This window comes from Streptomyces sp. NPDC006691, assembly GCF_042869955.1.
Classification (GTDB): domain Bacteria; phylum Actinomycetota; class Actinomycetes; order Streptomycetales; family Streptomycetaceae; genus Streptomyces.
Genome location: NZ_JBIAGW010000012.1, coordinates 166090 through 221710, shown reverse-complemented (window position 1 = coordinate 221710; position 55621 = coordinate 166090). Strand labels below are relative to the sequence as shown.

The 55621-nt window shown below is 70.9% G+C and carries 51 protein-coding genes and 1 riboswitch (1 of these 52 cut by a window edge); of the genes, 26 read left to right on the top strand and 25 right to left on the bottom strand.

The window, feature by feature from the left end; all coding sequences use genetic code 11:
- The first annotated feature begins 38 nt into the window (after window positions 1-38).
- From ACFYNP_RS25525 to ACFYNP_RS25515, 3 genes are all read left to right on the top strand, one after another.
- On the top strand, window positions 39-314 hold the full coding sequence (locus ACFYNP_RS25525) for a polyprenyl synthetase (RefSeq protein WP_388409079.1): 276 nt from the start codon (window positions 39-41) through the stop codon (window positions 312-314).
- Complete coding sequence (locus tag ACFYNP_RS25520; protein ID WP_388409076.1) at window positions 307-1359, top strand: polyprenyl synthetase family protein; 1053 nt, start codon at window positions 307-309, stop codon at window positions 1357-1359. The genes ACFYNP_RS25525 and ACFYNP_RS25520 overlap by 8 nt, the downstream gene beginning before the upstream one ends.
- A gap of 83 nt (window positions 1360-1442) precedes the next feature.
- Window positions 1443-2606: an oxygenase MpaB family protein gene (locus ACFYNP_RS25515; protein WP_388788496.1), complete on the top strand. Its 1164-nt coding sequence runs from the start codon at window positions 1443-1445 to the stop codon at window positions 2604-2606.
- 24 nt (window positions 2607-2630) lie between these two features.
- Here ACFYNP_RS25515 and ACFYNP_RS25510 read toward each other — a convergent pair whose 3' ends face one another.
- Window positions 2631-3596, bottom strand: coding sequence for an SMP-30/gluconolactonase/LRE family protein (locus ACFYNP_RS25510; RefSeq protein ID WP_388788493.1), 966 nt, complete (start codon window positions 3594-3596; stop codon window positions 2631-2633).
- The gene (locus ACFYNP_RS25505) at window positions 3593-3757 is read right to left on the bottom strand and encodes a hypothetical protein (protein ID WP_388788490.1); all 165 of its coding nucleotides are present in this window, start codon (window positions 3755-3757) and stop codon (window positions 3593-3595) included. Before ACFYNP_RS25505 ends, ACFYNP_RS25510 begins: the two co-directional genes overlap by 4 nt.
- A gap of 317 nt (window positions 3758-4074) precedes the next feature.
- Between ACFYNP_RS25505 and ACFYNP_RS25500 the strand changes: the two genes are divergently transcribed.
- Window positions 4075-4932, top strand: a complete 858-nt coding sequence (locus ACFYNP_RS25500; RefSeq protein WP_388788487.1) for a SigB/SigF/SigG family RNA polymerase sigma factor — start codon at window positions 4075-4077, stop codon at window positions 4930-4932.
- 259 nt (window positions 4933-5191) lie between these two features.
- On the opposite strand, the gene ACFYNP_RS25495 is transcribed toward ACFYNP_RS25500, so the two are convergent.
- Complete coding sequence (locus tag ACFYNP_RS25495; RefSeq protein WP_100573438.1) at window positions 5192-5353, bottom strand: hydrophobic protein; 162 nt, start codon at window positions 5351-5353, stop codon at window positions 5192-5194.
- A 238-nt stretch (window positions 5354-5591) separates the two neighbouring features.
- On the opposite strand from ACFYNP_RS25495, the gene ACFYNP_RS25490 reads away from it, so the two are divergent.
- The gene (locus ACFYNP_RS25490) at window positions 5592-5765 is read left to right on the top strand and encodes a CsbD family protein (RefSeq protein ID WP_100573672.1); all 174 of its coding nucleotides are present in this window, start codon (window positions 5592-5594) and stop codon (window positions 5763-5765) included.
- Window positions 5766-6156: 391 nt separating this feature from the next.
- On the opposite strand, the gene ACFYNP_RS25485 is transcribed toward ACFYNP_RS25490, so the two are convergent.
- A complete protein-coding gene (locus tag ACFYNP_RS25485) occupies window positions 6157-6345 on the bottom strand; it encodes a hypothetical protein (protein WP_388409063.1) in 189 nt (62 codons plus the stop codon).
- A gap of 503 nt (window positions 6346-6848) precedes the next feature.
- Between ACFYNP_RS25485 and ACFYNP_RS25480 the strand changes: the two genes are divergently transcribed.
- Window positions 6849-8792, top strand: a complete 1944-nt coding sequence (locus tag ACFYNP_RS25480; RefSeq protein WP_388788484.1) for a hypothetical protein — start codon at window positions 6849-6851, stop codon at window positions 8790-8792.
- Between the two features lie 122 nt (window positions 8793-8914).
- Here ACFYNP_RS25480 and ACFYNP_RS25475 read toward each other — a convergent pair whose 3' ends face one another.
- The 3 genes from ACFYNP_RS25475 to aceA form a co-directional block, all read right to left on the bottom strand.
- A complete protein-coding gene (locus ACFYNP_RS25475) occupies window positions 8915-9784 on the bottom strand; it encodes a 3-hydroxybutyryl-CoA dehydrogenase (protein WP_388788481.1) in 870 nt (289 codons plus the stop codon).
- Window positions 9781-11373 (bottom strand): malate synthase A, encoded by a 1593-nt coding sequence (gene aceB / locus ACFYNP_RS25470; protein WP_388788479.1) that lies wholly within the window; start codon window positions 11371-11373, stop codon window positions 9781-9783. Before aceB ends, ACFYNP_RS25475 begins: the two co-directional genes overlap by 4 nt.
- A 169-nt stretch (window positions 11374-11542) precedes the next feature.
- A complete protein-coding gene (gene aceA, locus ACFYNP_RS25465; protein WP_388409051.1) occupies window positions 11543-12832 on the bottom strand; it encodes an isocitrate lyase in 1290 nt (429 codons plus the stop codon).
- A gap of 381 nt (window positions 12833-13213) precedes the next feature.
- Here aceA and ACFYNP_RS25460 point away from each other — a divergent pair, with 381 nt between their 5' ends.
- Window positions 13214-14632 carry a short-chain fatty acyl-CoA regulator family protein gene (locus ACFYNP_RS25460; RefSeq protein ID WP_388788477.1) on the top strand — a complete coding sequence of 473 codons (1419 nt, stop codon included), beginning with the start codon at window positions 13214-13216 and terminating at the stop codon, window positions 14630-14632.
- On the opposite strand, the gene ACFYNP_RS25455 is transcribed toward ACFYNP_RS25460, so the two are convergent.
- The 6 genes from ACFYNP_RS25455 to ACFYNP_RS25430 all read right to left on the bottom strand — a co-directional run bounded on the left by ACFYNP_RS25455 (window position 14615) and on the right by ACFYNP_RS25430 (window position 20310).
- Entirely contained in the window at window positions 14615-14995 is a 381-nt protein-coding gene (locus ACFYNP_RS25455; RefSeq protein ID WP_388788474.1) for a hypothetical protein, read from the bottom strand. The genes ACFYNP_RS25460 and ACFYNP_RS25455 overlap by 18 nt on opposite strands.
- 63 nt (window positions 14996-15058) lie before the next feature.
- Complete coding sequence (locus ACFYNP_RS25450) at window positions 15059-15670, bottom strand: anaerobic ribonucleoside-triphosphate reductase activating protein (protein ID WP_388409044.1); 612 nt, start codon at window positions 15668-15670, stop codon at window positions 15059-15061.
- Window positions 15667-17490, bottom strand: coding sequence for a ribonucleoside triphosphate reductase (locus ACFYNP_RS25445; RefSeq protein WP_388788472.1), 1824 nt, complete (start codon window positions 17488-17490; stop codon window positions 15667-15669). The genes ACFYNP_RS25450 and ACFYNP_RS25445 overlap by 4 nt, the downstream gene beginning before the upstream one ends.
- A 43-nt stretch (window positions 17491-17533) precedes the next feature.
- A riboswitch (cobalamin riboswitch) is annotated at window positions 17534-17715 on the bottom strand.
- 184 nt (window positions 17716-17899) lie between these two features.
- Window positions 17900-18562, bottom strand: coding sequence for an NAD(P)H-binding protein (locus ACFYNP_RS25440; RefSeq protein WP_388788470.1), 663 nt, complete (start codon window positions 18560-18562; stop codon window positions 17900-17902).
- A gap of 117 nt (window positions 18563-18679) precedes the next feature.
- Window positions 18680-19660: an alpha/beta fold hydrolase gene (locus ACFYNP_RS25435; protein ID WP_388788467.1), complete on the bottom strand. Its 981-nt coding sequence runs from the start codon at window positions 19658-19660 to the stop codon at window positions 18680-18682.
- A 194-nt stretch (window positions 19661-19854) separates the two neighbouring features.
- Window positions 19855-20310: a hypothetical protein gene (locus ACFYNP_RS25430; RefSeq protein ID WP_388788465.1), complete on the bottom strand. Its 456-nt coding sequence runs from the start codon at window positions 20308-20310 to the stop codon at window positions 19855-19857.
- Between the two features lie 558 nt (window positions 20311-20868).
- Between ACFYNP_RS25430 and ACFYNP_RS25425 the strand changes: the two genes are divergently transcribed.
- Entirely contained in the window at window positions 20869-21690 is an 822-nt protein-coding gene (locus tag ACFYNP_RS25425; RefSeq protein WP_388409029.1) for a DUF2382 domain-containing protein, read from the top strand.
- A gap of 420 nt (window positions 21691-22110) precedes the next feature.
- Here the strand turns inward: ACFYNP_RS25425 and ACFYNP_RS25420 are convergent, their stop codons facing one another.
- From ACFYNP_RS25420 to ACFYNP_RS25410, 3 genes are all read right to left on the bottom strand, one after another.
- Window positions 22111-22857, bottom strand: coding sequence for a class I SAM-dependent methyltransferase (locus tag ACFYNP_RS25420; RefSeq protein WP_388409026.1), 747 nt, complete (start codon window positions 22855-22857; stop codon window positions 22111-22113).
- 199 nt (window positions 22858-23056) lie between these two features.
- On the bottom strand, window positions 23057-23425 hold the full coding sequence (locus ACFYNP_RS25415) for a PRC-barrel domain-containing protein (RefSeq protein ID WP_388409022.1): 369 nt from the start codon (window positions 23423-23425) through the stop codon (window positions 23057-23059).
- A gap of 193 nt (window positions 23426-23618) precedes the next feature.
- Window positions 23619-23879: a hypothetical protein gene (locus ACFYNP_RS25410; RefSeq protein ID WP_388409019.1), complete on the bottom strand. Its 261-nt coding sequence runs from the start codon at window positions 23877-23879 to the stop codon at window positions 23619-23621.
- 250 nt (window positions 23880-24129) lie between these two features.
- Between ACFYNP_RS25410 and ACFYNP_RS25405 the strand changes: the two genes are divergently transcribed.
- Window positions 24130-25398, top strand: coding sequence for an ROK family protein (locus ACFYNP_RS25405; protein WP_388788462.1), 1269 nt, complete (start codon window positions 24130-24132; stop codon window positions 25396-25398).
- A gap of 381 nt (window positions 25399-25779) precedes the next feature.
- Window positions 25780-26913, top strand: a complete 1134-nt coding sequence (locus ACFYNP_RS25400) for a BTAD domain-containing putative transcriptional regulator (protein WP_388788459.1) — start codon at window positions 25780-25782, stop codon at window positions 26911-26913.
- Between the two features lie 37 nt (window positions 26914-26950).
- On the opposite strand, the gene ACFYNP_RS25395 is transcribed toward ACFYNP_RS25400, so the two are convergent.
- On the bottom strand, window positions 26951-27619 hold the full coding sequence (locus ACFYNP_RS25395; protein ID WP_388409010.1) for a cutinase family protein: 669 nt from the start codon (window positions 27617-27619) through the stop codon (window positions 26951-26953).
- Window positions 27620-27835: 216 nt separating this feature from the next.
- On the opposite strand from ACFYNP_RS25395, the gene ACFYNP_RS25390 reads away from it, so the two are divergent.
- Together ACFYNP_RS25390 and ACFYNP_RS25385 are read left to right on the top strand one after the other, a co-directional pair.
- On the top strand, window positions 27836-30301 hold the full coding sequence (locus ACFYNP_RS25390; protein WP_388788457.1) for a penicillin acylase family protein: 2466 nt from the start codon (window positions 27836-27838) through the stop codon (window positions 30299-30301).
- 124 nt (window positions 30302-30425) lie between these two features.
- Window positions 30426-31523, top strand: coding sequence for an alpha/beta hydrolase (locus ACFYNP_RS25385; protein ID WP_388788455.1), 1098 nt, complete (start codon window positions 30426-30428; stop codon window positions 31521-31523).
- Window positions 31524-31530: 7 nt separating this feature from the next.
- Here the strand turns inward: ACFYNP_RS25385 and ACFYNP_RS25380 are convergent, their stop codons facing one another.
- Window positions 31531-32199, bottom strand: a complete 669-nt coding sequence (locus ACFYNP_RS25380; RefSeq protein ID WP_388788452.1) for a TetR/AcrR family transcriptional regulator — start codon at window positions 32197-32199, stop codon at window positions 31531-31533.
- Window positions 32200-32295: 96 nt separating this feature from the next.
- On the opposite strand from ACFYNP_RS25380, the gene ACFYNP_RS25375 reads away from it, so the two are divergent.
- Window positions 32296-33147, top strand: coding sequence for an alpha/beta fold hydrolase (locus ACFYNP_RS25375; RefSeq protein ID WP_388788450.1), 852 nt, complete (start codon window positions 32296-32298; stop codon window positions 33145-33147).
- Window positions 33148-33175: 28 nt separating this feature from the next.
- On the opposite strand, the gene ACFYNP_RS25370 is transcribed toward ACFYNP_RS25375, so the two are convergent.
- Together ACFYNP_RS25370 and ACFYNP_RS25365 are read right to left on the bottom strand one after the other, a co-directional pair.
- Window positions 33176-34108, bottom strand: a complete 933-nt coding sequence (locus ACFYNP_RS25370; RefSeq protein WP_388788447.1) for an endo-beta-N-acetylglucosaminidase H — start codon at window positions 34106-34108, stop codon at window positions 33176-33178.
- A gap of 170 nt (window positions 34109-34278) precedes the next feature.
- Complete coding sequence (locus tag ACFYNP_RS25365) at window positions 34279-35118, bottom strand: TioE family transcriptional regulator (protein WP_388788445.1); 840 nt, start codon at window positions 35116-35118, stop codon at window positions 34279-34281.
- A 59-nt stretch (window positions 35119-35177) separates the two neighbouring features.
- On the opposite strand from ACFYNP_RS25365, the gene ACFYNP_RS25360 reads away from it, so the two are divergent.
- The 5 genes from ACFYNP_RS25360 to ACFYNP_RS25340 all read left to right on the top strand — a co-directional run bounded on the left by ACFYNP_RS25360 (window position 35178) and on the right by ACFYNP_RS25340 (window position 40818).
- On the top strand, window positions 35178-36404 hold the full coding sequence (locus ACFYNP_RS25360) for an erythromycin esterase family protein (RefSeq protein WP_388788442.1): 1227 nt from the start codon (window positions 35178-35180) through the stop codon (window positions 36402-36404).
- A gap of 157 nt (window positions 36405-36561) precedes the next feature.
- Window positions 36562-37926, top strand: coding sequence for an AMP-binding protein (locus ACFYNP_RS25355; protein WP_388788440.1), 1365 nt, complete (start codon window positions 36562-36564; stop codon window positions 37924-37926).
- A gap of 83 nt (window positions 37927-38009) precedes the next feature.
- Window positions 38010-38180, top strand: a complete 171-nt coding sequence (locus tag ACFYNP_RS25350; protein WP_388408988.1) for a hypothetical protein — start codon at window positions 38010-38012, stop codon at window positions 38178-38180.
- Window positions 38181-38370: 190 nt separating this feature from the next.
- The gene (locus ACFYNP_RS25345; RefSeq protein ID WP_388788437.1) at window positions 38371-39993 is read left to right on the top strand and encodes a phospholipase D-like domain-containing protein; all 1623 of its coding nucleotides are present in this window, start codon (window positions 38371-38373) and stop codon (window positions 39991-39993) included.
- A gap of 132 nt (window positions 39994-40125) precedes the next feature.
- Window positions 40126-40818, top strand: coding sequence for a haloacid dehalogenase type II (locus ACFYNP_RS25340; RefSeq protein ID WP_388788434.1), 693 nt, complete (start codon window positions 40126-40128; stop codon window positions 40816-40818).
- A gap of 80 nt (window positions 40819-40898) precedes the next feature.
- On the opposite strand, the gene ACFYNP_RS25335 is transcribed toward ACFYNP_RS25340, so the two are convergent.
- The 3 genes from ACFYNP_RS25335 to ACFYNP_RS25325 all read right to left on the bottom strand — a co-directional run bounded on the left by ACFYNP_RS25335 (window position 40899) and on the right by ACFYNP_RS25325 (window position 44177).
- Window positions 40899-41582, bottom strand: coding sequence for a hypothetical protein (locus tag ACFYNP_RS25335; protein WP_388788432.1), 684 nt, complete (start codon window positions 41580-41582; stop codon window positions 40899-40901).
- A 92-nt stretch (window positions 41583-41674) separates the two neighbouring features.
- Complete coding sequence (locus tag ACFYNP_RS25330; RefSeq protein WP_388408977.1) at window positions 41675-42502, bottom strand: DUF1206 domain-containing protein; 828 nt, start codon at window positions 42500-42502, stop codon at window positions 41675-41677.
- Window positions 42503-42653: 151 nt separating this feature from the next.
- Window positions 42654-44177 (bottom strand): catalase, encoded by a 1524-nt coding sequence (locus ACFYNP_RS25325; RefSeq protein ID WP_388408974.1) that lies wholly within the window; start codon window positions 44175-44177, stop codon window positions 42654-42656.
- A 293-nt stretch (window positions 44178-44470) separates the two neighbouring features.
- Here ACFYNP_RS25325 and ACFYNP_RS25320 point away from each other — a divergent pair, with 293 nt between their 5' ends.
- A complete protein-coding gene (locus tag ACFYNP_RS25320) occupies window positions 44471-44905 on the top strand; it encodes a hypothetical protein (protein WP_388788429.1) in 435 nt (144 codons plus the stop codon).
- A gap of 55 nt (window positions 44906-44960) precedes the next feature.
- On the opposite strand, the gene gyrB is transcribed toward ACFYNP_RS25320, so the two are convergent.
- Window positions 44961-47027, bottom strand: coding sequence for a DNA topoisomerase (ATP-hydrolyzing) subunit B (gene gyrB / locus ACFYNP_RS25315; RefSeq protein ID WP_388788426.1), 2067 nt, complete (start codon window positions 47025-47027; stop codon window positions 44961-44963).
- A 501-nt stretch (window positions 47028-47528) separates the two neighbouring features.
- Between gyrB and ACFYNP_RS25310 the strand changes: the two genes are divergently transcribed.
- Genes ACFYNP_RS25310 through ACFYNP_RS25290 form a run of 5 tightly spaced genes read left to right on the top strand, consistent with a single transcriptional unit; the run spans window position 47529 to window position 52945 of the window.
- Window positions 47529-48788 carry an NAD(P)/FAD-dependent oxidoreductase gene (locus tag ACFYNP_RS25310; RefSeq protein WP_388788423.1) on the top strand — a complete coding sequence of 420 codons (1260 nt, stop codon included), beginning with the start codon at window positions 47529-47531 and terminating at the stop codon, window positions 48786-48788.
- Window positions 48785-49558 carry a DUF1365 domain-containing protein gene (locus ACFYNP_RS25305; protein WP_388408963.1) on the top strand — a complete coding sequence of 258 codons (774 nt, stop codon included), beginning with the start codon at window positions 48785-48787 and terminating at the stop codon, window positions 49556-49558. The genes ACFYNP_RS25310 and ACFYNP_RS25305 overlap by 4 nt, the downstream gene beginning before the upstream one ends.
- Window positions 49555-50832 carry a class I SAM-dependent methyltransferase gene (locus tag ACFYNP_RS25300; RefSeq protein ID WP_388788420.1) on the top strand — a complete coding sequence of 426 codons (1278 nt, stop codon included), beginning with the start codon at window positions 49555-49557 and terminating at the stop codon, window positions 50830-50832. Before ACFYNP_RS25305 ends, ACFYNP_RS25300 begins: the two co-directional genes overlap by 4 nt.
- Entirely contained in the window at window positions 50829-52121 is a 1293-nt protein-coding gene (locus tag ACFYNP_RS25295) for a class I SAM-dependent methyltransferase (protein ID WP_388788417.1), read from the top strand. The genes ACFYNP_RS25300 and ACFYNP_RS25295 overlap by 4 nt, the downstream gene beginning before the upstream one ends.
- Window positions 52118-52945: a DUF1295 domain-containing protein gene (locus ACFYNP_RS25290; protein ID WP_388788415.1), complete on the top strand. Its 828-nt coding sequence runs from the start codon at window positions 52118-52120 to the stop codon at window positions 52943-52945. The genes ACFYNP_RS25295 and ACFYNP_RS25290 overlap by 4 nt, the downstream gene beginning before the upstream one ends.
- Window positions 52946-53005: 60 nt before the next feature.
- Here the strand turns inward: ACFYNP_RS25290 and ACFYNP_RS25285 are convergent, their stop codons facing one another.
- Complete coding sequence (locus ACFYNP_RS25285; protein WP_388788412.1) at window positions 53006-53647, bottom strand: carbonic anhydrase; 642 nt, start codon at window positions 53645-53647, stop codon at window positions 53006-53008.
- 162 nt (window positions 53648-53809) lie between these two features.
- Between ACFYNP_RS25285 and ACFYNP_RS25280 the strand changes: the two genes are divergently transcribed.
- Entirely contained in the window at window positions 53810-55450 is a 1641-nt protein-coding gene (locus ACFYNP_RS25280) for a molybdopterin-dependent oxidoreductase (protein ID WP_388788408.1), read from the top strand.
- A gap of 127 nt (window positions 55451-55577) precedes the next feature.
- On the top strand, window positions 55578-55621 hold the beginning of the coding sequence (locus ACFYNP_RS25275) for a fasciclin domain-containing protein (RefSeq protein ID WP_388788406.1). 607 nt of this gene lie beyond the right edge of the window; 44 of the gene's 651 nt are visible here — the first part of the coding sequence; the start codon lies at window positions 55578-55580; the stop codon falls past the right edge of the window.

Sequence of the window (55621 nt, the reverse complement as noted above, 5' to 3'; positions counted from 1 at the left end):
CGCTGGTGATCCGGCCGGGCCGTGGGTGAGGGGAAGCCATGACAGGGGAAGCGGGACGACGTGAGGGCCTGGAGGAACAGGCGCTCTTATGCGCGGCGGGACTCGCCGATCTGGCGGTGAGCACACTGGGCTCGGCCCTGGGGGTCGTGCGGGGACTGCTGCGCCGCTCGGACGCCGCCGAACTGGCGGCGGACGCCGAGCACGAACTGCTGGCACGCGGCCGCCTGGTGATGGACCGGTACGCGGCCGTACCGCCCGCCCATCTGGAGGTGCTCGCCCGACACGCTCTGGCTCGGCGGGCCGGCGATGTCTGAGCGGTGGGATCCGGCCGCGTTCAAGGCGCGCGTCGACGAGGTACTGCGCCAATTCGTGGGCGCCGAGGCCGACCTGCTGTCGGCCGTCGACCCGCTACTCGCGCCGGTGGCACGTCAGTTGGAGGCGGCGGTGGCGGACGGCAAACGGCTGCGTTCGGCGTTCTGCTACTGGGGCTGGCGCGCGGTGGGGCAGCCCGACAGCGAGGCACTGGTGCGTGCGGCGGCAGCCATGGAACTGGTCCACGCCGCAGCCGTCGTCCACGACGACCTCATCGACGACAGCCCGTTGCGGCACGGCCGGCCCACCGCACACATCGCGTTGCGCGGAGCCGTGCGCCGGCGGCCACGAGCCGTCGCGGCCGCGAGATCGCTGGCGATGCTGGTCGGCGACCTGCTGATGTCCCTGGCCGGGCAGCTCTTCGCCACCAGCGGCCTGCCCGCCGCCTATCTGGCGCGGGCCCGCCCGCTGTGGTCGCTGCTCGCCCGGGACCTGATCGCGGGCGAGTGCCTGGAGATCCTGCGCACCGGCACCCAGCCGGACACCTCGGCGTCACTGAAGGTGATCCGGTACAAGACCGCCAAATACACCGTCGAACAACCCCTGTTGATCGGTGCCGCCCTGGCCGGGGCCGGCGAGCGGCTGAGACAGGGCTACTCCGCGTACGGGCTGCCGCTGGGGGAGGCCTTCCAGCTGCGGGACGATCTGCTCGGCCTGTTCGGCGACCCCGCGCGTACGGGCAAGGCCAACACCGACGATGTGCGCGGCCACCGCCCCACCGCTCTGCTGGCCGAGACCTGGCGCCTGGCCGACGACCGTCACCGGGAGCGCCTCGCCGCACTGCTCGGCCGCCGCGATCTGGACGAGGAAGGGCTGGCCGAGGTCCGTGCGGTGATGCGGGAGCTGAAGGCCCCCGACCGCATCGAGGTGATGATCGGCGAGCGGGTCGACGAGGCCCTCACCGTGCTGGACACCCTCAACGCGCCCGCGCCCGCCACCGCGGCCCTGACCGCGCTGGCACGCTCCGCCGCCATCCGTCTGTCCTGACCCCGCACGGCGGATCCGTGTGTGCCGCCCGAGGACGGACCCCGCCCGTCGTCGACGACCCGTGAAGGACGAGGAGACCTGTCATGACCTACACCGAGGCATCAATGGCCGCCCTGCGGCAGGCCGGTGACGAGCTCGCCGACGCCACCGTGGCCACGCTCTTCGAACGGGGAGAGGTGGGCAAGTTCAACACCCTGATGCGGTACGTCTCCACCGTCGGCGCGCCCCTGCCGGACGGGCTGCCGGATGTGGCGCGGGAGTATCTGCGGGTCACCAGTGTGCCGCCGGCCTGGGTGGACTGGGGCGAGATGGAGCGGGCCCGGCTGTTCTTCATCGACAACAACGTGCACATCTCGACCGCCCTGTCCTTCGCCTCCATGCCGGCCTGCTACGTCGTCCCGCACGTGGCGAAGCTCCTGTCGGCCACGCACGGCCTCAAGTACCCCTCCAAGCGCATGGCGGAGACGGGTCAGTTCACGGTCTATCTGATGCGGCCCGACGCCTTCGAGGCGGGCAGCCGGTTCATCCCCGCAGCCCAGAAGGTCCGTCTCCTGCACGCCTCCATCCGCCACCACCTCAGGCGCGAGAACCGCTGGGACACGGAGGCGCTCGGCACGCCGATCTGCCAGGAGGACATGATCGGCGGGCAGATGTTCTTCTCCCTGCTCGTCCTGGACAGCCTGCACCGGCTCGGCATCCACATGTCCACGGAAGGCGCCGAGGCGTACTACTACGCCTGGCGCGTGGTCGGCGCGATGCTCGGCATCGACCAGGACGCCGTCCCCAAGTCCCTCGACGAGGCACGGGAGTTCCTCGATCTGTACATGCTGCGGCACATGGCGCCGTCCGAGGAGGGTGCCGAGCTGACCCGGCAGCTCATCGACCTCTACGAGGAGATCGTGCCCGGCACCTTCTTCGACCCGATCGTCTCCGCGCTCATCCGTCATCTCGTCGGCGACACCTGTGCCGACTGGCTCCAGGTCCCGCGCACTCGCTGGGACACCGTCGTCAAGGCGGTGCCGCACCTCCTGGGCGTACTGGAGACGATCGAGGACCGCTCCCCGCTCGGGGCCTGGGCGCTCGACCGCATCGGCCACCTCACCGCCGTCCTCGAACTGTCCTCCCTCACCCGGGGCCGCGTCATGCACTACGCCATCCCGGAGCAGCTCAAGAAGGACTTCGGGGTCGACGGATCGGTACCCCGCACCCACCGGTGGACGCCTCCGCCCGCCACGGTCGCCCCCTGACCGGGCCGACGCGTTCGCGATGTGTCACCGGATGTCGCACCAGGCGATCGCGTCCTCCACCAGGCTGCCCAGAACCAGTCGCCCCGCGTGCTCGGCCACCCCGGTGGCCATGCGGAACTGCCGCTCCGTATCGGCCAGTTGACGTATCCCGCGACCCTGGACGTCGACCTCCACCACGCCGGCGGCGTGCGCGGGCAGGGGCGGCAGCAGCCGGAGGACGGCGGCCGCCGCCCGGCGCACCGGGGGAGCGGTCCGGTGCAGCCAGTCCAGCGGCGGGGCGGGCGGTCCGGCGAGCGCGACCCAGAATCCGCCGCCCGGGCTGCGGGCCATGTTGTCGGGGAAGCCCGGCAGGTCCTGTGCGAACGCGTCGTGGTGGCCCGCCTCGGGACCGGTCAGCCAATAGCGAGTGAGCCTGCGCGCGCCGGTCTCGGCCACCACGACGAACGACTCGTCGGGTGCGAGAGCCACGCCGTTCGCGAACTGGAGCCCGTCGAGCAGCACTTCGGGCTCGCCGCCCGGCGCCAGGCGCGCGAGCAGGCCGGTCGGCCGGTGCTCCACGATGTCGCTGGGCCAGTCGGCAAGCCCGTACCGGCGGCTGGACACCGTGAAGTAGACGGTGTGGTCGGAGGCCGCCGCCGCGTTGCTGCAGAACCGCAGCGGTTGCCCGGCCACGGAATCGGCCAGCACGTCGAACCCGGGTGTGCCGTCGGGATCGAGCCGGAGCAGTCCCCGTTGCGCGTCGCACACCAGCAGCTTCCCGTCGCTGAGGACGTCGAGCCCGAGCGGCCGCCCCCCGGTGCGGCCGACCTCGATCACGCGGGCGCGGCCGCCGGGACGCTCGGGCAGGTCGATCCGTAGGAGGCGGCCATCGCCAAGGCCGACGAGCACCCGTCCGGCGTGGTCGAAGACGACGTCCTCGGGGCCTGTGCCGTCGAGCTCGATGCGGTGCAGTCGCGGCAGCGGGGTGGGCCCACGGCGCCGGCGGCTCATGCGCCGACCCTGCCCGGGCGGGCCCGAAGCGGGTGCTCCGGCTCTTCGGCGGGGAGCGGGGCGACGGCCGCGCCGAGGAGGGCGACCGGGGAGGCCGGGCTGAGCGCGGGATGGGCGGTGGGGTCGGTTACGGTCGGGACGGTTACGGTGGGAGTCGGCATGGCAGCCCTTCTCGTCGCAAACAGGGGACCGGGCTTCGCACGCGTATCGTCGCGGGTCTCCGCCCGTCTCGGTGCCTCTGTGGATCTTCCCGGGTACGAGCCTGCGGCACGGGTGACCGCTCCCGGCCCCGGAAAACCCGTCGCGAGGCGACGTGGACCCCGCCGCGGCGGGGCGAGGACGGCCATGGCGGAGCTGCCGGGAATCCGATCCAAGTCTTGGCGAATGGATCGGTGAGTTCGGGGCAGACGCGAAAAGAATGTTCTTTGTACGGGGGACGAGGAGGGGAGTGGCTGTGACTGCCGTAGCGACTGCGACGATGAGGACCGCTGAGCCGGAGACCGGACACGAGGTGTCGGCGCTTCCGGTGATCGAGGACCCGGCGCGCGTGGCTCCTCGCGATGCGCGGGCGCTGTCCCGGCAGTTCTTCGAGCGCCTCGCGGTCCTTGAGGAGGGCACGGCCGAATACCAGTACGCGCGCAACACCCTGATCGAGATGAACATGTCCCTCGTGCGGTTCGCCGCCCGTCGCTTCCGCAACTTCGCGGACGAGATGGAGGACGTGGTCCAGGTCGGCATGATCGGCCTGATCAAGGCGATCGACCGGTTCGAGCTCTCTCGTGAGACGGAGTTCGCGACCTTCGCGGTGCCCTACATCGTCGGCGAGATGAAGCGCTTCTTCCGTGACACCACCTGGGCCGTCCACGTGCCGCGACGCCTTCAGGAGCGTCGTAGCGAGCTGGCCCGGGCTCGCGAAGAGCTCGAAAGCCGCCTCGACCGCTCGCCCACCGTCAAGGAACTCGCCGCCCTCATGGATCTGAGCGAGGACGAGGTCGTCGAGGCCCAGATGGCGGCCAACGGCTACAACTCGGCCTCCCTGGACGCCGCGCTCTCGGGGGACGAGGAGGGCGGGGAGGCGGCCCTGGCGGACTTCATCGGCGCCGAGGACCCCGCGATGGACCTGGTGGAGAACTTCCAGAGCCTCGCCCCGCTGATGGCCGCACTCTCGGACCGGGAGCGCCTGTTGCTCCAGCTGCGATTCGGTGAGGAACTGACGCAGAGCCAGATCGGCGAAGAGCTGGGTGTTTCCCAGATGCAGGTTTCCCGGCTGCTTTCGCGTACCGTCGCCAAGCTGCGCGCCGGAATGCTGGAAACCGCCGCACCCGTCACTGCCTGAAGGCCCGGACGGGGCAGAGGAAAAGAAATAGAGCCGACCAGGTCCTGAATCAAGCTCCATGCTGATTCTTCCTGTCGGCTTCTTTTCGTCTTCCGCCACTTTCGTTGTCCTGCGTCGGCGAGGACGGCAAAGGCATACGCGGGGCGACGGGACGCGCAGGATGAGGAAGGCATACGCCGGACGAACATACGGCAGCCGAAGGCATACGGCAGGGGCCGGACCCGCTGAAGGGTCCGGCCCCTGCCGTCGGGTGACTCGGCTACCAGCGGTACCAGCGACCGCTGCCGCCCCGGGGGCGGGCGACGAAGCCGACGAGCCACACCACCAGGACCACGATGGCCACCCACCAGAGAATCTTGAGGGCAAAGCCCGCGCCGAAAAGGATCAGCGCGAGCAGCAACACGAGAAGAAGGGGAACCATGGCTATCGACCTCCAGTCCACCGTGTGCCCGAAAGGCACCCGTCACGCACTCGAATCGGCTTGATACATATTCCCTGGCTCCAGCACGCGAATCGTCTGACCGTCCGGAAGTCTGGCGCAATCCCGTACGCTTGAGGAAGGCGGCGGACATCCTTCGGGCCCCTGCGGTTTGGATCGGCCGAATGCGGCGAGGAGTACTGCTGTCGCAGTTTGGCGTCGATTCGTGGGAGTGGTTGTCGTGTCCGGTGAGGAAAAGGGCAAGTCGAAGGTCGAGCAGGCCAAGGGCAAGGTCAAGGAGGCCGCCGGCCGCGCCGTCGGCAACGAGCGTCTTGAGGCCGAGGGCCGTGGCGAGCAGGCCAAGGGTGACGCCCGCCAGGCCAAGGAAAAGATCAAGGACGTCTTCAAGCACTGAAGGGCGCCTTCAAGCACTGACCGAGTGCGCTGACCGATCCGGTCAGGACGCGGGTGCGGGGCCAACCGGAACTTCCGGTTGGCCCCGCACCCGTTTTCGTCCCGTCGTCGTACGCGCATCCGTGGCGGCACCCCGGATGCGGTCGCCCTCGGGACGGGCCGGGGCGGAAGTGGCGGCAGCCGCCTACGCCCCTCCGTAAGGCCGGCGCAGGGCCAGAGCGAGACGGCCCTTGCGACCCCAGGTGACCTGGAAAAGGACGAACAGGGCGAAGATCGCGGTGGACGACCTCGTGGGCTCCGGCGTCGCCGAATTCCTTGATGAACATGTCAGGCAGATGGAGTCCATCACGCCTCCGGAGGGCGAGCGAGCCCTCGATGCCGTCCGACTGGCGTCAGGCGGGCTCGACAGCTTGCATGAGGCGCTGGAAGGCCGTCATGCATTGCAGACAGTGGTGATCGGTCTGGGTGTCCTCGACGGGTTCGAGGGGCTGGCCGCACAAGGTGGCGCGCTGGTCGTGGGCGACGACGTGCCACACCCGGCGGGTGCCGGTAACGGCCGTGCCGACGTGCATTTCGTACATGGCAGTCCTCCTACAGGGGAGCACTCCACAGCACCATCCCCGGGAGCCCCACGCCCGTCCAGGACGCTATTCGGGTGAATCCCGCGCCGCCGCGGTTAGCTCGCGGGCGCCGGCCCGGGAGGGCGGTCCGGGATGCCGATCGGGGCCGGGCCCGGACGTCAGAAGATCACCGTGCACCACCGGTTGAAGCCCACCTCCGCGGCGCCCGGTCCGTGCTGCGTACGCGCGTCAGCAGGCGGCGGCCTCTCGCCTCGGGGGGAGCCGGCATCGGCCTCCTTCGGCGGGGCGGGACGACGCTTCGCCGGGCGCGGGCCTTTGATCCGATGAGCGCACTCTTCCATGGAGGGGGAAACGAGCGACCGCCCCGGAGGATGCGCCGCGCGCGTACGGCGCCCGGGATGCACCCGCGCGCCCCCTGGAGGCGCTGGCGGTGTGACTGTCATCCGATTCGCTCGTTTGAAGGGCAAAGGCCACAACGTCCGCCCCGGAGAAGGTGTTCCACCATGCCAGCCCCACAACGCGAGCGTCATCCCTGTCCTGCCGGTCCGGTGCCCGCGCTCGGCCAGGCGGAGGCGACGCTCGTCGAGCACTACCCCCGGCTCGTCCGGCTGGCCTACCTCATCCTTCCGCCTCGGCTCGGGCGCCATCGGCGGGTGCTCGCCGCCCACGGCGTGGTACAGAACGCGCTGCCCGCCCGCCCCGCGCCGATCAAGCAGGGGCGGGTGCCCGCACCGCGCGACGACCGGGCCACCCCGGCCCTCGGCTGGATCGTGCGGCGCGTGGTGAGCGCCGCCCTGTCGTACGAGGGCGCAGCCGCCCGCTGGCGCCGGGCGGTGCGGCCGGCACTGCCCGCCGTGTGGGGGCTGAGGCTGACGCCCCGGATCGGCGGCGCTGACGAACTGGCCCTGGAGCAGCAGTTGGCGACCGTACCCGCCGGGGTGCGGGCGGCCTTCGTGCTCCAGCACCTGGAGGGGTACGCCCCGGACACCGCCGTCGAACTCCTGGCGGCGGCCGGAGTCCCGGACCCGGAGGCCGCGCTGCGCGCCGCCGAGGCGCTCGGGCCGCAGGACGGCACCCGGGCGGGGCTGCTGCTCGACTCCGTCGAATTCGACCCGTGCACGGTGCAGGCCCGGCCAACGGACCTGCTGCGGCGTCGCCATTGGCGGCGGTGGGGGGCGGCCGGCGCCCTCTTGGTCGCGGTGATGCTGACCGTGGGCCAGAGCGGCAAGGACCCGGCGTCGCCCGATCTCACCGGCCGCTCCGGCGCCGGAGTCGCGATGGTCGATCCGGCGTCCCTGGGGCGTGCCCCGGGCGCGGCCTGGCAGTCGAGCTCGCGCATCGACTTCACGGTCTGGCCCGCGCGCGGCAGCCTCGTCCAGGACCGTGCCCTGCTGGGCCGCGCGCTGCGCGCCTGGGCACGGCCGGGCACCGACGTCCGCGTATCGGCCGCGCCCAGGACCGGGACGGGCCCCACATCGGCGTCGCCCCAACTCCTCTACGCGGGACGGGTGGACGACACCGACGTGGTCCTGCTCTACGACGGCCAGCGGATCGTGCGCTACGCGGAAACCACCGGCCGCCCGTCCGAACTGGGCTTCTCGCGCGCCGACAACGCCGATGTCACCACGGCGGCCGCGCTGGTCCTCGTCCGGACCGAGCACCAGACCCGCTTCCTGTTCGCCCCCTGGATCGCCGAGTCGACCACGCGCGACCTGCTCGCACCCGACAGCCCGGCCCGCCCGCTGCACGTGGCCGGCGACGGCGTCAGCGACGCGGTCGCACGCCCCGACCTTGCCGGGCCGTGCGCCAACTGGCCCGTCCTGCAACTGCGTTCGTCCGAGCGCATCGCGGAGAAGCACGCCTTCCTGCTCACCGACCTCGGTGATCCGTCGCCCGTCCACCTCACCTACACGCCGCCCCCCGGAAGCGGCGCCCCGGCACGTCAACCCCGCGAAGCGACGAGTACGGCAGCGCTGGTGAGCTGGTCCCACGCGGCCTGTACGTTGCGGTCCGCGGCCGGGGGTGGCGTACGGGCGGTCAACAACTGGGTGTTCGCCGAACAGCAACTGCCGGAGAACGCGGGCCAGGCGGAGTGGCTGTGTTCCCGGGCCGACACCTGGAACGGGCCCGGGCGGGCCGTCGTACGGTTCCAGCCGCCCACGACGGCGGCACGCGAGCCAGGCACCCTGATCGCCGACGCGCGCGACACCTCGTACTGCAGCCGCTTCAACCAGCACATCCTGGCCGACGCCCGATGGAGCGCGCCCTCGGGCACCCAGTACCTCCTCGCCGCCGGAAGCCGTGCGGTCACCCGGATCGCCGTGACGGGGCAGGTGCGCGCGGACGGTACCGGCACGACGCTCGCCGTCAAGGCGGCGCCGGGCCAGTCGGCTGACATCAGCGGAGTGCTCAGCACCGGAAGGACGCTCGGCGCCGTTCATGGGTGACGGCGGCGAGCGCGCGGGCAGGTGGGAAGCGCGGCGTGAGGCGTGACACGGATCTCCCAACCCGTGTCACGCCCCCTCCACAGCGGCCGCCGGCCCTCTGCCCAGCGGCTGACCCGGGCCCCTCAGCCCCGGTCGTACGGGTGGAACCCGCGGCCGCTCTTGCGGCCGAGCAGCCCGGCCTCCACCATGCGTTGCAGCAAGGGCGGCGGCGCGTAGAGGGGTTCCTTGAACTCTTCGTAGAGGGACTGCGCGATGGCGGCGACCGTGTCCAGGCCGATCAGGTCGGCCAGCTTGAGCGGACCCATCGGGTGGGCGCAGCCGAGCTCCATGCCCGCGTCCACGTCGGCGGGGGTGGCGAAGCCGGCCTCCGTCATGCGGATCGCCGACAGCAGGTAGGGCACGAGCAGCGCGTTGACGACGAACCCCGCCCGGTCCCGGGAGCGTACGACCGTCTTGCCCAGGGTGTGCTCGGCGAACTCCGCCACGGCATCGGACGTCCGTGACGTCGTGTGCAGCGAGGAGACGATCTCGACCAGGGGTAGTACGGGCACGGGGTTGAAGAAGTGCAGCCCCAGGACGCGGTCGGCTCGCCGGGTGGCCATGCCCAGGCGCATGACGGGGATGGAGGAGGTGTTGGTGGCGAGGATCGCGGAGGGATCCTCGACGATCTTGTCCAGCTTGGCGAAGATCTCCGTCTTGGCCTCGATGTTCTCGACGACGGCCTCGATGACGAGCTGACGGTCCGCCAGGTCTTCGAGGCTGCTGGTGAAGGCCAGGCGGTCCATTGCCTCTTCGGCAGAGACGCGGTCCAACTTCCCACGCTGTACGGCACGTTCGAGCGACACCGCGATCCGCTCACGGGTCGACAGGGCGGCGACCCCGTCGGCCTCGCACACGACGGTGTCGAGACCCGCGCGGGCGCACACTTCGGCGATACCGGCGCCCATCTGTCCGCCGCCCACCACTCCGATCCTGCTGATGGCTCCGGTCATGACTGTCCTTCCGGGCGGTGCACGAGGTGACGGGTGTAGGCGTCGGTGGTGAAGAAGCCGGGCAACTCCCTCGCCATCGCCGTTCGTTCGAAGAGCTCACGAAGGGCGTCGGAGGTCGGCCGGGAGAGCTCCGGTTCCAGGAGGGCGAGTTCGGCCTCCACGAGCCGCACGACCGTGGAGCGCTCGACCACCCGGTGCCGCAGCCACTGCCAGATCTGCGCCCGTGCAATCTCGGCCGTGGCGGCGTCCTCCATCAGCCCGTCGATGGCCACGGCTCCCCGGCCGCCCAGCCAGGCGGCGTAGTAGCGCAGGGCGACCGCCACGTTGGTCCGGACGCCCTCGGGGGTGGGCGGGGCGCTGGTGCGGCGCACGGAAACCAGGTGGGCGGCCGTGACCTCGACGTCGTCGCGGGTGCGTTCGAGCTGATGCGGGCGGGCGCCGAGCACCTCGTCGAAGACCTCGCGGAGGACCGGTACGAGCGCCGGATGGGCGATCTGGGAACCGTCGAAACCGTCCTCGGCCTCACGTTCCTTGTCGAGCCGGACCGCGGCGAGTGCCGCCTGGTGGGCCCCCGCGTCCTCGCTCGGCACCTGGGCGGCCATGCCGCCGATGGCGTGCGCGCCCCGCTTGTGGCAGGTGCGCACCAGCAGATCGGTGCAGGCCCGCATGAAGGACGCGGTCATGGTGACCTGCGCCCGGTCCGGCAGCAGGAAGTCGGTGCGGTGGCCGAAGGTCTTGATCAGGCTGAAGAGGTAGTCCCAGCGGCCGGCCTTCAGCCCCGCGCTGTGTTCACGCAGCTCGTAGAGGATCTCCTCCATGGCGACCGCGGCCGTGACGGTCTCGATCGGGACGGTCGCGCGTACGGTGCCGCGGGGAATACCGAGACGCCCCTGGGCGACGACGAAGATGTCGTTCCACAGCCGGGCCTCGTCACGGCTCTCCAGCTTCGGCAGGGAGAAGTACGGCCCGTGGCCGGCGTCGATCTGCCGCTGGGCGCAGTGGAAGAAGTAGAGCCCGAAGTCGACGAGGGAGGCGGGCGCGGGGCGGCCGTCGAACTCCAGGTGCTCTTCGGCCAGGTGCCAGCCCCGGGGGCGCACGACGATGGTCGCGAGCTGCTCGCCGAGCCGGTAGTGCTTGCCCTCGGGGGTGGTGAAGTCGATGCGGCGCTCGATCGCGTCGAGCAGGTTGAGCTGGCCGTCCACGATGTTGGCCCAGGTGGGCGAGGTGGCGTCCGCGAAGTCCGCCATCCACACCTGGGCGCCCGAGTTGAGGGCGTCGACCGCCGTGCCGCGCTCCGGCGGGCCGGTGATCTCCACCCGGCGGTCGGTCAGACCGGGCGCCGGGGGCGCCACCCGCCAGGACTCGTCCGCGCGGATGCGGGCGGTGGCGACGGAGAAGCCGAACGGCGAGCCCGAGGCCAGCCGGGACGCCACCCGCCCGCGTTCCCTGAGGATGTGGAGGCGACGGTCGCCGAACTCGTCGACGAGCAGGCCGAGGAACTCCAGCGCCTCGGGCGTGAGGATCTCGTCGTGCCGGTGTCCCGGGGTGCCGAGGACCCGGGCACGGACGGTCGGGGCGGAGAGGGTCATGCGGGTCTCCTCAGCGGGGAGGGGCAGGGAGGGGCGGGGCCGGACGGAGACGGTCGTGCGGCCCCGCCCCTGGACACGGGGACGGCGGGTCGTGCGGCGGGAAGAAGACGGCACGCCCCGGGACACGGGGACGGCGGGTCGTGCGGGGGAGGAGGGCGGCGCGCGCCTCCTAGTGGAACTGCTCCTCCTCGGTGGAGCCCGTCAGGGCCGTGGTGGAGGAGGCCGGGTTGATGGCCGTGGAGACCTGGTCGAAGTAGCCGGTGCCGACCTCGCGTTGGTGCTTGACGGCGGTGAAGCCGTGCTCCTGAGCGGCGAACTCCCTTTCCTGGAGGTCGACATAGGCGGTCATGCCGTGCTCGGCGTAGCCGCGGGCCAGGTCGAACATCCCGTGGTTGAGGGAGTGGAAGCCGGCCAGGGTGATGAACTGGAAGCGGTAGCCCATGGCGCCCAGCTCGCGCTGGAACTTGGCGATCTGGTCGTCGTCCAGGGACGCCTTCCAGTTGAAGGAGGGCGAGCAGTTGTAGGCCAGCAGCTGGTCCGGGTGCTCGGCGTGGATGGCCTCGGCGAACTCGCGGGCTTGAGCCAGGTCCGGGGTGCCCGTCTCGACCCAGATGAGGTCGGCGTACGGGGCATAGGCGAGGCCTCGGGCGATGACGGGGGCCATGCCGTTGCGCACCCGGTAGAAGCCTTCGGCCGTGCGCTCGCCGGTCACGAACGGCGCGTCGCGCTCGTCCACGTCGCTGGTCAGCAGGTTGGCCGCCAGGGCGTCGGTGCGGGCGACGATCAGGGTGGGCACGTCGGCGATGTCGGCGGCGAGACGTGCCGCGTTGAGGGTGCGGATGTGCTGGGAGGTGGGGACGAGCACCTTGCCGCCGAGGTGACCGCACTTCTTCTCGGAAGCCAGCTGGTCCTCGTAGTGGATGCCGGCGGCACCGGCCGTGATCATCGCCTTGGTCAGCTCGAAGGCGTTGAGCGGGCCGCCGAACCCGGCCTCGGCGTCGGCGACGATCGGGGCCAGCCAGTCGGTGGTGTCCGTGCCGCCCTCGGCGGTGGCGATCTGGTCCGCGCGCAGCAGCGCGTTGTTGATCCGACGCACCACCTGGGGAACGGAGTTGGCCGGGTAGAGGCTCTGGTCGGGGTAGGTGTGTCCGGCCTGGTTGGCGTCGGCGGCCACCTGCCAGCCGGACAGGTAGATCGCCTGGAGCCCGGCCTTCACCTGCTGGACGGCCTGGCCGCCGGTGAGCGCGCCGAGCGCGTGGATGTAGTCCTGCTCGTGGAGCTGCCGCCACAGCCGCTCGGCGCCGCGCCGGGCGAGGGTGGCCTCCTCGCGGACGCTGCCGGAGAGCCGCACCACGTCCTCCGCGGTGTAGGTGCGGTCGATCCCCTTCCACCGAGGGTCGCTCGCCCACCGCTGGGCCAGTTCCGCGGCCGCCGCTGTCGTCGTGTCTGCCTGTGCCATGACCGTCTCCCGAGGAATCGTGAACTGCGGTTCGTGAACTGTGCGAATGGGCGGCACCGGGTGCCGTAATGATGTTGGGATGGCGGCCCGTCGTACCCCTGGTCGGCCATCCGGGCAATGGTGCGGAGCTGGGCGGAGGGAGCCGGGATCTCCGGCGTCAGGGCTTGATCCGTGCCCCGGTTGGTTCCACTCCGCCCGACGGAGTCCGGCGGGCCGCGTAACGACTCTGGCACTGGCACTCAGTGCCATCAAGCGGGGAAAGCTGCCAAGTTCTGCGCATCTTCTCTTCGCCCTTTGCCAACCTTGTCAAGGCACCGACCGGCACCCTGGCGGCTACGATCGCGGGCAGTGCCGACGATCGTGACTACACGGGAGCCACGGGTGAACAAGACGTACGCGGGGGCGCGGCTGCGCCGGCTGCGCGAGGACCGGCGGATGAGCCAGGTCGACCTGGCCCGCACCCTGGCCATCTCGCCGAGCTATCTGAACCAGATGGAGCACGACTCCCGGCCGCTGACCGTGCCCGTACTGCTCCGTCTGACCGAGGCCTTCGGCGTCGATCCGGGCTTCTTCTCGGAGCGCGACACCAGCCGTCTGGTCGCGGACCTGCGGGACGCCCTCACCGGCGAGGTCTCCACGGGCCTGGTGTCCTCGTCCGACCTCGCCGACCTGGCCGCGCGCATGCCCGCGGTAGCCACGGTCCTCGTCGAACTGGGGCGCCGTAACCAGCACTTGACCGAGCAGCTCGCCGAGGTCGCGGAGGGTCGGGGGGCGGGTACGGTGGCCCAGCCGCGTTCCCCGCACGAGGAGATCCGCGAGTTCTTCTACCGCCGGCAGAACTACCTCCACGACATCGATGTCGCTGCCGAGGAGCTGGCGGCCGAGACCGGTGTACGCCCCGGGGAAGTCCTGCGCGTGCTCTCCGCCCGCCTCGGTGAACGGCACGGCGTACGGACGGCCACGGACTCCGAGCGTCTCCTGCACCACTACGATGCCACCGCGCGCGTCCTGCACCTCTCCGGCCGACTGCGCCCGGGCCAGCAGGCGTTCCGGATGGCGACCCAACTCGCCCTGCTGGAGCACGGGGACGGGATGTCGGCGCTGGCCTCGGAGGACTTCGACGAGGAATCCGTCGCGTGGCCGCTCGCCCGCATCGGCATCGCCAACTACTTCGCGGCGGCGCTGATCCTTCCCTACCGCCGCTTCCACGCGGCCGCCGAGGAATCCCGCTACGACATCGAGCGCCTCACCGACCACTTCGGCCTCGGATACGAGACGATCTGTCACCGGCTCAGCACCTTGCAGCGCCCCCGGCTGCGCGGGGTGCCCTTCTCCTTCGTGCGGGTCGACCGGGCCGGCAACATGTCCAAGCGCCAGTCCGCCACCGCCTTCCACTTCTCGCGGGCGGGCGGCACCTGCCCGCTGTGGAACGTGTACGAGGCCTTCGCCGCCCCCGGCCGCATCCACGTCCAGGTCGCCGCGATGCCGGACGGCCGGCGCTACCTGTGGACCGCGCGGGCGGTCTCGCGGCACCGGGGTGGCTGGGGCGAGCCGGGCAAGACCTTCGCCATCGGGCTGGGCTGCGAACTCCGGCACGCCTCACGGCTGGTGTACTCCGAGGGGCTCGACCTGGACAACGCCTCCGCGGCCGTTCCCATCGGCATGGGCTGCCGCCTGTGCGAACGCACCGACTGCCCCCAGCGTGCCGTGCCGCCCCTGGACCGGCGCCTGGCCATCGACGAGAACAGCAGCACGTTCGTCCCCTACCCGGTGGCGGACGTGTCAGCCGGCGGCCTGTGACGCGGTTCCCGGCGCGTGGAGCCGGGCGCGCCGTACGACGGGGACCGAGAGGCCGAGCAGCGCGGCGAGCAGACAGATCGCGTCGCAGCCGACGAAGAACATCTCCGCTCCCCACAGGGCCACCGTGATGCCGACCGCCGGGAAGAGCACGGGGGCGAGGCCGAGCGTGCGGAGGGTGGTGACCGAGGTGACGCGTCCGAGGTAGCGGGGGTCGGTTTCCGTCTGGACCAGCGCGCCGCTCAAGGTCGTTGTGAACCCACTGGTCAGGCCGATCAGGGAGCCGCATGCCACGGCGACGGGCAAGGAGGGCGCGTGCCCCAGCGCGACCGCTCCCGCGGCGGTGACGAGCAGCGCGCCGCTCATCGCATCGGTGCCAGGGCGCCCCGGAGGCAGGCCGCGCCCCGGTCCAGGGGCACGGCCGACCGCTCAACGCCCGTACGCCGCCGGTGAGATGGATCTCGCCGGTGTCGTGACATGACCCCGCACGCCCTGCCGTATCACCCACCGCTCCAGCTCCACCACGTCCGCCCCGTCGAGCAGGGCCGGGTCGATCGTGCTGCGGATCTGGTGCGGTATCCCGGCGTCGAGGAGCAGGCGCAGGCTGCGCGCGGCCGGGGCCGCGCTGTTGGCGACGCCCGTGACCTTCTCGTACGCGGAGGGCGCGGCCTTCACGTCGAAGCCCACCCAGTCGAGCAGGCCCGCCGAGAGGAGCCGTGCGAAGCGGCGCGGGTAGGCGCCGCCGGTGTGCAGGCCGGTCTCGAAGCCGAGCGCCCTCGCCTCACGCAGTGCGTCGGCCAACCCCGGCTGGAGGAGGGGTTCGCCGCCCGAGAGGACGATGCCGTCCAGGAGCCCGCGGCGGCGGGCGAGATGGGACGTCACCGTCTGCCAGGGGACGACGGCCGCCGAGCGGGGCGGCAGGAGTCCGGGGTTGTGACAATAGCCGCACCGCCATGGGCAGCCCTGGCAGAAGACGGTGGTGACCAGGCGGCCCGGCCAGTCGCAGCTGGAAAGCCGTGACCAGCCACCGATCCGTATCACGCCGTCGTCCCCGCGCCGTCGCGGGGATCCGCGCCCTCGCCGGGCCCCGCACCCTCGCGAAAGTGGACCCGCTCGGCGTGCTCGCCCTTCTTGCCGATGTTGAAGGAGGCGATCGGGCGGTGGTAGCCCATGACGCGTGTCCATACCTCGCACATGGCTTCACACTGGGGGCAGTTGATGTGCTCGCCCGACAGGTATCCGTGCGCGGGGCAGATCGAGAACGTCGGCGTCACCGTCAGGTACGGCAGCGAGAACCGTTCGAGGGAGCGGCGGACGAGGTTGCGGCAGGCCTCCCCGGTGGAGACGCGCTCCGACATGTAGAGGTGGAGTACGGTGCCGCCGGTGTACTTGCCCTGCAACTCGTCCTGCATCTCCAGCGCCGTGAACGGATCGTCGGTCCAACCGACCGGCAGCTGTGAGGAGTTGGTGTAGTAGGGGTGCTCGTCCGAACCTGCCTGGAGAATGCCGGGGAAGCGCTTGCGGTCCTCCTTCGCGAACCGGTACGTCGTTCCCTCTGCCGGGGTCGCCTCCAGGTTGTAGAGGTGCCCGGTCTGCTCCTGGAACTCGATCATCGTGGCCCGCACATGGTCGAGCAGCCGCACGGCCAGGGCGTGTCCCGCGGCGGTGGTGATGTCGTGGGTGTCGTACGTGAAGTTCCGGATCATCTCGTTGATCCCGTTCACGCCGATGGTGGAGAAGTGGTTGCGCAGGGTGCCGAGGTAGCGCTTGGTGTAGGGGTAGAGCCCGCCGTCGATCAGGTCCTGGACGGTGACGCGTTTGATCTCCAGGCTGGTGCGGGCGAGTTCGAGGAGCCGGTCGAGCGCGGTGAACAGGCCGTCCTCGTCACCGGCGTGGACATGGCCCAGCCGGGCGCAGTTGACGGTGACGACGCCGAGGGAGCCGGTCTGCTCGGCGCTGCCGAACAGTCCGTTGCCGCGTTTGAGCAGCTCGGTCAGGTCCAGCTGGAGCCGACAGCACAGGGAACGGATCTGGTGCGGCCGGAGGTCGGAGTTGATGAAATTCTGGAAGTACGGCAGCCCGTACTTGGCGGTCATCGCGAACAGCCGGTCGGCGTTCTCGCTCTCCCAGGGGAAGTCCCGGGTGATGTTGTAGGTGGGGATGGGAAAGGTGAACACCCGCCCGGCGGCGTCGCCTTCGGTCATCACCTCGATGTACGCGCGGTTGATCAGGTCCATCTCGGCCTGGAGGTCCCCGTAGCGGAAGTCCATCTCGACGCCGCCGATCACGGGCACCTCCGCACGCAGATCGACCGGGCAGGTCCAGTCGAAGGTGAGGTTGGTGAACGGCGTCTGGGTGCCCCAGCGCGAGGGCACGTTGAGGTTGTGCACCATCTCCTGGACGCACTGCCGGACCTCGTAGTACGTCATGGCGTCCTTGCGGACGAACGGAGCCATGTACGTGTCGAACGAGCTGAAGGCTTGGGCGCCGGCCCACTCGTTCTGGAGCGTGCCGAGGAAGTTCACGATCTGGCCGGCCGCGGCGGAGAAGTGGCGCGGTGGCCCCGAGTCGATCTGGCCGGGCACTCCGTTGAGACCCTCGGTGATCAGGGTGCGCAGCGACCAGCCCGCGCAGTAGCCCGCGAGCATGTCGAGATCGTGGATGTGGAGGTCGCCGTCGCGATGGGCGCGCCCGACCGCCTCTGGATACACCTGGTCCAGCCAGTAGTTGGCGATGACCTTTCCCGCGGTGTTGAGGATCAGGCCGCCGAGCGAATAGCCCTGATTGGCATTGGCGTTGACCCGCCAGTCGCTGCGGTCCAGATATTCGGTCACGGAATCGACGGCGTCGACGACAGTCACGTCAGCCCTCCCACGAGGCGTCGGAACGTTCTCCGGGCGTGAGTACGCGCGGATGTGTGCCGGCAGGTATCGGACTCGCGGGTTGTGCGCGTGCGGATGCGCGTACGCACCCGGCCGTCGTTCCCACTCACCGTTGCGGGGCAGTCCCGGATTCCCACCGGGTTCCCTCTTGCCTCGACGCGCGGCATCGGCCGCGGCCGTCGAACCGGCAGAACGAAACACTACATCTGCGATGGGATGCGATATCCCGACACGAGATGTTGTGTGACCTTGGTCCCGTATGTGGGGCCATAGGGAAGGGACTTCGGTCTCGGCGGGCGGCGGTGACGGCTACTGCCCATCGCGGGTCATGGTCCGCCGAACCGCCGAACCGCCGAACCGCCGAACCGCCGAGCGCTTGCGCGGTGAGTCAGGCGACGAGCGAGGCGACCGCCTTGTCCACCGGAACGCTTCCGCCGATCAGCTCCAGGGTCTGCCCCGCGGTGCCGGGCTCATGAAGCAGGGCGGCCAGCACGGAGGCCACGTCGTCGCGGGTGACGGCCCCTCCTCCGGTGGACTCGGCGAGGGTCACCAGGCCCGTGCCCGGCCCGTTGGTGAGCTGGCCCGGACGAAGGATCGTCCAGTCGAGCCCGGCCCGCGCCTGGACATCCGCGTCGGCCGCGGCCTTGGCGTACAGGTAGGCGGCGAATACGGAGGCGGAACCGCGGGGCGCGGGCGCGTTCCGGGCGCCCAGCGCGGACACGACGATGAAGCGCCGCACCCCGGCGGCCTCCGCGGCGTCCGCGAACAGGGAGCATGCCGCACGGTCCACAGTGTCCTTGCGGGCCACTCCGCTGCCCGGGCCGGCGCCGGCCGCGAACACGGCCGCGTCCGCGCCCTCCATGTGCGGGGCGAGCTCATCGAGGGACGCCGACTCCAGGTCGCACACGACGGGTTCGGCGCCCGCCGTCAGCAGATCGCCTGCCTGCTCCGCTGTGCGGATGATCCCCGCGACGTCGTCTCCGCGTGCGTGCAGCAGCCGTTCGAGCCGCAGTGCGATCTGACCGTGACCACCAGCGATAACAATGCGCATGTCACCGACCCTAGGCGCCGAGCCCGGTCCGCGCCGGGAAATCACCGATCCTCCATGTCCCCTTGGTCCCTCCTGCCCCGATGGCACTGGTGCGGGGCGCAGACGGGGGGGGGTGGTTCAGGCGGGCAGGCCGGCCAGCCAGTCGGTGAGGAGCCGGTTGACCTCGGCCGGACGTTCCTGCTGGATCCAATGGCCGCAGTCGTCCAGAACATGGGAGGCGACCAGCCCCGGCAGGGTGTCCGGGTATGCCTTGATCGCATCGGCCAGCCATGTCGTGGACGCGTCGCGGGCACCGCCGATGAACAGGGACGGCTGGGTGATGGGGGCGCCGTCGTAGGCGGCGAAGTCCTCCCAGTCGCGGTCCATGTTGCGGTACCGGTTGAGGGCCGAGGCGAGACCAGTGCGCTCGAACTCGCCGACGTAGAAGTCGAGTTCACGCTCCCCGAGCCAAGTGGGCACCCTGCCGGCGGGGAAGCGCTCGCGCAAGGTGCCGTTCCTGCTGACGAAGTGTGGGTCCGGGGCGCCGGGAGCCGGCATCGTGTCCGCGGACAGCGCCGCGTAGAAACCCGTGAGCCAGCCGCGGACATCCGGCTCGATCTCTGCCTCCGCGCGGCCCGGCTCCTGGAAGTACGAGACGTAGAACTCCTGGTCTCCTCCCATGCCGTTGAAGAGCTCGCTGGGGCGCGGCCCGCCGCGCGGCGCGTAGGGAACGCTCAGCAGCCCCACCGCGCGGAAGACCCCCGGGTGGGACAGGGCGGAATTCGCCGCGATGGCCGCGCCCCAGTCATGGCCGACGATCACCGCCGACTCCTCGCCCAGGGCCCGGACCACCGCGAGGTTGTCCTGGACCAGATCGACCATCCGGTACGCGGATGCGGCGGCCGGTTTGGAGGAGCGGCCGTAGCCGCGTACGTCGAGGGCGACCGCGCGGAATCCCGCCGCCGCGAGCACGGGCAGCTGATGACGCCAGGAGTACCAGGATTCCGGGAAGCCGTGAACGAGCAGCACCAAGGGCCCGGTGCCCTGCTCCACGAGATGGATCCGGCCGGCCGGGGAGGGGACCGATCGATGGGTGACCTCCGCGCTGTGCTGCGCCATGCGTTCCCTCCGGGACCGTTGATCGATGCGAGCCGGACGCGGCCCGGGCTCGCCGTTCGACTGGTTCAACGCGGATCACGCGCCGATAGTGCCGGGGCGGGGAACGGGCCGCCAGGACGTTCTTCGGAACACGCGGGAGTTCGGTGAGGGGTTCCCCCAACCGCCGCCGTTGGGGGGTCAGTTGGCGGCTCTCTTCACCTCAGCCCCAGCTGCTGCTGACAGGCGCGTACCACCGCAGGGTCGAAGCCGGTGCCCTTGGCCCAGGCGCAGACCTGACCTGGGTCGTAACGGGGGCGGGGCTGTTCGCGGTGGTGGTGCGGCGGGATCGCGGGCGCGGGGTGCCGGGCGGCGGCCCGGCGCTGGACCGGGGTGCGGTGAGCCGAGGCCGCCGTGTCGGGGCGCGGGCGGTCCGGGGCCGGCCCGTCCGGCGGCTGGACGGCGCCCGAGCCGCGGGTGGTGGGCGCCGAGCCGGTCGCCGGGGCCAGGGCTTCGCGGGCGGGCCACTGCTCCGGCCCGGGCGACACGGCGGTGAGGCGGCCGCCTTCCGGCTTCAGCTGTCGGTCGGGTTGCCCGGGCTTGGAGGTGACCGAGACACAGCCGGTGGCGAGCAGCCCGGCGCACACGACGAGCAGCAGACGGGGCCTGGCCATCAGGACGTCCCACCGGGGAGCGCCGCTACGACCATGGCCGGGCCCGCCGCCGCGCCCCCTGCCTGCCGGACGACAAGGACGGCCGAGGCCGTCGTCCTGACGCTGGTCGTGGCACGGATGGTCGTCCTGGCAGACATGCGCATGAATACCCCTCGTCGAAGCTCTCCCGTACTGGGTGAACTTCGTAGCGGGCGGCCGAGACGGAAGTCGAGCCGAGCGGAGATCCGTTCATCCCTGAGCGTGAGAAACGTGATCATCGCACCGGGCGGGCGTCGTGACGGGGCCCGAGGGGCGTCGGCTCGTCTGGCATCACCGGGCGTCACGGTTCGCGTCCCGTGCGCAATGGGCGCGTTCACGCGGATGGCCTAATGCGCCCGGCCGCCCCGGACGGCTGCCGCCAGGCATGGGGGCGGGGGCGGTGGGCGGCGTGTGAGCCGTTGCGCGCGGTCGGTTGCGGTCGCCGGGGCGCGGGGGATGTGGCGGGGTTGTAGCGAGGGCCGGGGCTCCGTATGCGGATGCCGCCGTGCCCATCCCCCCGACAGGTCAGGAGTGATCCGCATGAGTACCGGTGACATGTTCAGCCGCCCCGAGGGTCTCAAGGGCTTGGTGGCTTACGACCCCGACGGAGAGAAGATCGGCGGGGTCGAACAGGTCTACCTGGCCGACGGCTCGGGCCGCCCGGAGTGGGTCACGGTCAAGACCGGCCTCTTCGGCACCAAGGAGTCGTTCGTGCCGCTGGCCGGTGCCCGCCGTGACGGCGACGCCCTGCACGTCGCGTACGCGAAGAGCGTGGTGAAGGACGCCCCGCGGCTGGACGCCGAGGAGCACCTCGACGCCGCGGCGGAGAGCGAGCTGTACCGCCACTACGGCGTCGACGGGTTCGGCAAGCACACCCCGGGTCCGGGTGGCGCCGCCGGCAGCGTCGACGTCCCCGGGAACGCCACGGGTACGGACGTCCACGCCCGGTTCGCCGGTGACGAGGACGCCCTGATCCGATCCGAGGAGCGGCTGCGGGTCGGTACCGAGAACGAAGAGGTCGGCCGGGCCCGACTGCGCAAGGTCGTCGTCACGGAGGACGTGACCACGACCGTCCCGGTCAGCCACGAGGAGGTCCGCGTGGTGCGCGAGCCGATCCGCGAGGGCGACCGCGCGCGTGTGGACATCGGTGAGGCGGAGACCGAGGTCACGCTGCACGCGGAACGCCCGGTCGTGCGCAAGGAGGCCGTGCCGGTGGAGCGGGTGCGCCTGGAGACGGAGAAGGTCACCGAGCAGAAGGAGGTGTCCGACACCGTCCGCAAGGAGGAGATCCGGTACGACGACGCCACCGGCAAGGACGAGAGCCGACGAGGCGAGGGCGGCCGGGGCGACCGGCGTCGCTGAAGGCGGCATCGCCCACGATGCGTGTAACGCGGTCTCCCTCCCCCCGCATGCCGGGGTGGAGGGAGACCGCGTTACGTGCACTCGGCGCGCTGACGGCCGTGACGGCCGGAGCCGCGACAGGCGCGAAGGGGTTCGCTCAAAGCTCAGCGGCGATGACGGTTGTGGTGTGGGCTGCGCCAGGTGAGGACGACTGCGAGGGCGACGGGCACGAGGATGAGCGTCGTGAACATCATGAAAGACGCGTGCCCGTGACGCCGCGCGCTACACGCGCTGTCACCCGTGCGGGACGGTCCGCTGCTGCAACCGCTCCCTTGTTCCACCTGGGTGGATCCCCGTTCCCGGCGCTCTGTCCGGGGTGAACGCACACGTTCGGGGGATCCGCCGGTTGCGCGCGAACAGCCGCCCCCCCGCGCCCTTGCCTCAGGCGCGGCAGCGCAGCATCTCGAAGGCCGGGTTGGCCCGGTAGTCCGCCCAGAACGCGTCCCCGTACGCCTCGATCCCCGCGGGCGACACCGTGGTCGGCACCCAGGTGAGCTCGCTGAAGCCCGCCTTGGTGAGTGCCGTCTCGAACACCTCGCGCCGAGCGAGGCCCGAGGTGAACGAGATCGGTACGCCCTCCAGCAGAGCGGTGGTCCGCACCCGGGGCCCGGTTTCGAACTCCTCACCCGTCAGCTCGGTGAGGAATCCGTACGGACGGGGCGACGGCCCGGAGAAGTCGTAGTCCGGCGTCTGGTGGAGCATGAAGAACTCGCCGCCGCTCTTGAGGCTTTCGTGGACACGACGACACAGAAGCTCGAACTGGTCGAGAGTCTCCGCATAGTTGAGCAGCATCACCGCGGTCGCCACGTCGAACGGCTGCTTCGCGGGCGGCAGGTCGGCCACATCGCCCACCTCGTACCGGACACCCAGCGGGTCCGCCCGCTCGATGCCCAGGGCGGCGGCGATCATCTCGCCGGAGACGTCGATGCCGAACACGTCCGCCGCACCGCGCCGTTTCACCTCACGGCTGTAGAAACCGGTGCCGCAGGCCAGGTCGATGACCTTCTTGCCGGTGACGTCCCCGACCAGGGCGAGGAAGCTCGGTGCCTCCACGTACCGGGCCAACGGCAGCGCCTTGAACCCCTCGAACGCCTCGCCGATCCCGTCGTACGTCTCCTGTGTGCTCACCGCACACTCCTCCCGTAGTGATGTCCTGGTTCGGACACCCGGCAGTCTCTCCATACGCGGCGGAAGGCCCGTACTGGCAGAAGCTCCAAAGATCGGGTGGGTCGGGGCGGGGGTCGCACGAACGAGGGGCGGCCACCCGGCATCCGGGTGGCCGCCCCTCACTGTGGTCTACGCCGGCCTTCGCTGTGGTCGGGGCCGGTCAGGCGGGCCTGCCGCCGAAGGGGGCTCCGGTGCCGTAGTAGGTGCCCAGTTCCTCGTTGTAACCGGAGTTCCCGAGGTGCTGGTCCCGGTCGAATTCGGGGGCGTTCTTGATCTGCTCCTTGGTGCGGTCCACGTAGATCTTCTGCTCGTCCGCGTCGATGCGTTCGATCGTTCCGGCGGGCAGGAGTACTTCCTTGCCGAAAATCCACGGGCCGGTGTCGACCACGATGTAGGCGGACCCCACCTCGTCCGAGTGCTTGTCGACCTTGCCGATGGAGCCGTCCGTCGCCTCGACCTTGTAGCCCGTCAGATCGGCACCGGCCAGGCGGCCGGACGTCTCGCGGTAACCCCAGATGCTGTCGGACATGAGAACAACTCCTTCATCAATTTCGTCAATCGCGCCATCGGCGGCCCGCTTTCCGCCTCCCGATTTCCGTCTCTCGCATTCGAGAGCCGAGAGGTGGATTCGGATCCGCTGACGCTCCGGGTGCCCACGAATATCCGTTCCACGCGGACGAGCTGCGCTTTCCGAGGAACGCCAACGGGAATCGGCCGGTGCCTCAACCCGTCGATTCGTGGGGGACGGGATGTTCGGGCCGTTTGCTTCCGGAGTGCGGGGCCCCACGACGGCCCGTGCCCGCCTCGTCGGTGTCCGGGATCTCGGGATCGGGCCGCTCGCTCCGGGTACCGGCCGCGGACCGGTCCGGAGCTTCCCAGGGATCACCGTCGGCGCCGGCCTGCTGGTCGGGCAGATCATGGGGTATCGGCTCGGGCAGGGGAGCCCCGGCGGCTCCCGGCCCTTCGGGCCTGCGGTCGCTCATGGCGAGGTACTCGCTTTCGGTCGGCGCTGTGTCGCGCTCCGCGTACCCCGCCGGGCGTGGGTGATTCCGCCCGGAAACGCCTTCCGGACGCGGCACTTGACGTACTGGGTACGTCGCCCGGCAGCGCGAGTGCCGTGCCGGGCGGACCGGCGTGGAGCACCTCGCGCATCTCGCGGAACTAACCTGGTCACCGGCAGGGCACTTCGACAGGGTTCGGTACGCGGCGGGACGCGCCGCGGGCGGGGGAGAGATGGCGGCGAAGTCGCGCGGCGGTGTGGTGGTTCGCGGGGTGGGCATGGGGGGCACGCCCCGGCCCAGCGACCGCGCGTCGATCCGGCGGACCAACCTCGGTCTGGTGCTGCGTCTGCTGCGCGACGCCGGTCCCCGCTCGCGCGCACAGATCGCGGCGGACACCGGCCTGCCGCGCCCCACCGTCACCAATCTGGTCGCCGAACTCGTGGAGCTGCGCCTGGTGCGCGAGGGAGACTCGCAGCGGGAGGGCGCCGTGGGGCGGCCGGGGGTGAGCGTCGAGATCGACGGCCGGACCATCTGCGGCCTCGGTCTGGAGATCAACGCCGACTACATCAGCACGGTGGCCCGGTCCCTGCGCGGTGACTGCGTCTTCGAACGCCGGATCCCGCTCGACGTCCGCGCCACCGGGCCCGAAGCGGTGCTGGACACGACAGCCGAGCTGATCCGCGAGGCCGACGCGGCCGTGAGCAGCGTCGACGCCCGGCTCGTGGGCGCCGCGCTGGGAGCGCCCGGCAACGTCGACATCGGCACCGGCCGCGTCCTCTACGCCCCGAACCTCGGCTGGCGGGACGTGCCGGCCCTGGCCGGACTGCGCGGACGCCTGGGCCCGGCCGCCCCGGTGCTGCACCTGGAGAACGACGCGAAGCTGGGCGCCATCGCCGAGTACGTGATCGCCTCGGCCGCCGGCATCCACGACCTCATCTCCATCACCGGCGACATCGGCGTCGGCGGCGGCATCATCAGCGGTGGCCGACTCATGCGCGGCGCCCGGGGCTTCGCCGGCGAGATCGGCCACATGCGGCTCGCCCCCGGCGGCCGGCTCTGCAACTGCGGCCGCCGAGGCTGCTGGGAGACCATGGTCGGCCTCGGCGCCCTGCTGCGCCACGCCGCCGACCCGGGTGACGCCGTCCATGACGCGTCCCTGGACGTCGCCACGCGCCTTGCCGAGCTGCGCGGGCGTGCGGAGGCCGGCGACCCCCGCACCCTGGCCGCGCTGGACCACATCGCCGACGGCCTCTGCCTCGGCATCGCGCTCCTGGCCGATGTGCTCAATCCACGCGCGGTCGTGCTCGGCGGCTATTTCCCGGTCTTCGCCGACCAGCTCCTGGACCGCGTACGCGAAGGCGTGGCGCGGCGGGTCATGGCCCCCGACTCGGGCGGCTGCGAGATCCTCCCCTCGCCCCTGGGTCTGGGCGCCGCGGCCCGCGGCGGAGCCCATCTCGCCCTCGACGCCGTGTACGAGGATCCGAGCGCGGCCGTCGTGTGAGGCACCAGGGCGCTGTCAGCACCGGGTTGGCCACCGGGGGAGCGCCATCCGGAACGTCGCGCGGGAGCCGGCGTGGCCGCCGCGCGCGAGCCGGCCGAAGACCTCGGCCTGAAGGCCCTCGGGAAGGCCGGGGCCGTCGCCGCTCACGCTCACGGACACCTCGGTGCGCTCGGCGGCGCGCGCGACCGTGACCGAAGTACCGGGCGGTGTGGGTAAGGGCGTTGAGGACCGAGCGGCTCCCGGACACCGCGGAACCCGCCTCCGGCCGGCCCCGGCCCCCGGCGAGCGGAACCGCCCCCGGATCATTCCGGATGCCGCGCCCGCCGTCGCCGCCACTAGCTTGACGACCGTCCGCCAGCGCGACGAGCCCGGGGAGCAGTGATGACGACGACCGCGACCACCGGCCGGCCAACGGCCTCCGACCTCGGGCAGCAGGAGCGCAAGGTGCTCCACGCGCTCGGCTGCGGACTGCGGGACGACGAGATCGCCGCCGCTCTCGCGATCCCCGAGGACTCGGTGGCCGGGCACGTGGCACGCGTCCTCGCCCGGCTCGGGCTGCGCGACCGCGCCGCCGCCATCGTGCACGCCTTCGACTGCGGGCTGGTCGTCCCCGGCCGCGGCCCCCGGACCTGGACGTCGAGCCCGGCACCGCGAGCCGTCGCGGGCCGGGCCGAGGTGCGTCAGGTGCGGATCTCGGTGCTCGGCCCGCTCCAGGCATCGCTGGACGGGCGGCTGCTGAACCTCGGGCACCTCCGCCAGCAGGCCGTTCTGGCGGCACTCGCGCTGGAGGCCGGGCGCACGGTCAGCCAGCGTGAACTGCTCGACGGCATATGGGAGGTGGAGCCTCCCCTCACCAATGTGATCCCGGTGTACGTCTACCGTCTGCGCAAGGTCCTGCGCACCGGGGACGACCCGGGCTCGGTGATCGAGCACAGGCACCGCGGCTACCGGCTGGTGCCCGGCGCGGTCGACGTGGACGTGACGCGGTGGGAGCGACTGCTCGCCGACATCACCCGGGCCGAACGCGCGGGCCGGGCTGCCGAGGTGCTGCGTGCCTGCTCCCGGGCGCTGGCCCTGTTCCGCGGCGAGCCGCTGGCCGGCCTGCCCGGGCCGCTCGCCGAACTGGAGCGGACGCGACTGAACGAGAGCCGGGTCGCCCTCCTGCAGCGCAAGCTGACCTGGCAACTGGGACTGGGCCAACACCAGCAGGCCATAGCGGAGTTGTACGCCCTCGCCGCCGCCCACCCCTTCAACGAGCCGGTGGCCGCGCTGCTGATGCGCGCCCTGTACCGGACCGGGCGGCAGGCCGACGCACTGACCGTCTTCGAGCGCGCGCGCCGCCGGCTGGCCGAAGACCTGGGAGTGGTGCCGAGCCGGATGCTGCGCCGCACGTACGAGATGATCCTGCACGGTGACGAGGCCGGCCTCACCGGACCCACCACGGGATCCACGTCCGGCGCCGTCGCGGCACTCGCGCCCGTGCCCGCCACGGGGACGCGCGCCGCGGCCGGCTGACGGGCCGCGGCGCGCGGTCGAGTCGGTCGAGGTGTTCCTATCCGGGGTACCAAGCGCCGTTGTACCACGTCTCGTTGGCGACGTCGTTGTGGTGATCCATGTCGAAGTCCGGCCAGTAGTTCTCGTTGTGGTTCTTCGGGTAGGTCCCGATGCCGGCGGACTCGTCGCAGATGTAGTCCCAGTAGCAGATCGTCTTGACCGGCACATTGCCGAAGTCCCGGTCGGCGCCCGAGAGCGGGGCGCCGATGACGCCGCCGAACGGCGTGGCACTGCCGTTGGTGCCGGGAGGGCCCTGCCGCTTCGGGTCCGCGAGGAGAATGGCGTTGACGTTGTCGAACGTCCTCCAGTTCTCGCTGACCCACACGTGCACCACCGCGGCCCCCATGGAGTAGCCGCCCATCTTGACGTGCTGCCACGGGCACGCGGCACGTTGCAGCCGGACCAGCCGGTTCAGTTCACCCACGCCCTGCCGGACGCTCGGGCCGCTGGGAACCTGACTGAAGTAGCTCACGTGCTGCTGGATGTTGCCGTGGAACCGGTCGTTGTCCCACGTGCTCCACGTACCCCCGACCACGATGGTGTACGTGCCGTCGCACGAGGCCGTGGCTCCCGCGGTGGCCGCCTGTGCGGTGGTGCCCTGGGCCGCGGAAAGCCCGGCCGTCAGCAGAAGCCCGGCTGCGGCGGCTGCGATCCTGTTGGCTCGCATTCGATCCTCCCCATGTTGGTGGCCCGTGCGTCCGCGTCGTCGCGACGCCGGACGCGGCGGACCAGGTCACCGGCACACTCGCAGCGCGGGATGACATCGCGATGAAACCTCCCGGCGCCAACTCCGGCCGCCCACCGCCTCCATCGCGATTTCATCGCCGCTTCCTACCGTGTGCGCGCCCGGACGTGGGTCCGGGCCACAGGGAAGGACGGCTCGATGGCGCGCAGGAGATTCAGAGCGAGGCTGCCGATGGCGGTCATGGCCGCGGTGGCGGTGATCAGCACCATGACGGCCGCGGGAGCGCCGGGTGCCACCCCACCGTCGGCCGCCGCACCGGGGCCGGACAAGCCCACCATCCGCTACACCGAGTACGGGATCCCGCACATCATCGCATCCAACTGGGAGGGCCTGGGCACGGGTTACGGGTACGCCGCGGCCAAGGACAACATCTGCACCCTGGCCGACACCTATCTCATGGTCGATGCCCAGCGGTCCCGCTACCTGGGGCCCGACGGCCGGGCGAGTCCCGGCGAGCAGCAGAACACCACGACCAACCTCAACAGCGACCTGTACTTCCAGCGCATCAACGACAACCACGTGGTGGAGCGGCTGCTCGACAGGCCCGCCCCCGACGGGCCGGAGCCGGAGGTCAAGGAAGCCATCCGCGGCTACGTCCAGGGGTACAACCGGTACCTGGCCGAGACCGGCGTGAACAACATCACCGACCCCGCCTGCCGCGGTGCGTCCTGGGTGCGGCCGATCACCGAGCTGGACGTCTACCGGCACGCGCACGCCGAGATCATCATGGGCAGCGCCGACGCGCTGCTGGACGGCGAGGTGAACGCCGTACCCCCGGGTGCCTCGGCCGCCGCGCCGCCGGCGTCCACGCCCGCCCAGACCGCCGAGAAGATCCGCGACGCCATGGCCGCGAGCCGCCGGCAGAGCATGGGCAGCAACGCGTTGGCGGTCGGATCACAGGGCGTGGCCGGGGGAGCGGGCAGCATCATGCTGGCCAATCCGCACTTCCCCTGGCAGGGCAAGAACCGCATGTGGCAGAGCCAGTTGACGATCCCGGGCAAGGTCAATGTCTCCGGCGGCAGTCTGCTCGGGTTCCCCGCGGTGAACATCGGGCACAACGACGACGTCGCCTGGAGCCACACCATCGCCACGGTGGCCCCGTTCGGGCTCTTTGACGTACAGGTGGACCCGCTGCACCCCACCAACTACCTGGTCGACGGCGCCTGGCAGCCGATGACCTCGCAACAGGTCGCCGTGGACGTGCTGAACAAGGACGGCTCGGTCGGCAAGGTCACCAGAACGCTGTGGTCCACCCGCTACGGTCCCATCACCTCGTCGATGCAGGGTGTCGCGCTTCCCTGGGTGGTGAGCGCGCACGCGGTGCGCGATGTCAACATGGACAACCTGCGGGCGCTCAACACCTGGTTCCACCTGGACCAGGCCACGGACGTGCACGACGTGGTGAACACGCTGGAGACCACCGAGGGCGTGCCGTTCTTCAACACCGTCGCCTCCGACCGCAAGGGCAACGCCCTGTACGCGGACATCCAGGCGACCCCGAACATCACCGACGAACACGCGCGGTCGTGCCTCACCGCGACCGGTCAACTGCTGTTCAACCAGGCGCTACGGCTGCCCAACGTGCCTCCGGTGTCCATCTTCGACGGCAAGCGCAGCGCGTGCGACTGGCCCGACGATCCGAACGCGGTCGCGCCGGGACTCCTCGATCCGCACAAGCAGCCGCGCCTGATCCGCTCCGACTTCGTGGGCAACGCCAACGACAGCGCCTGGCTCGCCAACCCCGAGCAGCCGCTCTCCTTCCCCCGGGTCATGGGCGACACGGCACAGCCCCGATCGCTGCGTACCCAGGAGCTGATCCTGACGGCGCAGAACCGGATCAACGGCACCGACGGACTGCCCGGCCGCGGCTTCACACCCGAGAACATGCGGCAGTTGCTGTTCGCCGACAACAGCCGAGCGGCCGATCTCGCCCTCGACGCCACGGTGTCGATGTGCCGGAGCCAGCCCTTCGGACTCGTCCTCGTGGACGGCAACCTCGTCAACGTGAGCGAGGCGTGCCCGGTCCTGGACGCCTGGAAGGACCACAACTACGCGGCGGACAGCCGGGGTTCGGTGCTCTTCGAGAACTACTGGGCCAACCTGCTCGGTGGGCAGGCGAACGAGAAGCTGCCCTGGCGCGTGCCCTTCGACCCCAAGGACCCGGTGCACACGCCCAATTCACTGGACCCCGGGAGCTCGGCGGTCCGCGACGCGTTCGGCCGGGCGGTCCTCGCCATGCGCAGGGCGGGTGTGCCGCTGAACGCGCCTCTGTCGGACGTTCTGAAGATCACGCGCGGCGCCGAGCAGATCCCGATCCACGGCGGGATCAGTGAACTGGGTGTGCTGGACGTGGTCACTCCCGGCCAGGTCGACGGCAAACTGGACATCACCTTCGGGTCCAGCTTCATCCAGCAGGTGAGGTTCACCGCCGACGGGCCGCCGCAGGCCGCCTCGGTGCTGACCTACTCCCAGTCGGCCAACCCGAACTCGCCGCACTACGCGGACCAGACCAAGCTGTTCTCGGCCGGCCAATGGGTCACCGAGCGCTACACCGAGGACCAGATCGCGGCCTCGCCCGTACTGGAGACCAAGGTCCTGGACTGATCCGGAGTGCCCGTACGCCGGGGACATCCGGCCAGTACCGGGAGGCCGTTTCATCGGGACGTCATCGCGTTCCGATAGGTTTCCGTGCCGCACAACGAGACGGCTCACAAGGGGGCATGCTGCAATGCGGAGTACGAGTCGATGGCGAATAGTGGTGGCCCTGATGGCCGCCATGGTGGGAATGGTCCTGCCGGCCGGAGCGGCCCAGGCCGCCACCACCGGACCGGCCGGGACCACGGCCACCACGCCGCCACCGCTGACGAACGGGTTCGGGCTGACCCAGGTCGACACCCCGGGGGGAAGTTCCACCAACTTCTTCATCACGGTGACCACGCCCGAGGTCGCGGGCAAGCACCACATCAAGATCATCCTGCCGAGCGGCTACTACGACGACCCCGCCCGGCGTTACCCCGTGCTGTACTTCCTGCACGGTTCGCCCGACGATCCCGTCGCACAGAACTATCCGGCGCTGACCACCTCGAACTCGATGATCACCGTCATCCCGGACGGCGGCGCCCGGGGCTGGTATGCCAACTGGCTCAACCAGAACACCCCGGCCGGTGCCCAGAACTGGGAGAACTTCCACATCAAGCAGGTGATCCCGTTCATCGACGCCAACCTGCGCACCATCGCCACCAAGAAGGCGAGGGCCGTGGCCGGGGTCTCCATGGGCGGTTTCGGAGCGCTGCACTACGCCCAGGACCACCCGGAGTTGTTCAGCCAGACCGCGTCCCTCTCGGGTGACATCGACCTGTCGGTCAACTCCATGGATCTGCGCCTGGCCGTGGTCGCTTCGCTCATCGACGCGCAGGGCGTGGTCTGCGGCTCGTCGTCGGGTGTCTGCGACCCCAACAACGACCCGTACAAGCCGGCTGTGGACAGCGACGCCGCGTTCGGCTCGCCCTACCCCGTCTTCAACGCCGACTGGCGGTGGAACGAGGTGGACCCGTCCCAGCACATGGACAAACTCGCCGGCGTCGGTATCTCCATCTACGTCGGCAACGGGCGCGGCTCGGCCGTCGAGCCGGAGTTCTGGCTCGAAAGCGCGTCGAAGCACGTCAAGGACCGCATGGACGCCCTGGGCATGCCGTACTACTACGTCGACTACGGCGACGGCGCCGCCTGGGGCAGCCAGTGCAACGGCGGCCACAACGGTGGGTGCTGGGAGCAGGACCTGCGCGACCTGATCCCGCGTCTGGAGAAGGCCTTCGCCGCTGCCTGACGCCGGGTCAGCAAGCGGAGCCGGTCCCGGGGCCGCCATGTCCCGTGCGGCGGGCGCCGGTTGAGGGATCGAACCCTGCCAGGGTCATGCGCAGGGTTTCGATCCACCAACCGAGCAGGCGGTCCCGCGCGGAGGCGTCGAGCCCGACGCTCCGGCGGAACTCGTCGCCGAACAACGGCTCGGTCGCCACGGCTTGGTGCAGTGCGGCCAGCGTGAGCTGGATCGCTCCGCGCGAAGGCGGCGTCCGGCCGGTCACCGCACAGGTGGCCACGGCCTGGGCGTGCAGCCGGCCCACGGCCTCGTCGAGCAGTCCGCTGCCGGTGTCCCGCCATCCCAACTGCCGCAGCGCGAGCGCCAGTTCGGCGTAGCCGTCGGCGTAGAGCGCGACCAGGACACGGACGAGCCCGGCGGGATCGGCCGCCTCGTCCTCGCTCCACCCGTCGAGGGCGGCGCGCAGCTCGGTCTTCAGCTTCGCCCCGCCGAAGCGCAGCAACGCCGTCAGGAGTTGCTCGCGGGTGCCGAAGTGGTGGTTGACCGCGGCGTCGGACACGCCGACCTCGGCAGCCACCGCCCGTACCTGCACGGCCCCCGGGCCGCCGGCGGCAAGCAGCTTGGCCGCCGCCTCCAGGATCTGGCGCCTGGCCTCATCGGGTGTCCGTCGGACGCGCGTAGCCATCCGCACACCTTACCTTGACCAGCCAAGGCAAGCGCCTTACCTTGGAGTGTCAAGGTAAGGGGTGCGCGGATGGGCGAACAGACCACGGTTCCTTCGATGACGGACCTGGCGGCAGCACTGGGGGTCCGGATCCGCGACCCCGAGCCGCCGTCCGAGTTCTTCCCTTACCGCGCGGGCTGCCGACTGCACGCCTACGACTGGGGCGGGACGGGCCCGGACGTGCTCCTGCTGCACGGTGGCGGACTGACCTCGCACACCTGGGACTTCGTCTGTCTCGGGCTGCGTGGCGCCGCCCGGCTCGTCGCCCTCGACCTGCGCGGGCACGGCGACAGCGACTGGTCCGAGGACTACCGGATCGCGACGATGGCCGAGGACGTCATCGCCGCGGCCGACCACCTCGGCCTCCCCCGGGTGTGTCTGGTCGGCATGTCGCTCGGCGGCGTGGTCGCCGCCCACGTCGCCGACACACATCCCGATCGGGTCGAACGCCTCGCGCTGGTCGACGTCGCACCCGGCGTCGACTTCGAAAGCACCGCCCGGTCACGGGAGTTCATGGCCGGGCTCGGCCCGGTCGCCGAACTCGACGCGGTGGTGGACGCCGCGCTGCGGGTCAACCCGCGGGCGCACCGCGCGACCGTCGCCTATCGCATGAGCACCCTGTTCCGGCGAGGGCCGGACGGCGAGTGGGTGCCGAAGAACGACCCGCGGCCGCCGGACTTCCCCGCCATCCTCGCCGCCATCGACCAACTGGTGCTGCGGCTCGGCAAGGTGGCGGTGCTCCTCGTACGAGGAGGGCGCAGCCGGGTGCTTCCACAGTCCGCCGCCGAGCGCCTGGTGGGGCGCCTGCCGGACGGCGGACTCGTGGTGGTCCCGGACGCGGGCCACAACGTGCAGGAGGACAACCCGGCCGCGCTGATCGCCGCGCTGCGGACGTTCCTGGCCCGATGACCCGCCGGGACTCCGGTCCGGCGTGGGTCTACGGGGTATATACGGCGTCGCTTCCGTACAACTCCTTGGTGATGCCGGACAGGTAGGTGTGCCGGTCGGTGCCGTCCAGGTTGTAGGTGAGGTACACGCCGTAGCCCTCACCGACCGTGCGCTTCGCGAGGCCGGCCGCCGTGCTCGATGACGTCGCCGCGAAATCGATGGCCGCCGGCGACAGGGCGGACTTCGGCAGGGCGATGCCCGGGACGCCCCACGTGCCGTAGTAGGGGTTCCAGGCGTAGTTGAACTTGGAGGAGACGTTCACACCACCGTAGGAGAGGCGTGAGGCGGCGGGGCCGATGTTGTACAGGGAGATGAGCTTGTCGGGCATGTTGGCGCGCAGCGCGGAGACCAGGTGGACGAACGAGCTGCTGTTGGGCTGGCCGGTGCCGTTGTTGCCGTATTCGGCGTACTCGTCGTCGAAGTCGATGCCGTCCAGGCCGTACTTGGCGACCGCGTCGGACAGCTGCTTGGCGAAGGTGGTGGCCGACGCCTTGGAGGGGAAGTTGGCGAAGCCGGCGCCCTGATGGTTGCCGAGTACCGACAGCATGACCTTGATGCCCTTGGCCTGGAGCGGGCGTATCTGGGTCTGGGCGTTGTCCAGGACCCGCTGCACGTTGTCGTTGAAGTACAGATACGCCGACTTCTTGCTCGTGTCGTAGTTGATGTTCGCCGCGAAGACGACCGCGACGTCGAAGACGTTGCCGCCGCCGTTGGCCAGCGTGTACTTGCCCACGTTGAGCATGCTCTCGTTGTTCACCTCGATGTAGGCCACCGAGGTCGGACCCTTCTTGGCCGTCGCCGAGGGCGCGGGGGTGGTCACCGGCGCCGCCCGGGTGGTCGCCGTCGCGCCGCCCACCAGGGCCGCGGCGGCCAGAAGTGCGAGGGCGGCGGTCCGTACTCCGCTCCGGTCGAAGATGCGCATGGTTCATCAGCTCCCTGTCACATGGACTTGCCTCATGAGCGCCTGGGTCGAACCAGCGATTGGTTGAACCAGCGACGGGAGCCTGCCACACCGGATGCGACACGGATAGGGTGCCTCCGCTGCTCGCGGACCTACATCGGCGGACTCACCTCCGGCGATCGGCGGGAGGCTCAAGCGCGTTCGCGCAGGTACGCCTCCAACTCGGCGGCTCCGGCCAGCAGCGACCGCCCGCGATCGGAGAGCCGGCCGTGCCATGCGTGCAGGGTGGCCGTCAGCGGTTCGAGCCCGCCGGCCTCCCGCACCTGCGTGATGAGCGGGGCGATCTGCTCCAACAGATAACCGCCGCGCCGGAGTTGATGGACCAGGCGGACGTCGCGTACGGCCGCCTCGCCGTAACGCCGGTACCCGGTCAGCGGTTCGCGGTCCGGCTGCACGAGCCCGGCGCGTTCCCACTTGCGCAGCGTCGCGGGCCGGATCCCCAGCGACTCCGCCAGCGGCCCGATGAACGTGGTCCCGAGCCCGGATCCGTCGCTCGCGCCGGGTACCGGGGCCGCCCCGTACGCCGTGGTGGCCCCGGACACCGGGACCGGCCGTGACACCGGGACCGGCCGGAACGGTGAGGGCGGTCCGGGGGCCGAGGGCGGCCCGGACTCCGCCGTGGGCTCCAGGCCGCGCAGGGCGTGCTCCACCGCCTGAAGGGTCCTTCGGTCGTCGAGGAGCCGGCCGTGACTCTCGTCGATCAGCCGGAACGCCTCCTCTGGAGCACCTTCGTTGACCGCCCGCATGATCGACGCCGCCGTCCGGTGACCGTGGCCGGGCAGCAGGGCGAGAAAGGCCCGCAGCGCCTGCGCGTGCAGCGGCGTATAGGAGCGGTAGCCGTTCGGCGCGCGCTCGGCGGCCGGGAGGATGCCGGCCTCCTCGTAGTTTCTGACGGCCTGGGTGGACAGACCGTGCCCGCGCGCCAGATCGACCGGCCTGAGCCGAGGACCGCTTTGAAGGTTTCGCCGCATAGTCCCGCCCGGAATTGCCGACAAGTTTCAACCGAAAGTTCAACGATACCGTTGAAGCCATGGCTACCGACATCAAGAGCGGACTCAAGGACTGTGTCCAGGCGGTGGAGGCCCGCGCCGTCATGGGAATGCTCCCGGCCCGGCCGCGGCTGCTCGCCCTCGGCGAGCCCACCCATGCCGAGGACACCCTGCTCGACCTGCGCAACGACCTCTTCCGGCAACTTGTAGAGGAGGGCTACCGGACCATCGCCATCGAGAGCGACTGCGTGATGGGCCTGGTCGTGGACGACTACGTGACCACGGGGGAGGGCACGCTCGACGACGTCATGTCCCGTGGCTTCAGCCATCCCGACATCGGGCTCGGCACCTCCGAGGCCAATCGCGAGCTCGTGCGCTGGATGCGTGCCTACAACGAAGGCCGGCCCGCAGCGGAGCAACTCCGCTTCGCCGGGTTCGACGGCCCCCTTGAGATGGCCGCGGCCGCCAGTCCCCGTGGCGCCCTCACCGCACTCCACGGCTGCCTCTCCACCCAACTGGGCGCGGACCTCCTTCCCTGCACCGAGCAGACACTCGACCATCTGCTCGGCTCCGACGACCGCTGGACCGCGCCCGCTGCCATGTTCGACCCGGCTCGGTCCGTCGGACGGTCCGCCGAAGCGCGCGAGCTGCGACTCATCGCCGACGATCTCTCGGCGCTGCTCGACTCGCACACACCGCGGCTGATCACGCAGACCTCGTGGGACGGCTGGGACCGGGCCCGTCTGTACGCGCGCACCGCGACCGGCCTGCTGCGCTATCACTTCTGGATGGCCGACACCTCGCCGCACCGCATGACGTGGCTGGTGAGCCTGCGTGACCGGATGATGGCCGACAATCTGCTGGCCCTCGCCGAACGCGGCCCGGCGATGGTCCACGCCCACAACGGCCATCTCCAGCGGAACAGGAGCACCATGTGGATGAGCGGCCTGCCGGTGGAGTGGTGGAGTGCCGGCGCGCTCGTGAGTGCCCGGCTGGGCGAGGAGTACGCCTTCCTGGCCACGGCCCTGGGCACGCTCAGGCACCGGGGGGTGGACGTGCCGCCCCCGGACACGGTCGAAGGCCTGCTGTACGCGCTCCCGGGAGAGCGGCACCTCGTCGACGCGCCCCGCCTCGCCACCGCCCTCGGCGTCACGCCACCTGCCCCCAGGGTCTCCCCGTACTACGGCTACGCCTCACTCGACCCGGCACAGCTGGCCGCGAGCGACGGGATCGTGTTCATCAAGGATGTGCCGTCGACCGAGCGCTGATCGCCCGTTCCCGCTGCTCGGCGGTGCTGCTTGGACTTTCTGCCGACGGCCTCGCGCGTCCCTGGTCGGGAAAGCGCATTGAGTGCCGGCGCGTTGCGGGGTTGGATTGCGGGCCGGAGCGGAGAGGTCCTTCTCCGACGTGTCGAAGGGGGCGGACATGCTCAAGGGTTGTGTGCCTTGGCCCGAGGGCTTCGTCGACCGCTACTGGGCGGCGGGGTACTGGCGCGGCTACACGCTCGACAGCCTGCTGCGCGACTGGGCTCTGGAGTACGGGCCGCGCACCGCGCTCGTGCACGGTGACACCCGCCTGTCCTACGCGCATCTGAACCGGCGGGTGGACCGCATGGCAGCGGCGTTCCGGCTGCGGGGCCTGCGGCCCGGACAGCGGGTCGTGGTGCAGCTCCCGAACGTGCCGGAGTACGTGATCACGGTGTTCGCGCTGATGCGCGCCGGAGTGGTCCCCGTGTACTGCCCGCTCTCGTACCGCACACCCGAGGTGCCGCACATCGTGCGGGTCACCCAGGCGGTCGGCTACGTCGGCCCCGCGACGCACCAGGGCTTCGACCACACCGCGATGGCGGCCGGCATCGCGGCCCAATGGCCCTTCCTGCGCAGGGTGTTCACCTTCGATGAGCCCGGCGCCTCGTCCCCGTACGGGGGTCTCACGACCGACCCCGCGGGCTGCCAGTACTCACCGCTCGGCGCCCTGGACTCCCCGCCCGGTCCGGCACTCGCGCTCAGCGCCGACGAGGTGGCGTTCTTCGAACCGGCCGACGTGGACGGCGAGTTGCCCCGGCTGGTGCCGCGCACGCACAACGACTACGCCTACCAGGCGCGGGCCGCAGCCGAGTTGGTGGGGCTGACCGCGGACGATGTGTATCTGGCCGCGCTGCCCACCGGGTCCGGCCTCGCGTTCGGCGGCCCCGGCATCGTCGGAACGCTCTCCCGCGGTGGCACCGTGGTCCTGGTCGACGGCCAGGACCCCTCAGCGTGGCTCTCGGCCATCGAGCGCGAGCGGGTCACGATCACCGCGCTCCCCTCCGGATCCGCCCACCGCTGGGCCGACGTGCTCCTCACCACCCAGGCCGACTTGGGCTCGCTGCGCCTCGTGCAGATCTGTGGCGAGCTCCTGCCGCGGGAGACCGCGGAGCGGCTGGGCGCCGCGTTGGGGTGTCGACCGCGACCGGTCTTCGCCCTGGCCGAGGGGCTGCTCCTGATGACCCGGCCGGATGATCCGGTCGAGACCCTCCTCACCACGCACGGCCGTCCGCTCTCGCCCGACGACGAGATCCGCATCGTCGACGCCGACGGCAAGGACGTGCCCGAGGGCGAGCCGGGGGAGCTGCTCGCACGCGGGCCAAGCACCGCGCGAGGCCACTACCGCGAGCCCGAACGGAACGCGCTCTCGTTCACGGCCGAGGGCTACGTCCGCAGCGGTGTGCTCGCCCGGTGCGACCCGGAGGGAAACGTGGTGGTGAGCGCCCCGCTCGCCGGGTCCCGGAGCGCCCGCCACGATCACTAGGGAATACCGACCGTGTTTGCCGAGCCGTATTTCGGTTACCTGACGTAGTGAAAGGCCGTCAGTACCCGACGGAAGGCAAGGACATGATCCTCGTTACGATGCTCATCCTCGTCGCGGTTTTCGCACCCCTGACCGTGCTCGCGCTCGCCCCCAAGGCGCCCGCGCGTCGCAACCCCCTTCCCCGTGGCCGGTTCGCCCGTCGGCGTCTGCCCGTCGTGCCCCCGCAGCCCGGCGGCCGCCGGCACGCCCGCTGACGCCCTGACCTCGTAGGGCCAACGGGATTCCCACGGGCCGGGCCGCACGATCTGCCGGACAACGACTGGTTGGTGGCTGGATCGTGCGGTCTCGGACGCTCGCTCCCGTCATGAGCTGATACCTTCCGCGAGTTGATCTTGCTGGCCGCCGGACGTGGCGGCCGGGTAACCGCGAACAAGGAATCCCGCATTGGCTCGTCATCCGCGCAAGCGCCGGTCCGCTCTCGTCCTGCGCACCGCTGTCCCGACCCTGGTGGCCGTGCTGCTGCCGGTGGCCCCCGCATCGGCGGATGCGGGGGCCGCGTCGGCCACCCCGCATCTGGACGCCATCGAGCAGACCCTCCGTCAGGTCTCCCCGGGCCTCGAAGGGCGGGTGTGGGAGCGCACCGCGGGAAACACCCTCGACGCGTCGACGCCCGGCGGTGGCGACTGGCTGCTCCAGACCCCGGGGTGCTGGGGTGACGCCACGTGTGCCGACCGGCCCGGAACCCGGCGCCTCCTCGCCAAGATGACGGAGAACATCTCCCGGGCGACCGAAAGCGTCGACATATCCACCCTGGCGCCGTTTCCCAACGGGGCGTTCCAGGACGCTGTGGTGAGCGGCCTCAAGGCTTCCGTCGCGTCCGGCCACCAGCCCAAGGTGCGCATCCTGGTGGGCGCCGCGCCGATCTACCATCTCAACGTCGTACCGTCGAAGTACCGCGACGAACTCGTCGACAAGCTCGGCAAGGACGCCGCGCAGGTCACCCTCAACGTCGCTTCGATGACGACCTCCAAGACCGCCTTCTCCTGGAACCACTCCAAGCTGCTCGTGGTCGACGGCCGTTCGGTCATCACCGGTGGCATCAACGACTGGAAGGACGACTACCTCGACACCACCCACCCGGTCAGCGACGTCGACCTGGCCCTGAGCGGTCCGGCCGCCGCCTCGGCCGGCAAGTACCTGAACGAGCTGTGGTCCTGGACCTGCCGGAACAAGAGCAACATCGCCAGTGTCTGGTTCGCCTCCTCCAACGGGGCCGGCTGCATGCCGACCCTGGAACCGGCGGCCCCGGCCGAGGCGCCCGGGGGCGATGTGCCGGTGATCGCCGTCGGCGGGCTCGGCGTCGGCATCCAGCGCGACGATCCCGCCTCGCGGTTCCGCCCCACACTGCCCACCGCGCCGGACACGAAGTGCGTCGTCGGACTGCACGACAACACCAACGCCGACCGCGACTACGACACGGTCAACCCGGAGGAGAGCGCCCTGCGGGCACTGATCTCCAGCGCGGACCGGCACATCGAGATCTCCCAGCAGGACCTCAACGCGACCTGCCCGCCGCTGCCGCGCTACGACATCCGCGTGTACGACGCGCTCGCCGCCAAGCTGGCCGCCGGCGTCAAGGTCCGTATCGTCGTCAGCGACCCCGCCAACCGGGGTGCCGTGGGCAGCGGCGGATACTCGCAGATCAAGTCGCTCGCCGAGATCAGCGACACCCTCCGTGACCGGCTCGCCCTGCGCACCGGTGACCGGGCATCGGCACGCACCGCCATGTGCTCGAACCTCCAGTTGGCGACGGCACGGAGCTCCGGGAGCCCGAAGTGGGCGGACGGCCATCCCTACGCCCAGCACCACAAGCTGGTCTCCGTGGACGGCTCCGCGTTCTACATCGGATCGAAGAACCTCTACCCCGCCTGGCTCCAGGACTTCGGGTACGTGGTCGAGAGCCCCGCGGCCGCCCAGCAGTTGGACAGTCAACTGCTGGCTCCGCAGTGGCAGTTCTCGCGCGACACCGCGACCGTCGACTACGAGCGCGGAATCTGCCAGGGGTGACCTTCGCGGGGGAGGCGGCGCATCGGTGACGGCCGTGATCGTCAACTCCCCTTTCCCGGTTGCCGATTGCGCGGTCGCGTGTCAGGGTTCCGGTGATGTGCAGCCCTGATGTCGCGCGAGCCGGGAGGATGGATGGCCGAGGACCGTGCCATCGACGTCGTGGTCTTCGACGTACTGGGCACCATGGTCGACGAACCGGGCGGACTGCGGGCGGCCGTGCGCGAAGCGGTGCCCGACGCCGACGAGACGACCGTGAGCGGCCTTGTCGCCGTGTGGCAGGACCACGTCGAGGACGCGCAGCGATCCATCGAGAAGGGCGGCCGGCCCTACGCCAACTCCGAGACGGTGGACCGCGAGGCGGCCGAGCGGGTGGCGGACCGGGCCGGGCTCACCGACCGCAAGGCCATCGAGCGCCTGGCCACGGCCGCCCAGCGGCTCGCCCCCTGGGACGATTCCCTCACGGGCCTGGCCCGGCTCGCGCGGCGCTTTGCGGTCCTGGGGCTCTCCAACGCCGGCCGCAGGACGCTGCTCCGGCTCAACGCCCATGCGGACCTGCGGTGGCATCTGGCTCTGTCGGCCGAGGACGCCCGTGCGTACAAGCCCGCGCCGGACGTCTACCGGCTCGCCCTCGACGCGGCGGGCTGCCCGGCGGAGCGCGTCCTGATGGTCGCCGCCCACGCCTGGGACCTGCGGGGCGCTCAGGCGGTGGGCATGCGCACCGCCCATGTGCGCCGCCCGGTCGGCGATCCTCCGCGTACCTCCGACACCTTCGACTGGCACGTGGACGGTCTCGCCGAACTGGACACCGTACTGACGTCGACGTAAGGGGTCGGCAGAGCTCCGAGGAGTCGTGGAGGCGCGCCGTCGACGGTCGCGGAGCGGCCGCGGCCGCTCCGCGGCGGGCATCAGAACGCGGGCAGGGCCGGTGGGGACTGCGGGGTGATCACATTGCCGCCGCGCACGGTGGGCAGCGCCCGGATGTGACCGGCGGGAGTGGTCGTGCCAGGGGCGAACAGGTCCACCTGGCGGTCCAGTTCGTACCGGTTGTCGACGGGTGGGAACTGGGTCATGCCGGTGCACGACAGGCTGAGCGGGGTGCGGGATTCCAGTGTGAGAGTCGGCTCGTCGCGCCGCTCGACGCTGACGGTCACGACGATGACGTCGTGCTCGGTGAAGCGCGGCGGGGTGGCCGACAGCAGCCGCAGACTGCTCTGGGCGTGCGTGTCGGCGTCCTTGAGGGCGATGGTGACCTTGAGCTCCCGGTCCGGCGACGTTCCTTCCAGATGGAAGTCGGTGGTGCGGAGCAGCACGCTCCTGGCCGGGCTCCGCTGCGGGTCGACTTCCGTCCGCTGCTTGATGCCACCCGCGAGATTGACTTTGATGACTTCGTCGTTCAGCTCGATGACGCTGTTGGCGCCCGTCATGTTCGACGGGATCTCGGCACCGACGGCCGGCATCTCCGCCGAGGAGTTCGCGGTCGTCCGGTGCGGGGCGGCCGTGGCGGGGGAGGTGCCCGTGCCGAGTGCGGGGGCGGCGATCAGGACCGCAGTGGCCGCTACGGCCAGACGCGCGGAGGGAGCTCGTTTCATGCCGGGTGAACGATTGTGAGTCGCTCCGCGTATCGCCCGTCCCGGGACAAATCCGTACCGATGGGGGCGGGTGCCCGGGTCTCACCCACGGCTCACATGCGGCGCCAGCGTGCCGACGCGAAGGAGAAGGCGCCGAACAGCATCAGCCCGACCGCGACCGCGACCAGCAGCCAGGGGCCGGCGGGAGTGGCGGCGAAGCTGCGCAGCGTGGCGTCCACGCCCTTGGCCTGCTGAGGGTCGAAGCGGATGGCGGCCACCAGCACGAAGATCCCGGCCGCGGCACCCACCATGCCGCGCGCCACTCCACCGCCCACACCCAGCCCGGTGACGACCTGACGGGTACCGGTGGGGGTGTTCGAGAGGTCGAGCCGGCGCAGGAAGCGCCGCATCGCCGCGCGTACCGCGATCCCCACGCCGACGCCGATGAGCACACAGCCCGCGGCGCCCACCAATTGCTGCCCGTAGGGGAGCTGGAGCGCGGTGCGGGTCCAGTCGCGGGACTTCGCGTCGCCCCCGCTTCCCCGGTCGCCGACGGCGAAGGAGGCCGTACCCCAGCAGACGGACGCGTAGAACACGGCCCGCCCGGCGTTCATGACGCGCGCGGTGGCCTTGCCGTCGCGACCGCGTCCGCGCACCGCCACGATCCCGCGCCACACGGCCATGCAGCCGAATCCCACGGCCAGCGCCCACAGCACCGCGACGCCGAACGGCTTGCCGGCCACCTCGGCCAGAGCACCCTCACGGTCCGCCTCGCCGCCACCGGCTCCGACCGCGATCCGGATCGCGAGTACGCCGATGAGGACGTACACGACACCGCGGGCGACGAAGCCCGCACGGCCCGCGGCACTGACCGTCTCCTGCTGCGTGAGGTGCTTGCGGCCAAGTCCGCCGCGGTTCCTCTGTATGTGTGACGATGCCACGCTTCCCCCCACCTTCCCGACACCCGGACGCGGCACGCGTCCCTGGTCGCCGGGTGCCCCGTGGGCGCCCACCCCATGCGCCGGGCCGGTCCCTCGCTTCAGGTGTGAGGAACCGGCCCGGCGGCAGGCGTGGGGCGATCGCCCCCGGTGATCAGGCCTTCGACTGCATGTCCCGGCGGGCCGGGTTCCCCTGCTGCTCGGCCTTGGGGTCCTTCTCGTCGGCCTTGGCGCGCACCCCTCGCTCGATCCGCTCACCGATCGACTTGTCGATGTTGGACCAGTACTCGAAGGCCCGCCGCAGGACCGGCTCGGTGACTCCGTTGAGGAGGTGGCCCACGACGTTGTCCACGAGCCGGTCGCGGGCCGCGTCGTCGAGGACCTCGCGCACCATCGTGCCCGCCTGGCCCCAGTCGTCGTCCTCGGCGTGGTCCACGTAGGCCGCGCGGGTGATCTCCCCGTCGGCCGTCCAGCTCGGCGGGCTGCCGTACCGCTGGGTGTCGGCGGCCGGTCCGCCCTTCGAGTTCGGGGCGTACACGGGGTCGGAGGTCTTGCGATACGCCATCGCCCCGTCCTTCGAGTACGTGTTGACCGGGACGACCGGCGCGTTGACGGGCAGCTGCTGGTAGTTCCCGCCGATGCGGTGGCGGTGCGCGTCCGCGTACGAGAAGAGCCTGGCGAGCAGCATGCGGTCCGGGCTCGGGCCGATGCCGGGGACCAGGTTGTTCGGCTGGAACGCCGCCTGCTCGATCTCGGCGTGGTTGTCGGTCGGGTTGCGGTCCAGCGTCATCCGGCCGACCTCGATCAGCGGGTAGTCGCCGTGCGGCCACACCTTGGTCAGGTCGAACGGGTTGAACCGGTAGTCCGCCGCGTCCTCGTACGGCATCACCTGCACATGCAGGGTCCAGCTCGGGTATTCGCCGTCCCGGATGTGCTCGAAGAGGTCCCGGGTGTGGTAGTCGGTGTCGGCGGAGGCCATCTGGTCGGCCTCGTCCTGCGTGAAGAACTCGACGCCCTGGTCGGTCTTGAAGTGGTACTTCACCCAGAAGCGCTCACCCTGGGCGTTGATCCACATGTAGGTGTGCGAGGTGTAGCCGTTCATGTGGCGCCAGGTGCGCGGGATGCCGCGGTCACCCATCAGCCAGGTGACCTGGTGGGCGGACTCCGGCGAGAGCGTCCAGAAGTCCCACTGCATGTCGTGGTCGCGCAGGTTGTTGTCCGCGCGGCGCTTCTGGGACCGGATGAAGTGCTGGAACTTCATCGGGTCCTTGACGAAGAACACGGGGGTGTTGTTGCCCACCATGTCGTAGTTGCCCTCGCTGGTGTAGAACTTCAGCGCGAAGCCGCGGGGGTCCCGCCAGGTGTCCGGGCTGCCGCGCTCGCCCGCGACGGTCGAGAACCGGGCGACCAGTTCGGTCCTGGTGCCGGGCTGGAACAGCGCGGCCTTGGTGTAGGCACTGACGTCGTTGGTCACTTCGAAGTGACCGAAGGCACCGCTTCCCTTGGCGTGGGGCTGGCGCTCCGGGATCCGCTCCCGGTTGAACTGTGCCATCTGCTCGATCAGGTACGAGTCCTGGAGCAGGATCGGTCCGCCCGGGCCGACGGTGAGGGAATGTTCGTCGCTCTCCACCGGGGCGCCGGAATCGGCGGTGGTCGGCTGGCGTGGCGTGTCTGTCATCGGTCTGCCCTCCGTCATTGCGGTGCGCGATGCAACGTACTCAGGCCGCGATCGCGAAACGGAAACCGCGGCAGTACGCGTGTAGCCGTCTCCGGGGCTCTGCAAACCCGCGCATATCAGTCAGCTGGATCAGAATGCTCACGGGGATCGGCTCTCGGGGACTCCGGCCGGTTCCGGGAAAGACCCCGAACGGCGTACCTGGCCGGGGTCCGGCCGGGCGGTGGATACCAAAGTCGCGGTCCACCAGACCAAAGGCCGATCCATCGAGGGCGCGGCCCGCCGAGGATGAAGGCATGGACCCTCAGGAGAGCCCCCACGAGCCCACGTCCGTCCGGCCCGTCGTCCGGGCCACCTACATCGGAGCCACCGCCGATGAGCTGCGCCGCAAGACCGGCGCCGACAAGATCGCCGCCGGTGTCTCGCAGAAGGCGCTGTTCCAGCGCCGCGGCTCCATCGCCCTGTACGAGGACCGCCTCGTGCTCGGTGGCTGGAACGAGGCCGGCGACCTGGTGCTGTGCGGCGCCGACATCGCCGTGGCGCGGACCCGCTTCACCGAGCTTTACGGCCGCTTCCTCGGCGGCCTGCTCAACGCGGGCAAGCCCCTTGTCCTGGAGACCAGGACGGCAGCCGGGGAGATCTACCTCCTCATCGACCGCAAGGAGTTCATGGAGACCACCGACGACCGGGCCTGGGAGCGGCGGATCAACGCGTGGCTCGGCAACGCCTGACGCCCCGGCCGGCGCGAAGTCGTCCCAACACCCGTCACCGCCGGCGGAGTCGACGTCAGATGTCGAGGAAGCGGACGTCCCGCGCGTTGCGCTGGATGAAGGAGCGCCGGGCTTCCACGTCCTCGCCCATCAGCGCCGAGAACAGGTCGTCGGCCAGCGCGGCATCGTCGAGGGTTACCTGGCCGAGGACCCGGTGCTCCACGTCCATCGTGGTGACGCGCAGCTCCTCGGCGTTCATCTCGCCCAGGCCCTTGAAGCGCTGGATCGAGTCCTCCCGGACCCGCTTCCCGGCCTCGCGGCCCGCCGCCACCAGGACATCCCGCTCGCGGTCCGAGTACGCGTACGCGAAGTCGTCCCGAGCCCACTTGATCTTGTAGAGCGGGGGACGCGAGAGGTAGACGTGCCCGCCTTCGATCAGGGGCCGCATGAAGCGGAAGAGGAAGGTGAGGAGCAGGGTGCTGATGTGCTGGCCGTCGACATCGGCGTCCGCCATCAGGATGATCTTGTGATAGCGGAGCCTCTCGATGTCGAAGTCTTCATGGACCCCGGTTCCGAAGCCCGCGATGAGCGCCTGGATCTCGGTGTTCTGAAGGATCTTGTCGATCCGTGCCTTCTCGACGTTCAGGATCTTGCCCCGGATCGGCAGGATCGCCTGGAACTCGGGGTCGCGCCCGGACTTCGCGCTGCCGCCGGCGGAGTCACCCTCGACAATGAAGATCTCGCACTTCGCCGGGTCGTTGGACTGGCAGTCCGACAGCTTGCCGGGCATCGAAGCCGATTCGAGGAGACCCTTGCGGCGGGTCAGATCCCGCGCCTTGCGTGCGGCGACGCGCGCGGTGGCGGACGCGACCGCTTTGCGCACGATGTCGGCGGCCTCGATCGGGTGGCGGTCGAACCAGTCCGTCAGGTGCTCGTGCACGACCCGCTGCACGAACGCCTTCGCCTCGGTGTTGCCGAGCTTGGTCTTGGTCTGCCCCTCGAACTGCGGCTCACCCAGTTTCACGGAGATGATCGCCGTCAGGCCCTCGCGGATGTCCTCGCCGGTGAGGTTGCCGTCCTTCTCGCGCAGCAGGCGCCGTTCGCGGCCGTAGCGGTTGACGAGGGTGGTCAGGGCCGTGCGGAAGCCCTCCTCGTGTGTGCCGCCCTCATGGGTGTGGATGGCGTTCGCGTAGGAGTACACGCTCTCCGCGTACTGGGTGTTCCACTGCATCGCGACTTCGACGGACAGCGGACGTCCGGTGTCCGCTGCCTCGATGCCGATGACGGTCGGGTGCACGGGCTCGCCCTTACGGGCGTTGAGGTAGCGCACGAAGTCGACGATGCCGCCGTCGTACCGGTAGGACACGGTCTTGGCGGCCTGCTCCCGTGCGAGGTCCGATCCGGCCTCGTCCGCGCCGGCGCTCTCCCGCGCCGCCGCCCGTTCGTCGGTCAGCGTCAGGGTCAGGCCCTTGTTGAGGAAGGCCATCTCCTGGAAGCGCCGGGACAGCGTCTCGAAGGCGTAGTGGGTGGTGTCGAAGACATCGGCATCGGCCCAGAACGTGATCGACGTGCCCGTGCGCGAGGTCTCTTCGTGCCGCACCAGTGGTCCGGTGGGCACCCCCTGTGCGTAGGACTGGGTCCAGCGGTGGCCGTCCGCCCGCACCTCGGCCGTCAGCCGTGACGAGAGCGCGTTGACCACCGACAGGCCCACGCCGTGGAGCCCCCCGGAGACGGCGTACCCGCCGCCGCCGAACTTGCCGCCCGCGTGCAGCACGGTCAGGACGAGCTCGATGGCCGGGCGGCCCGTTCCGGGGTGGGTGCCGACGGGAATGCCACGGCCGTTGTCGACGACCCGCACTCCGCCGTCGGCCAGGATCGTGACGTCGATCCGGTCGGCGACCCCGGCCATCGCCTCGTCGACGGAGTTGTCCACGATCTCCTGCACCATGTGGTGCAGTCCCCGCTCGCCGGTCGAGCCGATGTACATGCCCGGCCGCTTGCGGACCGCGTCAAGACCCTCCAGAACGGTGATCGCGTTCGCGTCGTAGGAACCGGGGGATACCCCGCTGTCCCCGGAGGAGACGGCAGAGACAGGGGTGGTGGCGACAGCGGTGGTGGTGGTCGGAACTCCGGAGTCGGTCAAGGCGAGGCTCCCTTTCGGGCACGACGAACCACGCCGCCGCGCACGCGCACGGCAGCGGTGGGTCACTGACGGATGGGAGAAGCCCGGGCAGGCGTAAGTACGCCCTCGGGGCCGTGGCTCCGGGCGTATCGAGCGCCCGAAGGTGATGTTCACTCTACCGGCCGAGCGAACCGGGGATAGGGCATCAAGACCCCTGTGTGGCCACTGGAGGCTCTATCAGTCCCCTCGGTTAGTCCCTCCACATTGATTTGGCTTACTCGGCCCCAGGGGGCGCTCGTCGCCGTCTCGGGCCATCCGGGGAATGTGCTCAGGCGGGTAATTCCAACGTCACGCGGTGGCACTGGTGGCGGGGCTCGTCCCATGTCTCGACCGCCGGTGGCGGCGCCGGGCGCCGTCTGCCAACCGCGACCAATCCGCGGGGCGCGCGGGACCGAATCACTGACAGACGGGGGCCGGACGGTCGGCCGTGCCGTTGCTGTCGGTCTGAGGAGGCGCGCGGAGATGGAGCGGCGACAGATAGCCGTGGTGGGCAGTGGAGTGGCCGGCCTTACCGCCGCCCATGTGCTGCAACGGGCCTGTGACGTGACGCTGTACGAGGCGGACGACCGGGTGGGCGGGCATGCCCACACGCATGAGCTGACCCAGGGCCCGGGGAAGGTGGTGCGGGTCGACAGCGGGTTCATCGTCCACAACGAACGCACGTACCCCCTGTTGCTGAGGCTGTTCCGGGAGCTCGGGGTGTCCACCCAGGACGCGGAGATGAGCATGTCCGTGCGGTGCGACGGCTGCGGGCTCCAGTACGCCGGGGCTCGTGGGCCCGCAGGCCTCTTCGCCCAGCCGAGCAGTGTCGTACGGGGCCGCTACCTGCGCATGCTCGCCCAGGTGCCGGCCTTTCACCGTGCCGCGCGCGCCGCACTCGTCTCGGACCGTGAGGGTGAGTCGACCCTGGGCGAGTTCCTGGCCGAGGGCGGCTTCACGCCGTACTTCGTGCACCACTTCGTGACCCCGCTGGTGTCCGCGGTGTGGTCGTGCGGTCCCGAGATCGCCATGCGCTACCCGGCCACCTATCTCTTCCGGTTCCTTGAGCACCACGGGATGCTGTCGGTTCGTGGCGCGCCCAAGTGGCGGACGGTGACCGGCGGTTCGGTCGAGTACGTCAGCAGGGTCGTGAAGCAGCTGACCGCCGTCCACACCGCGACCGAGGTGCGGGAGGTGCGACGGGACGCGGGCCGGGCCCGGGTGGTCACCGGCGACGGTGAGCGCGCCTACGACTCCGTGGTCATCGCCGTCCATCCCGACCAGGCGCTCCGGCTGCTGGCCGACCCCACCCCGGACGAGGCCCGTGTCCTGGGTGCGTTCCGGTACTCGCGCAACCACACCGTGCTGCACACCGACGCCACCGTGCTGCCCACGGCTCGCCGGGCCAGGGCCTCCTGGAACTACCGCATGCCCTCCTGCCGGACAACGGCGGACAAGGTACAGGTCAGCTATGACATGAGCCGGTTGCAGCGCCTTGAAGGACCGCGGCCCTACATCGTCAGTCTCAACGCGGAGGGTCGCATCGACGACGCCCAGGTGCTGGACCGCATGACGTACGAACACCCCGCCTACACACGGGAGTCGGTGGCCGCGCAGCGGCAAATGCCGCGGCTGAACACACCCGTGACCGTCTACGCGGGCGCCTACCACGGCTGGGGCTTCCACGAGGACGGCTGCCGGTCCGGGGTCCGGGCCGCCGCCGCACTGGGGGTGCCCTGGTGACCGCACCGACCCTGGACCCGACGGTGGACCCGGCGCGCGCCCCGGCGGCCCCCGCGCTCTACGAATGCGTCGTCTCCCACGCGCGGACCGTCCCCTTGCGGCACTCCTTCCGGCACCGCACCTACATGTGGCTGGTCGACCTCGACGAGCTGCCCGTGCTGCCGCGCCCGCTGCGCCCGCTGGCCCGTTTCGACCCCCGCGACCACTTCGCCGGCACCGAGCCCTCGCTGCGCGGCGGACTCGACCGCTTCCTGGCCGCGCACGGCACGCACCTGGACGGTGGCCGCGTCCTCATGCTCGGGCACGCACGCGTACTGGGGCATGTGTTCAACCCCCTCACGCTGTACTGGTGTTACGGCCCCGACGGCGACCTCAGGACCGTAGTGGCCGAGGTCCACAACACGTACGGCGAACGCCACTGCTACCTGCTGCGCACCGACGAGCGGGGCGCCGCATCGGTGGCCAAGGAGTTCTACGTCTCGCCGTTCTTCCCCGTCGACGGGACCTACCGGATGCGCCTGCCCGAACCGGCCGCGAAGCTCGAACTGAGCGTGCAACTGCGACGCGGCGGCGAGCGGCCGTTCACCGCGACCGTGCGGGGCGTACGCACCAGGGCGACGCCCGGGCGGCTGCTGGCCGCCGCGCTGCGGCACCCCTGGTCGACGGCCGCCGTCTCGGCCGGTATCCGCCGGCACGGCCTGTGGCTGTTCCTGCGCCGGCTGCCCGTCCAACCCCGACCCCGCCACTGTCTCCAGGAGGGCATGAAGTGAAGGCCGCTGTCTCGTACCCCGACGACCGGAGCACGACCGCCGCACCGCGGGTGCGTGTGGACGCTTCCCGGTGGCCCGACGTCGCCAGGGTGCCCCGCAGCTCGCCGGTGCGCGCACGGGTGGCCGAGCGGATCGTGCGGCGGGCGCTCGGCCGGCTGCCGTTGCGGGTGGAGCTGGGCGCCGCCCCGCACACCGGCGACCAGGGCCCGCTCGTCAAGGTGCACGACCCGCAGGCGTTCTTCCGCCGCCTGGGCGCGGACGGGCTGATCGGCTTCGGCGAGTCCTACATGGCCGGGGAGTGGGACACCGACGACCTGGTCGGTGTCCTCACGGTGCTGGCCGCCAACGTCGCCTCGCTCGTCCCGCGCCCCTTGCAGAGCCTGCGCGGGCTCTGGGCGCGGCGCCGGCCGGCCCCGCAGCGCAACACCCTGCAAGGGGCTCGCGCCAACATCAGCCGGCACTACGACCTGTCCAACGATCTGTTCGCCCTGTTCCTCGACGAGACCATGACCTACTCCGCGGCCCTCTTCCGCGGCTTCCCGGCGCCGTGGCCGAAGCTGGCCGACGCACAGCACCGCAAGATCGACCGACTGCTCGACCTGGCCCAAGTCACCGACGGGACAAGGCTGTTGGAGGTGGGCACCGGCTGGGGCGAGCTCGCCCTGCGCGCGGCCGCCCGGGGCGCCCAGGTGCGGACCGTGACACTCTCCCAAGAACAGCGCGCATACGCGATGCGGCGCATCGAAGCGGCCGGCCACGCGGACCGCGTCAGCGTCGAGCTGTGCGACTACCGGCAGGTCACGGGAGACTTCGACGCCATCGTCAGCGTCGAGATGATCGAAGCCGTCGGTGAGGAGTACTGGCCCGTCTACTTCGACACCCTGTCCGGCCGGTTGGCCCCGGGCGGGCGGATCGTGCTGCAAGCCATCACCATGCCCCACGAGCGCATGCTGGCGACCCGCGACACCTATACCTGGATCCACAAGTACATCTTCCCCGGCGGCCTGATCCCCTCCGTCGAGGCCATGGACCAGGCGGCCCGGACGGCGGGCCTCGCGACGGTGTACGACGACGCGTACGGAGCGCACTACGCCGAGACCCTGCGGCTGTGGCGCGAGCGGTTCGCGGCGCGGGGCGAAGAGGTCGCCGCGCTCGGCTTCGACGCCACCTTCACCAGGATGTGGGAGTTCTACCTCGCCTACTCCGAGGCCGGTTTCCGGGCCCGCTACCTGGACGTCCACCAACTGGTGCTCACGAAGGCGGAGGCCCGATGAAGCCGCTGGCACCTCGCCTGGCCGAGGCCGTCGAGGGATACCTGGGAGCCATGCCGGTACGGCTACGGGCCTGGGACGGCAGCGAAGCCGGGCCCGACGAGGCACCGACGGTGGTGCTCCGCACACCGCGCGCCCTGCGCCGTCTGCTCTGGCAGCCCGGTGAACTGGGCCTGGCCCAGGCCTACATCGCGGGCGACCTCGACATCGAGGGCGACCTCACCACCGGGCTCGGCGCCGTGTGGCGCGCGGTCCGCGAACGCGGGCCCGGCCCCGGCCGTCAGCTGCCGCACCGGCACCTGACCGCCGCCCTCGCCGCGCTCCGGTGCGGTGCCATCGGCCCGCGCCCGCCGGAACCCGGTGCCCGTCAGGCCCGCCTGCGCGGCCGACCGCACTCCACCGACCGGGACCGGGCGGCGATCAGCCACCACTACGACCTGTCCAACGACTGGTACGCGCTGCTCATGGATGAGTCCATGGCGTACTCCTGCGCCTACTGGACCCGCCCCGACGACCCGCGTTACGGACTGGCCGAGGCCCAGCGCGACAAGCTGGAACTGATCTGCCGCAAGCTGGCCCTGACCCCCGGTGTCCGCCTCCTGGACGTGGGCTGCGGCTGGGGGAGCCTGTCCCTGTACGCGGCCCAGCACTTCGGCGCCCGCGTCACCGCGGTCACCCTGTCCCGGGAACAGCGCGACTTCGTGGCCGCCCGAATCCGCGAACGAGGCCTCGACGACCTGGTGAAGGTGCACCTGCGGCACTACCGGGACATCACGGGAGCCGACTACGACGCCGTCTGTGCGATCGAGATGGGCGAACACGTCGGCGCGGCGCAGTACCCGGCCTTCGCCGCGCGCCTCCACACGCTGCTGCGTCCCGGCGGCCGACTCCTGGTCCAGCAGATGTCGCGCACCGGAACCGCCCCCGGTGGCGGCGCGTTCATCGAGTCCTACATCGCCCCCGACATGCACATGCGGCCGCTGGGAGACACCGTCTCGCTGCTGGAGGGGGCCGGGCTCGACGTGTGGGCCGTGGAGTCGTTGCGCGAGCACTACGTCCGTACCATCGCCGCCTGGTACGCCACCCTGGAGGCGCGCTGGGCGGAGTTCGTGTCGCTGGGCGGGCAGGAGACGGCCCGGGTCTGGCGGCTGTATCTGGCCGGCGGCGGTCTCGCGTTCGCCGAGCGCCGCATGGGCGTCGACCAGATCCTGGCCGTGCGCCCCGGCAAGGACGGCACGGCCAGCATGCCCGCGACCCTGCACGACTGGTACCGGCCGGAGGGGACACCGTGAACGGCTTCCCGTGGCACGCCTTCGCCGTCAACCTGGCCCTGACGGCCGTCACGGCACTCGCCGTCGTCCTCATCACCTTCGCCGTCGCGGTGGTCAAGGGACGCCATCGGATCGTCGACATCGCCTGGGGTCTCGGCTTCGCCGCGGTGGCCGTGGTCGGCCACGCGGCCTCGGCCGGTCACGGCGACGACGCCCGGCGGCTCCTGGTGACCGCGGCGACCGTGATCTGGGGGCTGCGGCTTGCCGCCTACATCGCCTGGCGTGGCCGTGGGCACGGTGAGGATCCCCGCTACGACCGCATGCTCTCCAAGGCCCCGGGCAGCCGCAACGCCTATGCCCTGCGCATGGTCTACCTCTTGCAGGGCGCCCTCATCTGGCTGATCTCGCTGCCCGTCCAGGCCGCCCAGTACACGCATGGGCCGCTGGTGCCCACCGCGGTGGTCGGCGGTGTGCTGTGGGCGGCCGGCCTGGTCTTCGAGAGCGTGGGCGACCACCAGCTGGCCAGGTTCAAGGCCGACCCCGCCCAGCACGGCCGGATCATGGACCGCGGCCTGTGGTCATGGACCCGCCACCCGAACTACTTCGGCGACTTCCTGGTCTGGTGGGGCCTGTTCGCCCTGGCCTGCGGCACCTGGCAGGCGGCGGCGGTGTCCGTCCTGTCGCCGCTCGTCATGTCCTACCTGCTCACCCGGGGCAGCGGGCAGCGGCTCCTGGAGGAGCACATGAAGGACCGCCCCGGATACGCCGCCTACGCGGCTCGCACCAGCGGCTTCGTTCCGCTGCCTCCGCGCCGCCATCCCACCTCGGACGCGCCCCGCCCCTGACTGGGCCCTGCCCCGACCGGGCCCCGCCCCTGACCGCGGACGGTCAGGGGCCGTACCTCGTCAGGACAGGGCGCTCTCCGGCACGTCGACGCCACGCGCGGTGACCAGGCGTGCCGTGCCGTCGACCAGACGGTAGGACAGGCCCACCACCGCCGTGGTGCCCGCCTCGACCGCGTCCGCGAGAACGCGCGAGCGGTCGAGCAGCAGGCTGACGCTGTGCTTTATGTGCTCGGCGATGAACTCCTCGTCCTCGGTGTGGCCCGCGGCCTGCGAGGCGAGCACGCTCGGGGTGACCCGCTCGATGACGTCCTGGACATAACCGACCGCGGTCGTGCCGCTCCGCACGGCGGAGCGGGCCGCCGCCACCGCGCCGCACGCGTCATGGCCGAGGATCACGACCAGCGGGCAGCCGAGCACACTCACTCCGTACTCGATGCTCCCCAACACCTCCGGGCCCACCACGTGACCGGCGGTGCGCACCACGAAGAGGTCGCCGAGCCCGCGGTCGAAGATGATCTCGGCGGCCAGCCGGGAATCGGAGCACCCGAACAGCACGGCGAACGGATTCTGGCCGGGCACGACCTCGGTGCGACGCGTGGCGTCCTGGTTGGGGTGATCCGGCGACCCCGTGACGAATCGCTGATTGCCGCTCAGCAGGGTCTCCAGAGCGGCACGGGGTGTGGGGGTCTGCGGTGTGGTCATGGGCGGCAGGGTACAACGCCGCCTGCCAGGCAATTCATGGGAGGCGTCGGCAACCACGGGCTCGGCGCGGTCCTGCCCGACGGGGTGCCGGGAACAGGCGGGAGCAACTCGTAGGGGTGAGTGGCCAATCCGGCGGCCCATCCGCTCCGAATAGGAGCCGTGATGAAAATTCTGAGCAGGGGCATTCGCCTTCCGCTCGCAGCCCTGTCCGGACTGCTCGCCGGGTTCGCCGCACTGACCGTCGCGGAACTGGTGTCCGCGGCGGTACGGCCCGAGTCCGGCCCGGTGATCGCGGTGGGCGGTGCGTCCATCGACCGCACTCCGCCCGCCCTCAAGGACTGGGCGATCCGGCACTTCGGCACCAATGACAAGCTCGTCCTGCAACTCGGCATCCTCGCCGTCCTCGCCCTGCTGGCCCTCGTACTCGGGGTGCTGGCACTGCGCTTTCGCCGTACCGGGGCGGCCGGGGTGCTGTTGTTCGGTGTCGTCGGGGCACTGGCCGCGACGGGCCGGCCCGACTCGACCAGTCCGGCCGACGCACTGCCTTCGGTGGTCGGCGCGGTGGCGGGCGCGGGTCTGCTGTACCTCCTGATCGGACGGCTGGCCGTACGGCGTGGGAACTCAACTCGCCTCCCTGAAACGGGTGTTGAGAGTTCCGTCGGCGGGGAAGGGGTCGTCGGCGAGGAGGACGGGGAGAGAGACGGCTCCCCGGGCTGGGACCGGCGGGGGTTCGTGATCGCGGCCGGTGCCGCGGCCGTGGTCTCGTCCGGGGCCGGCCTCCTCGGCAGGTCGCTCAACGACTCCCGCGGCCAGGGGGCGGTCGCCTCGCGCGCCAGGCTGACGCTGCCGAGGCCCGCCTCCCCGGCCCGGCCGATCCCGTCCGGAGCGATCCTGCACACGGCCGGCATCAGCCCGTTCGTCACCCCCAACGCCGACTTCTACCGTGTCGACACCGCGCTGGTGATCCCGAAGGTCGACGCCACCTCCTGGCGGATGAAGATCCACGGCAAGGGTGTCGGACGTCCGCTGACCCTCACCTACCAGGACCTGCTGGCACGACGACTCATCGAGCGGGACATCACGTTGACGTGTGTCTCCAACGAGGTCGGTGGTCCTTATGTGGGCAACGCGCGCTGGATCGGGGTGCCCCTGGCCGAGCTCCTCAAGGAAGCGGGGGTCCGGCCGCCGTCGCGGGGAGGCCCGGCCGATCAGCTCGTGGCCCGTTCGGTGGACGGCATGACGATCGGCAGTCCCGTCGAGGACGTCATGGACGGCCGGGACGCCATGCTCGCCCTCGGCATGAACGGCGAACCGCTTCCGTTCGTGCACGGCTTCCCGGTGCGCATGGTCGTGCCGGGCCTGTACGGCTACGTCTCGGCGTGCAAATGGCTACAGGACCTGGAGCTGACCAAGTTCGACGCCTACGACTCGTACTGGGTCAAGCGTTCCTGGTCCCGGAAGGCGCCCATCAAGACCGAGTCGCGCATCGACACCCCGAAGCCGTTCGCGCGTCCGAAGCCCGGCACGGTGATGATCGCCGGAGCGGCCTGGGCACAGCACCGGGGGATCGACCGGGTCGAGGTACGGGTCGACGAGGGGGCCTGGATGCCGGCGGACCTCGCCGCCGAGGACTCCAGCGACACCTGGCGTCAGTGGTCCCTGCCCTGGAGGGCCACCTCCGGCACCCACACGCTGACGGTCCGCGCCACCGACCGCACCGGTCGGGTACAGACCGAACAGCGCACCCAGACCATTCCGGACGGCGCGAGCGGCTGGCACTCGGTGGTGGTCACCGTGGACTGACCACGCACCCCCGCCAGCCCGACGGGGCGCCGAGCGCGGCCGCCACGCGGCAACTCCCGCCCCCGTCCCACCGCAGCGCACGCATTCCAGCCAGATCCACTTCAACGCCATCCCACAGGAGAAGTCAATGAACGCCCTGCGCATCCGCCGTGCCACCCTCGCCGTCACCGC

Excerpts from the sequence above, each read along its gene's own strand:
- ACFYNP_RS25525 (WP_388409079.1), top strand. The coding sequence starts at position 39 with ATGACAGGGGAAGCGGGACGACGTGAGGGCCTGGAGGAACAGGCGCTC.
- ACFYNP_RS25520 (WP_388409076.1), top strand. The coding sequence starts at position 307 with ATGTCTGAGCGGTGGGATCCGGCCGCGTTCAAGGCGCGCGTCGACGAG.
- ACFYNP_RS25515 (WP_388788496.1), top strand. The coding sequence starts at position 1,443 with ATGACCTACACCGAGGCATCAATGGCCGCCCTGCGGCAGGCCGGTGAC.
- ACFYNP_RS25510 (WP_388788493.1), bottom strand. The coding sequence starts at position 3,596 with ATGAGCCGCCGGCGCCGTGGGCCCACCCCGCTGCCGCGACTGCACCGC.
- ACFYNP_RS25505 (WP_388788490.1), bottom strand. The coding sequence starts at position 3,757 with ATGCCGACTCCCACCGTAACCGTCCCGACCGTAACCGACCCCACCGCC.
- ACFYNP_RS25500 (WP_388788487.1), top strand. The coding sequence starts at position 4,075 with ATGAGGACCGCTGAGCCGGAGACCGGACACGAGGTGTCGGCGCTTCCG.
- ACFYNP_RS25495 (WP_100573438.1), bottom strand. The coding sequence starts at position 5,353 with ATGGTTCCCCTTCTTCTCGTGTTGCTGCTCGCGCTGATCCTTTTCGGC.
- ACFYNP_RS25485 (WP_388409063.1), bottom strand. The coding sequence starts at position 6,345 with ATGTACGAAATGCACGTCGGCACGGCCGTTACCGGCACCCGCCGGGTG.
- ACFYNP_RS25480 (WP_388788484.1), top strand. The coding sequence starts at position 6,849 with ATGCCAGCCCCACAACGCGAGCGTCATCCCTGTCCTGCCGGTCCGGTG.
- ACFYNP_RS25475 (WP_388788481.1), bottom strand. The coding sequence starts at position 9,784 with ATGACCGGAGCCATCAGCAGGATCGGAGTGGTGGGCGGCGGACAGATG.
- aceB (WP_388788479.1), bottom strand. The coding sequence starts at position 11,373 with ATGACCCTCTCCGCCCCGACCGTCCGTGCCCGGGTCCTCGGCACCCCG.
- aceA (WP_388409051.1), bottom strand. The coding sequence starts at position 12,832 with ATGGCACAGGCAGACACGACGACAGCGGCGGCCGCGGAACTGGCCCAG.
- ACFYNP_RS25455 (WP_388788474.1), bottom strand. The coding sequence starts at position 14,995 with ATGAGCGGCGCGCTGCTCGTCACCGCCGCGGGAGCGGTCGCGCTGGGG.
- ACFYNP_RS25440 (WP_388788470.1), bottom strand. The coding sequence starts at position 18,562 with ATGCGCATTGTTATCGCTGGTGGTCACGGTCAGATCGCACTGCGGCTC.
- ACFYNP_RS25435 (WP_388788467.1), bottom strand. The coding sequence starts at position 19,660 with ATGGCGCAGCACAGCGCGGAGGTCACCCATCGATCGGTCCCCTCCCCG.
- ACFYNP_RS25430 (WP_388788465.1), bottom strand. The coding sequence starts at position 20,310 with ATGGCCAGGCCCCGTCTGCTGCTCGTCGTGTGCGCCGGGCTGCTCGCC.
- ACFYNP_RS25425 (WP_388409029.1), top strand. The coding sequence starts at position 20,869 with ATGAGTACCGGTGACATGTTCAGCCGCCCCGAGGGTCTCAAGGGCTTG.
- ACFYNP_RS25415 (WP_388409022.1), bottom strand. The coding sequence starts at position 23,425 with ATGTCCGACAGCATCTGGGGTTACCGCGAGACGTCCGGCCGCCTGGCC.
- ACFYNP_RS25410 (WP_388409019.1), bottom strand. The coding sequence starts at position 23,879 with ATGAGCGACCGCAGGCCCGAAGGGCCGGGAGCCGCCGGGGCTCCCCTG.
- ACFYNP_RS25405 (WP_388788462.1), top strand. The coding sequence starts at position 24,130 with ATGGCGGCGAAGTCGCGCGGCGGTGTGGTGGTTCGCGGGGTGGGCATG.
- ACFYNP_RS25400 (WP_388788459.1), top strand. The coding sequence starts at position 25,780 with ATGACGACGACCGCGACCACCGGCCGGCCAACGGCCTCCGACCTCGGG.
- ACFYNP_RS25395 (WP_388409010.1), bottom strand. The coding sequence starts at position 27,619 with ATGCGAGCCAACAGGATCGCAGCCGCCGCAGCCGGGCTTCTGCTGACG.
- ACFYNP_RS25390 (WP_388788457.1), top strand. The coding sequence starts at position 27,836 with ATGGCGCGCAGGAGATTCAGAGCGAGGCTGCCGATGGCGGTCATGGCC.
- ACFYNP_RS25385 (WP_388788455.1), top strand. The coding sequence starts at position 30,426 with ATGCGGAGTACGAGTCGATGGCGAATAGTGGTGGCCCTGATGGCCGCC.
- ACFYNP_RS25380 (WP_388788452.1), bottom strand. The coding sequence starts at position 32,199 with ATGGCTACGCGCGTCCGACGGACACCCGATGAGGCCAGGCGCCAGATC.
- ACFYNP_RS25375 (WP_388788450.1), top strand. The coding sequence starts at position 32,296 with ATGACGGACCTGGCGGCAGCACTGGGGGTCCGGATCCGCGACCCCGAG.
- ACFYNP_RS25370 (WP_388788447.1), bottom strand. The coding sequence starts at position 34,108 with ATGCGCATCTTCGACCGGAGCGGAGTACGGACCGCCGCCCTCGCACTT.
- ACFYNP_RS25365 (WP_388788445.1), bottom strand. The coding sequence starts at position 35,118 with ATGCGGCGAAACCTTCAAAGCGGTCCTCGGCTCAGGCCGGTCGATCTG.
- ACFYNP_RS25360 (WP_388788442.1), top strand. The coding sequence starts at position 35,178 with ATGGCTACCGACATCAAGAGCGGACTCAAGGACTGTGTCCAGGCGGTG.
- ACFYNP_RS25355 (WP_388788440.1), top strand. The coding sequence starts at position 36,562 with ATGCTCAAGGGTTGTGTGCCTTGGCCCGAGGGCTTCGTCGACCGCTAC.
- ACFYNP_RS25350 (WP_388408988.1), top strand. The coding sequence starts at position 38,010 with ATGATCCTCGTTACGATGCTCATCCTCGTCGCGGTTTTCGCACCCCTG.
- ACFYNP_RS25340 (WP_388788434.1), top strand. The coding sequence starts at position 40,126 with ATGGCCGAGGACCGTGCCATCGACGTCGTGGTCTTCGACGTACTGGGC.
- ACFYNP_RS25335 (WP_388788432.1), bottom strand. The coding sequence starts at position 41,582 with ATGAAACGAGCTCCCTCCGCGCGTCTGGCCGTAGCGGCCACTGCGGTC.
- ACFYNP_RS25325 (WP_388408974.1), bottom strand. The coding sequence starts at position 44,177 with ATGACAGACACGCCACGCCAGCCGACCACCGCCGATTCCGGCGCCCCG.
- ACFYNP_RS25320 (WP_388788429.1), top strand. The coding sequence starts at position 44,471 with ATGGACCCTCAGGAGAGCCCCCACGAGCCCACGTCCGTCCGGCCCGTC.
- ACFYNP_RS25310 (WP_388788423.1), top strand. The coding sequence starts at position 47,529 with ATGGAGCGGCGACAGATAGCCGTGGTGGGCAGTGGAGTGGCCGGCCTT.
- ACFYNP_RS25295 (WP_388788417.1), top strand. The coding sequence starts at position 50,829 with ATGAAGCCGCTGGCACCTCGCCTGGCCGAGGCCGTCGAGGGATACCTG.
- ACFYNP_RS25285 (WP_388788412.1), bottom strand. The coding sequence starts at position 53,647 with ATGACCACACCGCAGACCCCCACACCCCGTGCCGCTCTGGAGACCCTG.
- ACFYNP_RS25280 (WP_388788408.1), top strand. The coding sequence starts at position 53,810 with ATGAAAATTCTGAGCAGGGGCATTCGCCTTCCGCTCGCAGCCCTGTCC.